Annotated in this window: 56 protein-coding genes (2 of these 56 running past the window's edge); 21 read left to right on the forward strand and 35 right to left on the reverse strand. The window is 66.4% G+C overall.

Annotated elements, in window-relative coordinates:
* From KYT87_RS20315 to KYT87_RS20325, 3 genes are all read left to right on the forward strand, one after another.
* Positions 1–67 carry the 3' end of an RNA polymerase sigma-70 factor gene (locus tag KYT87_RS20315; RefSeq protein ID WP_219990713.1) on the forward strand. It extends 806 nt beyond the left edge of the window, so the window shows 67 of its 873 coding nt (coding positions 807–873); its start codon lies off the left edge, out of view; its stop codon occupies positions 65–67.
* 135 nt (positions 68–202) lie between these two features.
* Positions 203–619 carry a cupin domain-containing protein gene (locus KYT87_RS20320; RefSeq protein WP_046804794.1) on the forward strand — a complete coding sequence of 139 codons (417 nt, stop codon included), beginning with the start codon at positions 203–205 and terminating at the stop codon, positions 617–619.
* 230 nt (positions 620–849) lie between these two features.
* Positions 850–1,950 carry a LysR family transcriptional regulator gene (locus KYT87_RS20325; protein ID WP_082134468.1) on the forward strand — a complete coding sequence of 367 codons (1,101 nt, stop codon included), beginning with the start codon at positions 850–852 and terminating at the stop codon, positions 1,948–1,950.
* Here KYT87_RS20325 and KYT87_RS20330 read toward each other — a convergent pair.
* Entirely contained in the window at positions 1,842–2,597 is a 756-nt protein-coding gene (locus KYT87_RS20330) for an SDR family oxidoreductase (RefSeq protein WP_219990714.1), read from the reverse strand. The genes KYT87_RS20325 and KYT87_RS20330 overlap by 109 nt on opposite strands.
* Before the next feature lie 10 nt (positions 2,598–2,607).
* A complete protein-coding gene (locus KYT87_RS20335; protein ID WP_120156526.1) occupies positions 2,608–3,087 on the reverse strand; it encodes a carboxymuconolactone decarboxylase family protein in 480 nt (159 codons plus the stop codon).
* Positions 3,088–3,356: 269 nt separating this feature from the next.
* On the opposite strand from KYT87_RS20335, the gene KYT87_RS29975 reads away from it, so the two are divergent.
* On the forward strand, positions 3,357–3,614 hold the full coding sequence (locus KYT87_RS29975; protein WP_104144140.1) for a CrpP-related protein: 258 nt from the start codon (positions 3,357–3,359) through the stop codon (positions 3,612–3,614).
* Here KYT87_RS29975 and KYT87_RS20340 read toward each other — a convergent pair.
* Positions 3,567–3,791 carry a hypothetical protein gene (locus KYT87_RS20340; protein WP_046804791.1) on the reverse strand — a complete coding sequence of 75 codons (225 nt, stop codon included), beginning with the start codon at positions 3,789–3,791 and terminating at the stop codon, positions 3,567–3,569. The genes KYT87_RS29975 and KYT87_RS20340 overlap by 48 nt on opposite strands.
* Positions 3,792–3,884: 93 nt before the next feature.
* Here KYT87_RS20340 and KYT87_RS20345 point away from each other — a divergent pair, with 93 nt between their 5' ends.
* The 4 genes from KYT87_RS20345 to KYT87_RS20365 all read left to right on the forward strand — a co-directional run bounded on the left by KYT87_RS20345 (position 3,885) and on the right by KYT87_RS20365 (position 7,587).
* Complete coding sequence (locus KYT87_RS20345) at positions 3,885–4,253, forward strand: VOC family protein (protein WP_046804895.1); 369 nt, start codon at positions 3,885–3,887, stop codon at positions 4,251–4,253.
* A 16-nt stretch (positions 4,254–4,269) separates the two neighbouring features.
* Positions 4,270–5,133 (forward strand): LysR family transcriptional regulator, encoded by an 864-nt coding sequence (locus KYT87_RS20350; RefSeq protein ID WP_104144141.1) that lies wholly within the window; start codon positions 4,270–4,272, stop codon positions 5,131–5,133.
* Positions 5,134–5,308: 175 nt separating this feature from the next.
* A complete protein-coding gene (locus KYT87_RS29885) occupies positions 5,309–6,928 on the forward strand; it encodes a YbfB/YjiJ family MFS transporter (RefSeq protein WP_370638722.1) in 1,620 nt (539 codons plus the stop codon).
* A gap of 431 nt (positions 6,929–7,359) precedes the next feature.
* Entirely contained in the window at positions 7,360–7,587 is a 228-nt protein-coding gene (locus KYT87_RS20365; RefSeq protein WP_104144142.1) for a hypothetical protein, read from the forward strand.
* Positions 7,588–7,700: 113 nt separating this feature from the next.
* Here KYT87_RS20365 and KYT87_RS20370 read toward each other — a convergent pair whose 3' ends face one another.
* From KYT87_RS20370 to KYT87_RS20440, 15 genes are all read right to left on the reverse strand, one after another.
* Positions 7,701–8,909, reverse strand: coding sequence for a zinc-dependent alcohol dehydrogenase (locus tag KYT87_RS20370; protein WP_219990716.1), 1,209 nt, complete (start codon positions 8,907–8,909; stop codon positions 7,701–7,703).
* Positions 8,909–9,136: a hypothetical protein gene (locus tag KYT87_RS20375; RefSeq protein ID WP_219990717.1), complete on the reverse strand. Its 228-nt coding sequence runs from the start codon at positions 9,134–9,136 to the stop codon at positions 8,909–8,911. The genes KYT87_RS20370 and KYT87_RS20375 overlap by 1 nt, the downstream gene beginning before the upstream one ends.
* A gap of 69 nt (positions 9,137–9,205) precedes the next feature.
* Positions 9,206–10,261, reverse strand: a complete 1,056-nt coding sequence (locus tag KYT87_RS20380) for a UDP-glucuronic acid decarboxylase family protein (RefSeq protein WP_219992741.1) — start codon at positions 10,259–10,261, stop codon at positions 9,206–9,208.
* Entirely contained in the window at positions 10,261–11,229 is a 969-nt protein-coding gene (locus KYT87_RS20385; RefSeq protein WP_046807147.1) for a glycosyltransferase, read from the reverse strand. The genes KYT87_RS20380 and KYT87_RS20385 overlap by 1 nt, the downstream gene beginning before the upstream one ends.
* A complete protein-coding gene (locus tag KYT87_RS20390) occupies positions 11,226–12,287 on the reverse strand; it encodes a glycosyltransferase family 9 protein (RefSeq protein WP_219990718.1) in 1,062 nt (353 codons plus the stop codon). The genes KYT87_RS20385 and KYT87_RS20390 overlap by 4 nt, the downstream gene beginning before the upstream one ends.
* Complete coding sequence (locus KYT87_RS20395; RefSeq protein WP_219990719.1) at positions 12,284–13,270, reverse strand: glycosyltransferase family 2 protein; 987 nt, start codon at positions 13,268–13,270, stop codon at positions 12,284–12,286. Before KYT87_RS20395 ends, KYT87_RS20390 begins: the two co-directional genes overlap by 4 nt.
* A complete protein-coding gene (locus KYT87_RS20400) occupies positions 13,267–15,006 on the reverse strand; it encodes a carbamoyltransferase C-terminal domain-containing protein (RefSeq protein ID WP_219990720.1) in 1,740 nt (579 codons plus the stop codon). Before KYT87_RS20400 ends, KYT87_RS20395 begins: the two co-directional genes overlap by 4 nt.
* Positions 14,987–16,111, reverse strand: a complete 1,125-nt coding sequence (locus KYT87_RS20405) for a glycosyltransferase family 9 protein (protein WP_219990721.1) — start codon at positions 16,109–16,111, stop codon at positions 14,987–14,989. Before KYT87_RS20405 ends, KYT87_RS20400 begins: the two co-directional genes overlap by 20 nt.
* A gap of 2 nt (positions 16,112–16,113) precedes the next feature.
* Positions 16,114–16,704, reverse strand: coding sequence for an HAD-IIIA family hydrolase (locus KYT87_RS20410; RefSeq protein ID WP_104144148.1), 591 nt, complete (start codon positions 16,702–16,704; stop codon positions 16,114–16,116).
* Positions 16,695–17,438, reverse strand: a complete 744-nt coding sequence (locus KYT87_RS20415) for an SDR family oxidoreductase (RefSeq protein ID WP_104144149.1) — start codon at positions 17,436–17,438, stop codon at positions 16,695–16,697. The genes KYT87_RS20410 and KYT87_RS20415 overlap by 10 nt, the downstream gene beginning before the upstream one ends.
* 57 nt (positions 17,439–17,495) lie before the next feature.
* Positions 17,496–18,767, reverse strand: coding sequence for a glycosyltransferase family 1 protein (locus KYT87_RS20420; protein WP_219990722.1), 1,272 nt, complete (start codon positions 18,765–18,767; stop codon positions 17,496–17,498).
* 159 nt (positions 18,768–18,926) lie between these two features.
* A complete protein-coding gene (locus KYT87_RS20425; protein WP_219990723.1) occupies positions 18,927–21,713 on the reverse strand; it encodes an ATP-binding cassette domain-containing protein in 2,787 nt (928 codons plus the stop codon).
* Positions 21,714–21,827: 114 nt separating this feature from the next.
* Complete coding sequence (locus KYT87_RS20430) at positions 21,828–22,301, reverse strand: hypothetical protein (RefSeq protein ID WP_219990724.1); 474 nt, start codon at positions 22,299–22,301, stop codon at positions 21,828–21,830.
* A 71-nt stretch (positions 22,302–22,372) separates the two neighbouring features.
* Complete coding sequence (locus KYT87_RS20435; RefSeq protein ID WP_219990725.1) at positions 22,373–23,245, reverse strand: glycosyltransferase family 2 protein; 873 nt, start codon at positions 23,243–23,245, stop codon at positions 22,373–22,375.
* A complete protein-coding gene (locus tag KYT87_RS20440; protein ID WP_219990726.1) occupies positions 23,242–23,964 on the reverse strand; it encodes a PIG-L deacetylase family protein in 723 nt (240 codons plus the stop codon). The genes KYT87_RS20435 and KYT87_RS20440 overlap by 4 nt, the downstream gene beginning before the upstream one ends.
* A 128-nt stretch (positions 23,965–24,092) precedes the next feature.
* On the opposite strand from KYT87_RS20440, the gene KYT87_RS20445 reads away from it, so the two are divergent.
* Entirely contained in the window at positions 24,093–28,217 is a 4,125-nt protein-coding gene (locus tag KYT87_RS20445) for a CheR family methyltransferase (protein ID WP_219990727.1), read from the forward strand.
* A gap of 18 nt (positions 28,218–28,235) precedes the next feature.
* Here KYT87_RS20445 and KYT87_RS20450 read toward each other — a convergent pair whose 3' ends face one another.
* Entirely contained in the window at positions 28,236–28,445 is a 210-nt protein-coding gene (locus KYT87_RS20450) for a hypothetical protein (protein WP_046807136.1), read from the reverse strand.
* A gap of 370 nt (positions 28,446–28,815) precedes the next feature.
* Here KYT87_RS20450 and KYT87_RS20455 point away from each other — a divergent pair, with 370 nt between their 5' ends.
* Both KYT87_RS20455 and nadE read left to right on the forward strand, forming a co-directional pair.
* Entirely contained in the window at positions 28,816–29,046 is a 231-nt protein-coding gene (locus tag KYT87_RS20455) for a CrpP-related protein (protein WP_219990728.1), read from the forward strand.
* A gap of 116 nt (positions 29,047–29,162) precedes the next feature.
* Positions 29,163–30,071, forward strand: coding sequence for an ammonia-dependent NAD(+) synthetase (nadE, locus tag KYT87_RS20460; protein WP_219990729.1), 909 nt, complete (start codon positions 29,163–29,165; stop codon positions 30,069–30,071).
* Positions 30,072–30,135: 64 nt separating this feature from the next.
* Here the strand turns inward: nadE and galU are convergent, their stop codons facing one another.
* The 5 genes from galU to glf all read right to left on the reverse strand — a co-directional run bounded on the left by galU (position 30,136) and on the right by glf (position 37,408).
* The gene (galU, locus tag KYT87_RS20465) at positions 30,136–30,972 is read right to left on the reverse strand and encodes a UTP--glucose-1-phosphate uridylyltransferase GalU (RefSeq protein ID WP_046807134.1); all 837 of its coding nucleotides are present in this window, start codon (positions 30,970–30,972) and stop codon (positions 30,136–30,138) included.
* A gap of 94 nt (positions 30,973–31,066) precedes the next feature.
* The gene (locus tag KYT87_RS20470) at positions 31,067–31,957 is read right to left on the reverse strand and encodes a manganese catalase family protein (RefSeq protein ID WP_219990730.1); all 891 of its coding nucleotides are present in this window, start codon (positions 31,955–31,957) and stop codon (positions 31,067–31,069) included.
* Between the two features lie 74 nt (positions 31,958–32,031).
* Positions 32,032–33,867, reverse strand: coding sequence for an ABC transporter ATP-binding protein (locus KYT87_RS20475; RefSeq protein ID WP_219990731.1), 1,836 nt, complete (start codon positions 33,865–33,867; stop codon positions 32,032–32,034).
* Positions 33,868–33,870: 3 nt separating this feature from the next.
* Positions 33,871–35,016, reverse strand: coding sequence for a beta-glucosidase (locus KYT87_RS20480; RefSeq protein WP_120156541.1), 1,146 nt, complete (start codon positions 35,014–35,016; stop codon positions 33,871–33,873).
* 13 nt (positions 35,017–35,029) lie between these two features.
* On the reverse strand, positions 35,030–37,408 hold the full coding sequence (gene glf / locus KYT87_RS30060; RefSeq protein ID WP_219990732.1) for a UDP-galactopyranose mutase: 2,379 nt from the start codon (positions 37,406–37,408) through the stop codon (positions 35,030–35,032).
* 229 nt (positions 37,409–37,637) lie between these two features.
* On the opposite strand from glf, the gene KYT87_RS20490 reads away from it, so the two are divergent.
* From KYT87_RS20490 to KYT87_RS20505, 4 genes are all read left to right on the forward strand, one after another.
* Positions 37,638–37,904: a hypothetical protein gene (locus tag KYT87_RS20490; RefSeq protein WP_104144162.1), complete on the forward strand. Its 267-nt coding sequence runs from the start codon at positions 37,638–37,640 to the stop codon at positions 37,902–37,904.
* Positions 37,894–38,361 carry a hypothetical protein gene (locus KYT87_RS20495; RefSeq protein ID WP_052946113.1) on the forward strand — a complete coding sequence of 156 codons (468 nt, stop codon included), beginning with the start codon at positions 37,894–37,896 and terminating at the stop codon, positions 38,359–38,361. The genes KYT87_RS20490 and KYT87_RS20495 overlap by 11 nt, the downstream gene beginning before the upstream one ends.
* On the forward strand, positions 38,358–39,182 hold the full coding sequence (locus KYT87_RS20500) for a DUF2243 domain-containing protein (protein WP_219990733.1): 825 nt from the start codon (positions 38,358–38,360) through the stop codon (positions 39,180–39,182). Before KYT87_RS20495 ends, KYT87_RS20500 begins: the two co-directional genes overlap by 4 nt.
* Positions 39,183–39,469: 287 nt before the next feature.
* On the forward strand, positions 39,470–39,688 hold the full coding sequence (locus KYT87_RS20505) for a hypothetical protein (protein ID WP_046807128.1): 219 nt from the start codon (positions 39,470–39,472) through the stop codon (positions 39,686–39,688).
* Between the two features lie 38 nt (positions 39,689–39,726).
* Here the strand turns inward: KYT87_RS20505 and KYT87_RS20510 are convergent, their stop codons facing one another.
* The 4 genes from KYT87_RS20510 to KYT87_RS20525 form a co-directional block, all read right to left on the reverse strand.
* Positions 39,727–40,059 carry a four-helix bundle copper-binding protein gene (locus KYT87_RS20510; protein WP_046807127.1) on the reverse strand — a complete coding sequence of 111 codons (333 nt, stop codon included), beginning with the start codon at positions 40,057–40,059 and terminating at the stop codon, positions 39,727–39,729.
* Between the two features lie 81 nt (positions 40,060–40,140).
* Positions 40,141–41,148 carry a chemotaxis protein CheB gene (locus tag KYT87_RS20515; RefSeq protein ID WP_219990734.1) on the reverse strand — a complete coding sequence of 336 codons (1,008 nt, stop codon included), beginning with the start codon at positions 41,146–41,148 and terminating at the stop codon, positions 40,141–40,143.
* Between the two features lie 38 nt (positions 41,149–41,186).
* A complete protein-coding gene (locus KYT87_RS20520) occupies positions 41,187–41,573 on the reverse strand; it encodes a hypothetical protein (RefSeq protein ID WP_146073912.1) in 387 nt (128 codons plus the stop codon).
* Positions 41,574–41,586: 13 nt separating this feature from the next.
* A complete protein-coding gene (locus KYT87_RS20525) occupies positions 41,587–41,766 on the reverse strand; it encodes a hypothetical protein (RefSeq protein WP_104144168.1) in 180 nt (59 codons plus the stop codon).
* Positions 41,767–41,965: 199 nt separating this feature from the next.
* Between KYT87_RS20525 and KYT87_RS20530 the strand changes: the two genes are divergently transcribed.
* The 3 genes from KYT87_RS20530 to KYT87_RS20540 all read left to right on the forward strand — a co-directional run bounded on the left by KYT87_RS20530 (position 41,966) and on the right by KYT87_RS20540 (position 46,754).
* Complete coding sequence (locus KYT87_RS20530) at positions 41,966–45,100, forward strand: CheR family methyltransferase (protein ID WP_219990735.1); 3,135 nt, start codon at positions 41,966–41,968, stop codon at positions 45,098–45,100.
* A 10-nt stretch (positions 45,101–45,110) separates the two neighbouring features.
* Entirely contained in the window at positions 45,111–45,488 is a 378-nt protein-coding gene (locus KYT87_RS20535; protein WP_046807122.1) for a response regulator, read from the forward strand.
* A gap of 66 nt (positions 45,489–45,554) precedes the next feature.
* Complete coding sequence (locus KYT87_RS20540; protein ID WP_255593359.1) at positions 45,555–46,754, forward strand: mechanosensitive ion channel family protein; 1,200 nt, start codon at positions 45,555–45,557, stop codon at positions 46,752–46,754.
* A 173-nt stretch (positions 46,755–46,927) separates the two neighbouring features.
* Here the strand turns inward: KYT87_RS20540 and KYT87_RS20545 are convergent, their stop codons facing one another.
* Positions 46,928–47,182, reverse strand: coding sequence for a hypothetical protein (locus KYT87_RS20545; RefSeq protein WP_046807121.1), 255 nt, complete (start codon positions 47,180–47,182; stop codon positions 46,928–46,930).
* Between the two features lie 179 nt (positions 47,183–47,361).
* Here KYT87_RS20545 and KYT87_RS20550 point away from each other — a divergent pair, with 179 nt between their 5' ends.
* From KYT87_RS20550 to KYT87_RS20560, 3 genes are all read left to right on the forward strand, one after another.
* The gene (locus KYT87_RS20550; protein WP_104144171.1) at positions 47,362–47,892 is read left to right on the forward strand and encodes a CinA family protein; all 531 of its coding nucleotides are present in this window, start codon (positions 47,362–47,364) and stop codon (positions 47,890–47,892) included.
* Between the two features lie 172 nt (positions 47,893–48,064).
* A complete protein-coding gene (locus KYT87_RS20555; RefSeq protein ID WP_120156548.1) occupies positions 48,065–48,901 on the forward strand; it encodes an alpha/beta fold hydrolase in 837 nt (278 codons plus the stop codon).
* Positions 48,902–49,280: 379 nt separating this feature from the next.
* Positions 49,281–49,703: a GreA/GreB family elongation factor gene (locus KYT87_RS20560; RefSeq protein ID WP_046807288.1), complete on the forward strand. Its 423-nt coding sequence runs from the start codon at positions 49,281–49,283 to the stop codon at positions 49,701–49,703.
* Between the two features lie 171 nt (positions 49,704–49,874).
* Here the strand turns inward: KYT87_RS20560 and pcaG are convergent, their stop codons facing one another.
* From pcaG to KYT87_RS20590, 6 genes are all read right to left on the reverse strand, one after another.
* Positions 49,875–50,483 (reverse strand): protocatechuate 3,4-dioxygenase subunit alpha, encoded by a 609-nt coding sequence (pcaG, locus tag KYT87_RS20565; protein ID WP_104144173.1) that lies wholly within the window; start codon positions 50,481–50,483, stop codon positions 49,875–49,877.
* 9 nt (positions 50,484–50,492) lie between these two features.
* Positions 50,493–51,278 (reverse strand): protocatechuate 3,4-dioxygenase subunit beta, encoded by a 786-nt coding sequence (gene pcaH, locus KYT87_RS20570; protein WP_219990736.1) that lies wholly within the window; start codon positions 51,276–51,278, stop codon positions 50,493–50,495.
* Complete coding sequence (locus KYT87_RS20575; RefSeq protein WP_219990737.1) at positions 51,275–52,246, reverse strand: ketopantoate reductase family protein; 972 nt, start codon at positions 52,244–52,246, stop codon at positions 51,275–51,277. Before KYT87_RS20575 ends, pcaH begins: the two co-directional genes overlap by 4 nt.
* Positions 52,243–53,685, reverse strand: a complete 1,443-nt coding sequence (locus tag KYT87_RS20580) for an MFS transporter (RefSeq protein WP_219990738.1) — start codon at positions 53,683–53,685, stop codon at positions 52,243–52,245. The genes KYT87_RS20575 and KYT87_RS20580 overlap by 4 nt, the downstream gene beginning before the upstream one ends.
* A 31-nt stretch (positions 53,686–53,716) precedes the next feature.
* Positions 53,717–54,946, reverse strand: a complete 1,230-nt coding sequence (locus KYT87_RS20585; protein ID WP_219990739.1) for a 4-hydroxybenzoate 3-monooxygenase — start codon at positions 54,944–54,946, stop codon at positions 53,717–53,719.
* Between the two features lie 83 nt (positions 54,947–55,029).
* On the reverse strand, positions 55,030–55,144 hold the end of the coding sequence (locus KYT87_RS20590) for an aldehyde dehydrogenase (protein ID WP_104144178.1). 1,406 nt of this gene lie beyond the right edge of the window; the window shows 115 of its 1,521 coding nt (coding positions 1,407–1,521); its start codon lies beyond the right edge, outside the window; its stop codon occupies positions 55,030–55,032.

Genomic DNA, 55,144 nt, shown 5'->3' on the forward strand with positions numbered 1-55,144 from the left:
GTTGACGCGCGTGCTGGTGCAGCGCAACCCCGACAAGCTCGCGCGGATCGCAGCAGCGTTGGCATAAGGCGGTACGCGGCGATGGGGCTTTGCCGCAGCGATGGTGCGCAGCGGGCAACATGGTGATCCCTTGCGCGGCTCTACCGCCACGCCGGTCGGCACTTCTACGATGGGGCCTTGTCACATCCGCCAAGGAACGCCCATGTCGAAACTGTTCAAGCTTGCCCTGCCCCTGGCCCTGGTCGCAACCGGCGCCCTGCTGGGCAACGCCCCGGCCCAGGCCGCGCCCGCCGAACCCATCGTTACCGAACTGATGACGAAGCCGCTACCGGACATTCCCGGCAAAGACGCCTTGATGATTACGGTCGATTACCCGCCCGGCGCGGCCGACCCGATCCACCGCCACGACGCGTACAGCTTCGTCTATGTCCTGCAAGGCAGCATCATCATGCAGGTCAAGGGCGGCAAGGAAGTCACCTTGACGCCGGGCCAGACCTTCTTCGAAGGGCCGGACGATGTGCACACGGTGGGGCGCAACGCCAGCCAGACCGAACCGGCGAAGTTCGTGGTGGTGCTGATCAAGAAAAAGGGCGCCCCCGCCTTGATCCCCGTTCACTAAGCCGCCCCCCTGAGCCGGACGCGCCGGGCAGCGGGCGCCGTCCGCCCCTGCCGGGCGCAATCCGCGCCCGCGCTTGAGGCGCTTTTTGATGCGCCTTTTGACGCGCTTTTTGATGCCTCTTTGGGTGGCGCCCCATCCTAGGGAAAAACCCGAGTTTTTCCCATCCAATGTCACAGAATGGCCGCGTGCGCCGTCTTAGCCATAAGACCCACCCTTGCCGCGCCGCCACCATGTCGACACCCTTGTTTGCCCCATCGATCACTCCCTCTCCCCTTGGGCCGGATTCCCTGGCCGACAGCTTTGCCACCAGCTATGCCGGCGTGGTGGCATTCATTGCGGTGGCCGTCGAAGGCAACTTCGCCAAGGCGGGCGACCGGCTGGGCATCGGGCGGTCGGCCGTCAGCCGCAGCGTGCAGAAACTGGAAGACCAGCTGGGCACCCGGCTGTTCGTGCGCACCACGCGCAGCACGTCACTGACCGCCGAGGGGCGGCAGTTTTACGACCAGTGCCATCCCGGCGTGGCGCGTATCGTGCAAGCGCTGGATGACATGCGCGAGCTGCGCGAAGGCCCGCCGTCGGGCCACCTGCGCGTGTGTTCCACCGTGGGCTTTGGCCGCAAGGTCGTCGCGCCCCTGCTGCACGGGTTCTGCCGGGCCAACCCCGGCATTGCGGTGGACCTGCTGCTGGACGATGGGCCGACCGACTTCGCGGCGGACGGCGTTGACGTGTCGTTTCGCAATGGCCGCATGGAAGACAGCCAGGTCATCGCAAAAAAAATCATCCCCATGCAGATGCTGCTGTGCGCCTCGCCCGGCTACGCCGCCGCGCACGGCCTGCCCGCCAGCGTGGACGACATCCTGGACCACCGTGGCGTGAACTTCCGACTGGCGTCGGGCCGGATCTTTGAATGGGAATTCAAGCTGGGCGACCGCTTGCAGAAGGTGACGCCGCCCGCGATGCTGACCTTCAACGACGCCGACCTGGTGTTGCAGGCGGTGCTGGACGGCCACGGCATTGCGCAGATGGCCGCCTACCAGGTTTGCGACCATCTGCGTGCCGGCACGCTGGTGGCCTGCCTGCCGCAGCACGCGCCCGATGACCGCGGGCATTACCTGTGCTTTTTAAGCCGCCAGCATCTGCCCGCCCGCATGCGCGTGTTCATCGACTACATGACCGAGCACATCCGGGGCTCCGGCTTGCTGCCGCCCCCGGCGCCGCCCCGCTATTTCCTGACGCCCGACTGGCTGAACCAGGTGTCGAAGTCTATCGAACCCAAGCGCGCCGAGGACGCCGGCACCAGGGTGTCGTCATTGAGCAGCGCGCCGAAATAGCGCGCACCGGGGTCGGCGCGCACCGTGCGGGTATCGCCGGTCTTGTCCAGGTATCGTTGCACCAGTGTGGACAGCCGCACCTGCTCAGGCCCGGCGATTTCCACGATGCCGTTCACCGGCGGGGCCAGCGTGGCGTCCGCCATGGCCAGGGCCACGTCGTCGGACGCAATCGGCTGCACAAAGGCGGGCGAGAGCCGCACGTCGTTGCCCTGCGCGCCCGCCTGCACGATGCCGCCCAGGAATTCAAAGAACTGTGTGCTGTGGACGATGGTGTAGGGAATACCGCCCGCCTCGATCAGCGCTTCCTGCGCGATCTTGCCGCGGAAATAGCCGCTTTCGGCCAGGCGATGCGTGCCCACCACCGACAGTGCCACGTGGTGCCGCACCCCGGCGCGCGCTTCGGCGGCCAGCAGGTTGCGCCCCGACGCCTGGAAGAATTCCAGCACGGCGTCGTCTTCAAACGAGGGCGAATTGGCCACGTCGACCACGGTGTCCACGCCCACCAGCGCGCTATCCAGGCCCACGCCCGTGACGGTGTTCACGCCGGTGGCGGGCGAGGCGGCGATGGCCTCGTGGCCGCGTTCGACAAGCCGCTTCACAAGCTTGGAGCCGATCAGGCCGGTTCCGCCGATGACCAGGATTTTCATGGCGCTTTCCTTAGCTGAAGTTGGCTTTGTCCAGGCCATAGGCCTTGTCGGCCGAGCCCGGCACGGTGCGAAAGCCCACGTTCAGCCGGTTCCACCCGTTGATGGCCATGATGGCGAAGCTGAGGTCGCTGATTTCTTTTTCGGACAATTCGCCGCGTACGCGCTCGTAGATGTCGTCCGGCACGCCGTGTGCGCCCAACGTCGTCAGTGCTTCGGTCCATGCCAGGCAGGCCCGTTCGCGCGGTGAAAATTCCGTGGACTCGCGCCAGATCGCAACATGGTGCAGGCGCAATTCGCCTTCGCCACGGATCTTGGCCTCTTTCACGTGCATGTCCAGGCAGAAGCCGCAGCCGTTGATCTGGGACGCGCGGATCTCGATCAGGCCCAGGATGGACGGCTCGATCGACCCCGACTTCAACAACATGCCGAATTCGACAAACTTCTTGAACAGCGCGGGCGATTGCGCAAAAGCGTTAAGGCGTTGACTCATGGTGGCTCCGGGGGGGTTGGATTTGGGTAAGCGCGCCGCGCGGTTTCGCGGGAGGCGCGGGATGCTTGAACGACGCCCAAATCGTAGGCCTGCCCACACCACGGCAGTAGGCCTGCACCAGGGACCACGGTGTTGCCCGCGGGGCAACAATGCGCCTTGCCCCAGGAACAATCCAACTCCCCCCATCTGGTACCGCAACACTATTGCAAAGCTGCCCCGAACCGCACGATACTGGCGGTCCGTTCTTCATACTTTTGGAGGGTTCAGCAATGCATCGCGATGACATCCAGAAGCTCGGCGCGAACGCCGCCCGGCAGGGCTTGACCTTATGGGACTGCCCGTACTATCGCGCTGTTGAAATGCCCGGCCACACGGGCGAGTCGATCTCCCTGTGGCGTGAAAAGGTGCGCGCCTGGGAAGCCGGGTGGCGCATGCAGATGCGCAGCCGCCCGACGCCGGCGCGCGACCGCGCGCATCAGCTAGTCGCCATGGATCGAAGTGCGCCGGTAGTCCTCCGCACGGGCTAGGGTGCGATAGAACGAGGCGCCAATATTGATCAGCCTGTCGCACTCCTCCGGGCTCAGGCGCGGGCTGATCTGCACCAGACAGCTGGCGAATTCCGTCAGCACCTCGGCCCAGTCGTCAAAACGACGACACGGTGCAGTTTTTACGATCATCTTTGCAAGTAGTTCGTCCTGTAGCATGGGTTTCGCCTCTGTGTGGCCGACAAGAGCCGTGCGAAGCAAACGCCATACCCGGCGGCCATCGGCCGCCGCATTCAATTGATTAAGGCCAGCATGTTCGATCACATCGGATTCGGCGTCAGCGACATGGAACGCAGTCGCGCATTCTTCCTGCAAGCGCTGGCCCCCCTGGGGGTTGGCCTTGCCATGCAAGGGCCCGACAGCGTGGGCCTGGGCCGCGCGGGCAAGCCCTCAATGTGGCTGTACGGCACCCAGGCGGTGTCGCCGCCGCTGCACATCGCCATCACCGCCGCCAACCGCGCCGAGGTGGACGCGTTCTACCAGGCCGCCATGGCGGCAGGCGCCACCGACAATGGCGCCCCGGGCCTGCGCCCCCACTACCACCCCAATTACTACGCCGCCTTCGTGCGGGCGCCCGACGGCCACAACCTGGAAGCCGTGTGCCACCTGCCCCCGGCCTGAGCGCCGGGACGACACCATGAATTGGGACGATGCAAGAATATTTCTTGCGCTGCAACGCGAAGGAACGCTGCGCCGCGCGGCGCGTGTGGCGGGCGTGGACCAAGCCACGATAGGACGGCGGATCGGCGTGCTGGAACACAACCTGGGCGCCACCCTGTTTCTGCGCAGCTCAACCGGCTACACGCTGACGACGGCCGGCAGCGCGGTGCTGCACGCTGCCGAACGCATGGAGCAGTTCGCCAATGACCTGGTGCGACAGGCGCAGGGCACGGACGGGCGGCTGGAAGGCGAAGTGAAGGTGGCCACCACCGATTCGCTGGCGATGGAATTCGTTATTCCGGCCATCGCCGACTTGCACGCGCGCCACCCCGACGTGCGGGTGCGGCTGAGCGTAGCCACGCAGATGGCCAACCTGGCGCGGCGCGAGGCCGACATCGCCATCCGCAACATGAAGCCCGACAACCCGGACCTGATCGCGCGCCAGCTGGCGCTGTGGCCGGTGGGCCTGTATGCCTCGACGGGCTATCTGGAACGACACGGGGCGCCCACCGAGCATGGCGGCTTCAAGGGACACGATCTGGTGTATTACCAGCCCTACCTGGAAGGCGGACGGCCGCCGACCATCGTGGGCGAACCGGCGCAAGCGGGCCGCATCGTCGCTACGGCCAATTCCAGCCTGATGCTGCGCACGCTGATCGCTAGCGGCGTGGGCATCGGTGAATTGCCGGTGCCGATGGGCGAACGCGGGGGCCTGACACGGCTATGGTCCGACCGCGAGCGGGAAGGTGGCTTTGCCGTCTGGCTGGTCACCCACCAGGACCTGCGCCACACGGCACGCGTGCGCGCCTTCATCGATACGGTCGTGGCGCAGTTCGAATAGCGCGGTGCGCAAGGCGGCTGGGGGATCGATGCCGCGCCCTGCGCAACGCCTACAAACCGCTGCGTTTTTGCATCATTGCCATTGCAAATTGCTGCGTGATTCCAGCACCTGGCGTTCCTATACTTTTTGGCATATCGACCCGATTGGGTCGTGCTGAAAACGTAGAGGTCCCACCATGTCACGCCCATCCACCCCTGCCCTGCCAGGCTCCGCCGGCGCCCCCTGGCGCTACGTGCTGGCCGGGTTTGCCGCCAGTCTGGCCAGCATCGGGCTGGCCCGTTTTGCCTATGCGCCCCTGGTGCCCGCGCTGATCCAGGCGCATTGGTTTTCGTCGTCCAGCGTGGTGTTTCTAAGCGCCGCGAACCTGACCGGTTACCTGGTCGGCGCACTGATCGGACAGCCTTTGGCGCGGCGTTTTTCCAACACCCAGGTACTGCGCGCCATGATGGCGCTGGTGACGCTGGCGTTTCTGGCTTGTGCCTACCGCCAAGCGCTGGGCTGGTTCTTCGGCTGGCGCCTGATGTCGGGCATCGCGGGCGGCGCCATCATGGTGCTGGCCGCCGCCACCGTGCTGCCGCACGTGCCGCGCGAACGCCGGGGGCTGGCGGGCGGCGCGATATTCCTGGGTATCGGCGTGGGCATCGCGGGCTCGGGCACGGTTGTGCCGTGGCTGCTGGGCTTCGGCCTGCAAGCCGCATGGCTGGGGCTGGCCGCGATCTCGGCGGTGCTGACCTTGTTGACATGGAGCGCGTGGCCGGCTCATGGCGTGACCGCGCCCGTATCGCCGGCGGCACCGTCGCCGTCGGCGTTGGCCTCGGTCAGCGCCGGCGCCGGGACGAGCAGCGTTGGGACGAGGGGCGCTGGGACGACCGGCGTTGGAACGACCGGCGCGGGCACGTCCGGCAGGGGCACGTCCCGCGACTCATCCGCGCCCGCGTCAGCCCACGCGAACGCTTCCGACCCGCGTGCCGGAGTTGTGTTGTTGTTCGGCCAATACGGTCTGATGGCCGTAGCGCTGGTGGCGCCGATGGTGTTTCTGGTGGACTTTGTCCAACGCGGCCTGACCGGCGATCCGCACGCCGGTGCGTATTACTGGATTCTGTACGGGGTGGGCGCGATGATGGGGCCGCCGCTGTACGGCTGGCTGGGCGACAGGCTGGGTCCGCGCAGCGCTTTGCGCCTGGTGTTGGCGATGCAGGCCGTTGCCATGGCCGCGCTGACACTGGCGCACGGCGGCGGGTTGCTGGCGGCCGCTGCGTTCATGGTGGGCACCTTCCCCCCCGGCATCGTGCCGCTGGCGCTGGCGCGCATCCATGACCTGATCCCGCACGATCCGCTGGCGCAGAACCGCGCATGGAGCCGCGCCACCGTCAGCTTCGCCACCTTTCAGGCGGTGGCGGGATACGCCTACTCGGCCGTATTCAGCGCCACCGGAGGCCAACACCGGATGCTTTTCGCGGTGGGCGCGGTGGCTTTGGTAGTGGCATTGCTGGCCGAACTGCGCCCGATTGAACGCGCCCTTGGCCGCCGCCTGGGCGCGGCTTCCAATCAGGGGATCGCGGACAAGTCCTCGCCGGGATCGGGCGCGGGGGTGGCCGGGGCCGCCGGCGCCGTGCCAGCGGGCGGGGCTGCGGGGCCGCTGCTTTGCGGGGCCGGGGGCGGGCTTGCCGGAGGGCTTGCCGGAGGGCTTGCTGAAGGGTTTGCCGAAGGACGTTCCGATGGGCCTGCGGTCGACTTTTCGTGCCGGCTGGCGCATACGAAGGCCAGCTTGTTGCCCTCGGGGTCGCGGCAGTAGGCGGCGTAGAAGTCGGGCGCGTACCGGCTGCGCAAGCCGGGCGCGCCTTCGTCCACCGCGCCGTGCGCCAGCGCCGCGGTCCAGCACTGGCGCACCACGTCTTCGGACGGCGCCTCGAAACTGACCTGGCAGCCATTGCCCCAGGTGGCGGGCAAGCCGTTGAACGGGGGCGCGACCACAAACGTCGGCCAGCGCGCCGAGCCCACGCCCCAGATCACGCCTTCCGGCCCCGCGTTGTCGATGGCGTTGCGCCGCGCCAAACCCAGCGGCGCCAACACGGCGTCATAGAAGTCCACCAGCCGCGGCCAATCGCGCGCGCCGATTTGGATGTGAGTGAACATACCGTCTCCTTCAGGAATGGCAGTTGCTGAACCGGTGCCGACGCCGCGCATCCCGCAAGGCACGCAACCCGCACCCTGCCAGGAGGAACCATGACCGATTCCAAACCCGCGCCCGCCCCCAACCCGCCGCCCTCGCCGCACGTGGACCCCGCCGAAAAGGGCGCCACCGGCCAACCCGTGGCCGACGGGCCTCCGCAAGGCGAGGTCAATCGCGACCCGAATACCAATTCGGGCTATCCGGCGGGCGGCTCGCAGGCCGAGGAAGGCAAGGACGTCTACGGACGTCCGGTCGACCCGGCCCGGCCGAATCGAAAGTAAGGCCAAGGCGCCGGCCTGCGCGTCAGCTCAAGCCGGCGCCCTGCCCGAGCAGCAAGCACGGGGCCGACCCCACCTGCCCGTCCGGCCGCCAAAGCCGCACCCAGCCGCACCCATTACGCCGCCGGCTCCAGCTGAACCTTCAGCCAGCCGGGCTGGCGGGTGTCGAATGCCTTGAACGCATCCACCGCCTGCGTCAACGGCTCTTGTCGCGTCAGGATGGCCGCCGGGTCCACCGCGCCCGTGCGCACCAGCTCCATCAGCATCGGCACGTATTTGCGGTGATTGCAGTTGCCCATGCGCAAGGTCAGGTTCTTGTTCATGGCCTCGCCGATCGGAAACGTGCGGTCATTGGGCGGATATACGCCGATGATCGACAGCGTGCCGGCCTTGGCCAGTGCCTGCACCGCCCATTGCAACGCTTGCGACGGCGCGTTGCCCGGCCGCCAGTTCTCGCCGTCCGGCTTGGCATGGGGCGCACCCTTGCGCGCCTCTTCTTCCATTGACGCGTTGGTATCGGCGTTGCCCGCCGGGCCATCGTGCGCATGCACCGCATCCACGCCCACGGCATCGATGGCGCAGTCCACGCCAATGCCGCCCGTCAAGCCCTTAATGCACGCTACGGGGTCTTCCGCATTGAAATCGATGACCTCGGCGCCCTGGGCGCGCGCCATGGCCAACCGGTCGGGCACGGTGTCCACGGCAAAGATCCGGCCGGCGTGCATGAGCTTGGCCGACGCGATGGCAAACTGCCCCACCGGCCCGCAGCCGAACACCGCCACGGTGTGGCCGGGCTTGATGTCGGCCAGGTCGGCGCCGAAATATCCGGTGGGGAAAATGTCGGACAGCATCAGCGCCTGCTCGTCGCTGACGCCGTCCGGCACCTTGACCAGGTTGACGTTGGCAAACGGCACGCGCGCCAGTTCGGCCTGCAAGCCGTTGAACGGGCCGGTGGACTGCGGGCCGCCATAAAACGAGGTGCCGGCATCGCGCCCGTTGGGGTTGGCCACGTCGCACTGCGCGTAATAGCCGGCGCGGCAGTACGAGCAATAGCCGCAGGCGATGGTGGACGGAATCACCACTCGGTCGCCCACGTTCAGGTTGCGCACGCCGGGCCCCAGTTGCTCGACCACGCCCACGCCTTCATGGCCGAGGATGGTGCCGGGCTTCATGGATTCCATGGTGCCGCGAATAAAGTGCAGGTCGGTGCCGCAGATGGCGCTGGCGGTCAGGCGCACGATGGCGTCGTTGTCTTCCTGCAAGACGGGGTCGGGGACGGTGTCCAGACGGATGTCGCCGATGCCGTGAAATACAACAGCTTTCATTATTTGCTCCTTGAGGTGCCCGACCGGTTGTCTACCGGCGGCGCGTTCGGCGTGGAGTTGCCCGGGTCCCAGACGTCGTCGGGGTGCATCCCGGGCGGCACTTGTTGGCCGGCGCCGGTACGGTTGGGGTCCGCGGGGCGCCCCGCCAGCGTGCGTTCCGATTCCGGCACGGGCTTGCGGTCCGCCGCCTGCGGGTCGTCCTGATGGGAGTGTGGCTTGGTAGTCATCACGTGCTCCTTGGTGGGCGATGTGCGCGGCGACAGGATGGCGCCGCATGCGGGAGCACGCAGCAATCGCTATGCCCGGTCTGCGGGCGCGTAGCGGCGCACGCTGGCGCCAGGCACGGCATGTTCGGCGTGTTCGGCGTGCTGGACCGGCCCGTCCGCCGGACGCGTGCGCTTGGCCTCGGCCGCGAAGTACGCCACCGTGCGCGCGATGCCCTCGGCCGGGTCCACCCTGGGGCTCCACCCCAGCCGGGTACGCGCCAGCGTGATGTCGGGGCATCGATGCGTGGGATCGTCCACCGGCAATTCGCGGTGCACCAGCGGCACGCGCGAGCCGGTCAGCTTGCGCACCATGTCGGCCATTTCCAGCATCGTCAGTTCGGCCGGGTTGCCCAGGTTGACCGGCTGCGCGAGGTCTTCGGGGCTTTCCATCAGGCGGACCAGGCCGTCGATCAGGTCGTCCACATAACAGAACGAACGCGTCTGGGTGCCATCGCCGTAGACGGTCAGCGGCTGCCCCGCCAGCGCCTGCACGATGAAGTTCGACACAACGCGCCCATCATCCGGCGCCATGCGCGGCCCATAGGTATTGAAGATGCGCGCAATCTTCACCACCACGCCTTCGCGCCGGGCATATTCCATGAAAATCGTTTCCGCGCAGCGCTTGCCCTCGTCATAACAAGAGCGCGGCCCCACCGGGTTCACGTGCCCCCAGTAGCCTTCACCCTGCGGATGCTCCAGCGGGTCGCCATAGACCTCGCTGGTGGAGGCCTGCAACACCCGCGCGCCGACATCGCGCGCCAGTTCCAGCAGTTGCATCGCGCCCAGCACGCACGTGCGCAGCGTCTTGAGCGGGTCGGCCTGATAGTGCACGGGCGAGGCCGGGCACGCCAGGTTGTAGATGCGGTCCACGCGCACGCGCGGCAGCTTGTCGACCACGTCGTGGCGCATGACGGTAAAGCGCGGGTGCGCGGCCAGCGGCGACACGTTGCACGCCCGCCCCGTCTGGAAATTGTCGACGCATATCACTTCCCACCCGTCGTTCAACAGCCGCGAGCAAAGGTGCGAGCCCAGAAAGCCCGCCCCGCCCGCCACCAGCGCGCGGCCGCTACGTGGAATATCGTTCATCATGCTGCCTCCAGGATCGTGTCGAACACGTCTATCCAATCAGAAATAAAGCGGCCCATGCCAAAGCGTTCCAGCGCGGTCCGGCGCCCCGCCGCGCCCCAGGCCCGCGCCAGTTCGGGCTCGGCCACCAGTTGCCGCGCCACCGCCAGCAGCCGGTCAGGCCGCGTATCCACATAGCCGTTTTCACCGTTCTTGATCACGGTCGGCAGTTCGGTGGTGGCAAAGCCCACCACCGGCACGCCGCACAGCATGGCCTCTACCAAGGACAGGCCCAGGCTGGCATAGCGGATGGGGCTGAAAAAATAGCGATACCGCGCCATCACGGCGCCCACTTCCATATTGGGCACTTCGCCCAGCCCGCCCAATTCCTCCGAGCCCATGCCGATCAGGTCCATGGGCGTTTGCGCGCGCAGCTGGTCAAACAGGTCGCGGCCCAAGCGGCGGCCGCGGCGGCCCAGGTGGTTGATGACCACAATGCCTCGCGCGTTGCCGCCGTCATAGCTGACATCGGGCGGCGGCACGCCGTGCTCGACGATGCGCACCGGCATGCCGTCCGAGTCCCACATCGCGGCGTTGAACGGGGTCACGTGCACGACCAGGCCGCGCTCGTGCCGAAAGGGATGCATCGTATCGGTGGGATGCGGCTCGGGCGGGTTGTGTTCCAGGTAGACGCTGGGCAGCGCGCGTTGCGCCTCGTTCAGCCAGCGCGGCGCATCCGCCAGGTTCTGCCGCGACTGGTACAGCACGCAGTCGAACGCCATGCCGCGCAGGTTCTCGGCGGGCACCTGCACCACGTTCGCGGGCCACGGTATCTTGCGGCCCAGCGCGCCATAGCCCGACGGATTGCCCGGCAGGGAAGGCACCACAAAGTCATGCGGCACATGGCTTAGGGCATACAGATAATTGCCATGAACATGCCAGGTCAGAATGCGCAGGCGCCGACGCGGCGCCGCCACGGACTGCGTCATTGCACGGCCCCTTTGAGTTGATGTTGAACTTGCCCCAGTACGTCGGGCACCGTCACCGCCAAGGCGCACGGGTGCCCGATGGGGCATTCCTCGAACGCGCAGGGGCGGCACGCCATGTCGGCGGCCAGCACCACGTGGCGTGCGCTGTCGATGGGCGCCCAGCGCCGCTGGTCGCTGCCGCAGGCAATGACGACGCTCATCGCGCCCACGCCCGCCGCCACGTGCGACACGCCCGTGTCGTTGCACACCAGCAGACGGCACATCGTCAGCAGCGCCGCCAGGCTGCCCAGGTTGGTCTGCCCGCACAGGCTGGTCAGCGGCACGCCCGCCTGGTCTTGCAGCGACTGCACCAGCGGCATCTCGCTGTGCATGCCGGTCAAGGCCACCTGCCAACCCTGGCGCGACAGTTCGCCGGCCAGCGCCGCGTATCGCTCCAAGGGCCAACGCCGCGACGGCAGCCGCGCGCCGACGTGCATCAGGATCAGCTTGGCGGGGTCCAGCGCATGCTTGCGCATCAATGCCTCGGCATCGCGCTGATCGGTCTGCGACACCGGAAATTCCAGCGCATCGTCATCCGCTTGCAGCCCCAGGTATCGCAACAAGGCCAGATAGCGGCGCGGCTCGGGCAGGTCGTCCGGCCACAACATGCGGCAGCCGGGAATCTGCGCGGTCGGGTCCGCCACAAAGCCGCCCCAGCGCCCCGCGCCCAACTGCGCGACGATGGGATTGGACTGCGTGCCGCTGCCGTGCAACTGCAAGGCCACGTCGGCGTGCAACGCGCGCACGCGCCGGTAGAACGCTGGCAAATCGTCCGGACGTGGCTGCTGTTCGGGAAAGGCCGGTATGCCGGGAAATTCGATAAGCTCGTCCACATACGCGTGAAAGCGGTCAACGAACTCATGCGCGTTGGGCAGGCCCACCAGAACGATGCGCGTGTGCGGAAACGCACGCCGCAAGGCGCGCAAAGCGGGCACGGCGCACAGCATGTCGCCCAATTGCAAGGCGCGAAACACCACCAGCGTGGCGGGCGGGCGCAAGGGATCGAACAGCGGCGTCATGGTTCGCTCCTGGCAAACCGCAGCAGGCCCACCAGCCGCCACCAGATGGACAGCAGCGGGATGCAGGCCGACGTGATCGCCAAGTCGACCACGTTGCGCAAGCTGCGGCGCGTGCCGCGCAAGCGCCGCATGAAGAAATGCACGCTTAACGCCAGCCACGCGCCCGCCGCCGCGACGGCGGCAGTGAAATAGCCCAGCGCCGCCAACGCCACCGCGCCCACCGCCGCCGCCGTCACCCCCAGGTAAAAGCGTGGCGGGCGCGACCGGATGCGGCTGCGATACAGCAGGGGGTATTTCTTGCGCAACAGCATGTCGAACATCACTTTTTTCTGCATGCCCAGGCCCGCCGCGAACCGCACCGGGCGCATCGGATGCAGCACGCGTGCCAAGGGCGCGCGCTGCACCGAAAAGCCATGGTCCAGCAAGGCAAAATGCAAGTCTGAATCTTCGCGCCACGCCATGGTGTAGCGGGTGTCAAAGCCCCCTACCACTTGCAGCGCCGTGCGCCGCACGAAGCAATTGGCGGTGATGAATTCGGACCGCGTCAGGCCGGCCGCATCACGTTCGTAGTCGCTGGGCGGATCGGGCAGCGGCATTTCGGTCACGCCAGTCACCGCCGCCAGGTTGGGCCGCAGCGCCAGCACGCCATGCCCCAGCCAATCGGGTTGGGGGATGGTGTCGTCGTCGGTGAACGCAATGATTTCGCCGCGTGCGCTTTGCCAGCCCTGGTTGCGCGCGCCGGCCGGGCCGCGTGTGCCCACCACCGGCAGATAACGCAGTGCCGGCCGCCCGCCCCAGGCCGCCTGCAAGGCTTCGACCTGGCGACGCGTGCTGGCCAGCGCGGCGTCGTCGCACACCAGCACTTCGTACTGGTCGCGCGGAAAACGCTGGTTGCCCAGCGCCTCCAGGCAGCGCGCCAGCAGGTCGGGGCGCCGATACGTAGGCACCACCACCGACACCAGAATGGACGCGTCGTCGCTCATCGCGGTTTCTCGACCAGATACGAACCGATCACCAGCGCATCCAGTGGCGACGTCCAGAAGCATTCCACGGCGTCGCGGGGCGAGCACACCACCGGTTCCCCGCGCGTGTTGAACGATGTGTTCACCAACACGGGTACGCCCGTCAGCCGCTCAAAGGCCACCAGCAAATCGTAATAGCGCGGGTTCTGATCGTGCCTGACGGTTTGCACGCGCGCCGTGCCGTCAATGTGCCGCACGGCCGGAATCTGCTGCGCGCGATGCGGCAGCACGTCATAGACGAACAGCATGAATGGCGCGCAGATCGAGGGTGCGCCCCGGCCATCGAACCATTCCGCCGCCCGTTCTTCCAGCACCACGGGCGCCACGGGCCGGAAGTCCTCGCGGTCCTTCAAGCCATTCAAGCGCGCCTGCATGCCGCTATCCAGCGGCGAGGCCAGGATGGACCGCGCACCCAGGGCGCGCGGGCCGAATTCCATGCGCCCCTGGAACCAGCCCAGGATCTTTTCCTGGGCCAGCAAGGCGGCCGCCTCGCCCGCCACGTCGTCCAGCCGCCGGAACTCCAAGCGCGAGTTGTAGAGAAAACGTTCAATTTCCTCGTCGCCGTACGAAGGGCCCAGGTAGGCGTGTTCCATCGACCATTCGCGCTTGCAGCCGCGCCGGTGATAGTCCACGTACAGCGCCGCGCCCAGCGACGTGCCCGAGTCGCCCGCCGCCGGTTGCACCCAGACGGAATCGAACGGCCCGTCCTTGGCGATGCGCGCGTTCATCACGCAGTTAAGCGCCACGCCGCCCGCCATGCTCAGGTCCTTGGCGCCCGTCTTTTCATGCAGCCACTGCACCATGTGCAGCGCGGTCTCTTCCAACACGTATTGCAACGAGCTGGCGATGTCCTTGTGCTTCTCTTCAAAGGGCGCGCCGCGCCGGCGCGGCGGGCCGAAGCGTTCGGCCAGGCGAGCGGGCTGCAAGGAATAGCCGCCCTCTTCCTCCAGCCGCAGGATGTCGCGGAATTCGGCGCGGTACTTCGGCTTGCCGAACGAGGCCAGCGCCATCACCTTGTATTCATCGGAAGAATGCAGAAAGCCCAGATAGCGTGTGACGTCTTCGTACAGCAGGCCCAGCGAATGCGGCAGGTCGATCTGCTTGAGCCGCGCGTACTCGCCGCCTGAAAAATGGCCGTAGCTGGTGGTGGTCTTTTCGCCGCGCCCGTCCATCGTCAACACCGCCGATTCCTTGCACGGCGCGGCCAGGAACGCGCTGGCCTCGTGCGACAGGTGGTGGTCCAGGTACACCCAGCGGTCCAGGATATGTTCCAGCGTCAGGTCGTCAAAGCGCGGCGACTTCAAATGGTGTGGCGCCCCATCCAGCAACTGGCGCGGCGCGTTCACCAGATAGGACAAGAACAGCGGGTCCCACGGGGACTCGCCATTGGGCCCGAAGCCGGCGCGCGATGGCTCCAGCGGCAGCGCGATATCCAGCGGGCGGGGTTGGCCATCGGCCAGCAGCGCGGGGTCGTACGAATAGACGATGTGATCCACGTCGCGCAGCCGGATATCCGCCACCGACAGGCAGTAGTCGATGGCGTAGTACGGCAGTTGCCAGGTGGTGAAGGGCACCGGGCGCTTGCCGTGCTTGACCCGCGTGAAGCGCTCTTCCTCGGCCGCCGCAAGGACGATGCCGTCCCGCACGAGCGTGGCGGAGCAGTCGTGGTAGGCCGCGTTAATGCCTAGTGTGTACATGGGTGGTCTCCTTGGCCGCGCGAGGACCGAACAGGTCCACGCGAGTCTCGTTCAACAGTTCCCGCGCCGCCGTCGCCACCTGAGTGGGCGCAACGCCGGCAAGGCAAGCTTGGTGTCCTTCCGGGCACACGCTGCGATAGCAGTATTTGCACGGCACGTCGTGGTTCAGCACACGCGCGGGCGTCTGCCACGGCGTGTGTTGCGGATTGGTCAAGGCGTACAGGTCCACCACCGGCACGCCCAACGCGGCGGCAATGTGCGCCGGCCCGCTGTTGTTGCAGATCATCAGCGCCGACGCCTCAAGCGCCGCGCCCAGTTCGCCCAGCGTCAGGCCGTTGGACAAGTCGATCAGGCCGGGCAGCAGTTGCCGCGCCTCGGCCAGCGCCACGGCCAGCTCGGCATCCTCGTGCCCACCCAGCAGCAGGATGCGGCGGCCATCGCCGCGCAGCTCGACCAGCGCCTGCACCATCTGCCGGGCCGGATAGCGCCGTGACGACGCGGTGGCGCCCGCATGCGCGCAGATCCAGCCGCCCGTCTCGGTCACGCCCGCGCGGTGCAGTTTGGCCTGTAGCGAAAAACGGTCCGAATCGCTGACCCGGAACGACATGCGAGCGTTGTCGCAATGCGCCCCGACGCTGGCCACCAGGTCCAGCTGGCGCTGCACTTCGTGGCGGATGCCCGAGGCCGGTTCGGTTTCCCGCACCCAGTCGGAGATCAGCCGATACGGGTTTTCGCGGCAGTGCGCCAGCACACGCGGTACGCCGGCCAGGTGGCACAGCAGCGCGGCGGGCAGCGGGCTTTGGCTGTACGCGGTGAAGATCACGGCGGCATCGGGCCGCAGCGCCCGCACACGCGCGATGGCGTCCAGGTCCTGGTCGCGGCCGTGCGAATCGTTCTTGACCCACGCCGGGTCGTACGCCAGCGCGGTGTCCACCTCCGGGATATAGGCCGCGACGCGTGCACCGGAATGGGACGTCAGCAAGGACAGGCGCCGTGCACCCGCCTGGCGCAGCGCGCGAAACGCGGGCGTGCACATCACCACGTCGCCCATGTTGTCCAGGCGTATGCACAGCACGTGCGCGCATTCGTGCCAGTTCCAGGCCATGGTCACCCCCTGCCCGGCGCCAGCGGCACCGGCGGGTTCGACAGCACGATCTGCGCGGCGGCGTCCAGGTCGGGCGCGCGGCAGTGCGGCAGCCGGTGGGGGCCCTCGCGCCATTCGGTTTCGTTGCCGACGTCCAGCAAGATGGTGCGGCAGCCGGCCAGGTTGCCCGCTTCGATGTCGTCCAGGATGTCGCCGATGAACCAGGACGCGCGCAGGTCCAGGCCCAGCTCGTCGGCCGCGCGCAGCAGCAGGCCCGGCTTGGGCTTGCGGCAATCGCACTCGATGTCGTAGCCCTGAACCACGCCGTCGGGATGGTGCGGGCACCAATAGAAGCCTTCCAGGTGGGCGCCGGCCGCCATGAACATCGACGCCAGCTTCACGTGCACGGCATCCAGGGCGCTGGCCGCGAACATGCCGCGCGCCACGCCCGACTGGTTGCTGATGACCACCAGCGGCAGGTCCGAGGCGGCCAAGCGCGACAGGCCCGCCAGCGCCATGGGCGCGTAGGCCATGCGCGCGGGGTCCACGTTGTAGGGTTCGTCCGCCAACACCGTGCCGTCCTTGTCCAGAAAGACCGCCGGCCTCAAGGCCATGACGTTTCCTTCATCGGCAGCACCATGATTTCAGGCACCACCGTTTCTTCCGGCTGCGTCAACACGAAGCGCACGGCGCGCGCCACATTGGCGGGGTCTTGCAGCGTGTTGGTATCGATGTCCGGAAAGCGGTCAAGCAGGAACGGGGTGCGCATGCCGCCCGCAATCACCGCGCTGACCTTGATGCCCGCGCCGCGCAGTTCGGCGTGCAAGGCATGCGACAAGCCCATCAAGCCCCACTTGCTGGCGTGATAGGCGCTGGCGTTGGGCCAGGCGCGGCGCGCGGCGGTGGAGGCCACGTTGACGATGTGGCCGCCCGGGCTGAGCCGGTCCTTGCCCAGCTTGGCCATCAGGAAGGGCCCCGTCAGGTTGGTGCGCAGGACGCGTTCCCACACGTCGGGGTCCAGGTCATCGATGGGCGCGGTCACGTCCACGCCCGCGCTATTGACAATGGCATCCAGCTTGCCGAACTGGCGCACCACCGCGTCCAGCCCTTCGCGCACGTCGGCCACCACACCCACGTCCATGATGCAGGCCATGACGTTGGCGCCCTGTTCCGACAGCCGGCGAGCCAGCGCGGTGGCGCGCTGTTCATCGACGTCGGTCACCGCAACGCTGGCGCCTTCCGCCGCCAACATTTCGCACAGCGCCGCGCCCAGGCCGCTGCCTCCGCCGGTCACCAGCACGCAGCGCCCTTTCAGGCTTTCAAAGTGGTTGTTCGCAAGGTCGGTCATCGTGTACTCCGTGATTGGTCCGGACCCGGTCCGGGGTTATTCAAGGGCTATGTCGGATCAAGCCGCAATGCGCGTGGCGTGGCGATCCGCGTGGACGGCGCCGGCCACCATGTGCCCGTAGACGGACATCAGGTCCTGGCCTACCCGCTTCCAGGTATAGAGACGGCGCGCGCGCATCCGGCCGGCCTCGCCCATGCGGGCGCGCAATTGCGGATCGGCGGCCAGCTCGGCCAGGCGCTGCGCCAGCGCGTCCGGATCGCGGGGCGGCACCAGGAAACCCGTCTTGCCATGCACCACCGTGCTGCGAATGCCGCCGGTGTCAGAGCCGACCACGGGTTTGCCGCAGGCCATGGCTTCGACCGGCGTAATGCCAAAGGGCTCGTACCACGGCGTGGTCACGAACACGTCGCTGGCGCTGTAATAGGTGGCCAATTGATCGCGGTGACGGCGGCCAGTGAACTTCACCCATTGCGCTACGCCTTCTTCGTCGGCAATGCGGCGCAGGCGGCCGATCTCGGGCGTCGAGGCCTCGTCGGCGCTATCGCTGTTGCCGCCCACGATGCACAGCCGCGCGTTCACGCCATGCTGGTGGCGCAGGCGCCCCAGGGCACGGATGACGTTGTCAACGCCCTTGCGCGGCACCATCCGGCCCAGCTGCAACAGCGTGAATGCGGAATCGTCCCAGCCCAGCGCCGCGCGGGATGCGGCGGCGGGACGCGGCGCCATCTCGGCGGCGTCGTAACCACAAGGCACGATCTCGATGCGACGGGGGTCGGCGCCATACAGTTCGATCAGGTCGGCCCGGTCTTGCGGGCACTCGGCCACGATACGGTCGGCGCGGCGCGTGATTTCGTCTTCGATATCAAAGCGCACGTCGGGAAACAGGTCGGCCTCTTGCTGGTGGCGGCGGCGCACCTTGCCCAGCGCGTGGAAGGTCACCGCCAGCGGAATGCCGAAGTGCTGGGCCACGGGCAGCGCGGCCATCGCGGACATGAAAAAGTTGGCGTGGATGACGTCATAGCCGCGCCCCTGCCGGCCGAAATAGCGCAGCAGGAAGGCCGAGAACTCATCCATGTACGGCAGCATTTTTTCTTTGGGCAGGTAGCTGTCGGGGCCTGCCGGCACATGCACGACACGCACGCCGCGCATCATGGTCTGCTCGGCCTCCAACGCGGGGTTGTCCTTGCGGGTGAACACATCCACCTGCATGCCGGCGCGCGCAAGTTCGCGCGCCACATTCGCCACATAAACGTTCTGGCCGCCGCTGTCCACGCTGCCTGCAATTGCAAGCGGCGAGGCATGCTCACTGATGATGGCAATTCTTTTCATGGTCCGACTCCGTTGATCGTGCCTGTTTCCAAACCAACGATGAGCAAGTGGTGTGCCAAAGTGCACGCCACCACGGCGATGCAACGTGTCGATATTCAGGGGTCGGGTTTTGGACACGGCACTTCTTACACGCACGGTAAGAAGTGCCGTATCGCACGCTCAGGCCTCGGTGCCCTCTGCGCCTTTGTCGGCGCTTTTTTCTGCGCTTTTTTCTGCGGTTTTGTCAGTGCCTTTCTCAGCCCGTTTGCCACCGGCGGGCGGCAGCATTGCGCCCACGGTCGCCAGCAATTCGTTAGGGTCCACCGGCTTGGCCAGATGCACCTGAAAGCCCGCCAGCAAGCTGCGCAAGCGGTACTCGGGGCTGACGTGGCCCGACAGCGCGATGGCCGGCAGCCGATGCGCCAGCGACGCGCCGCGCCGCGCTTCCATGTCGCGAATGCGGCCCACGACCTCGTAGCCGTCCATGTCTCCCAGCGACAGGTCGCAGATCAGCACGCGCGGCCAGTGGTCGGGCGGCAGGTCGGCGAACGCCTTCAACACTTCCTGGCCCGTCGTGCATTGCGAAACGTCGGCGCCGTTGGACCGCAGGATCTCTGCCACCATGTCGCCCGCTTCCGGCTGGTCATCCACCACCATCACCGTGGCGCCTTGCAGGTCGGGCAGGCCGACGTCGGCGCGCAACGCGGTCGCCTCTACCGCGCGCACCGGAAAATCAGCGCAATAAGTCAGCCCGCCGGCCGGCCCCGTGGTGCTGTGGAACGCACCGCCCTGGCGCTGCACTTGCGCCGCCAATTGCGCCGGATCCAACGCAGCGGCGGCGCGCAGCGGCTCGGGCATGTTCAGCGAAATGTCAGCGGGCACGGCCTGCGGCTCATCCGGCTGCGCCGCCGCCGTCCGGCCGTCCGTGACGGCAAGCCGCGTCATCTGCCCTTCGCGTTGCAGGCGTATCTCGATGCGGCCGCCCATCGGCGTAACGGCAATGGCGTGCAGGCACATGTCCCACACCAGCTGCTGCAACGAACTGGGATCGCCGGTGATGCGCGCGGCCTCGTTGCCAATGGTCGTGTACACGTTCACGCCCTTGTCCTGCGCCAGTTCGCGCGCGGCGTCCAGCACGCCCGCCACCACGGCCACCAGGTTCACGGGCTGGCGCGTTTCGCGGCCCATGGCTTCTTCCAGAGCGGACTGCTGGCGTTGCAGCGCCCACATCTGCGCGTACATGCCCTGCCGCTTGAGCAGGTCTTCATGACGGCCCTGCTCGATCACACGGCCCCGGTCCAGCACCAGAATGTTATGGGCGTGAACAATCGTGGAAAGGCGGTGCGCGATGATCAGCGTGGTGCGCCCGCGCGAGATGCGCTCCAGCTCGCCCTGAATGGCGCGTTCGGTGCGTGTATCCAACGCGGATGTGGCTTCGTCGAACACCACGATGGACGGGTTTTTCAAGATGGCGCGCGCAATGGCGATGCGCTGCCGTTCGCCACCGGACAGCATCACGCCACGCTCGCCCACCGGCGTCTCGTAGCCGTCGGGCAGGCTTTCGATAAAGTCATGCACCCGCGCGCCCCGCGCCGCTTGCACGACCTGGTCGCGCGTGGCCTCGGGCCGGCTGTAGGCGATGTTGTACGCAATGGTCTCGTTGAACAGCAGCGTGTCTTGCGGCACGATGCCCAGCGCACGGCGCAGGGTTCGCACGTTGACCGTGCGCAGGTCCTGCCCGTTGATCAGGACGCGCCCGGCATCCGGGTCGTAAAAGCGGAACAGCAGGCGGGCCAGCGTGGATTTGCCCGATCCGCTGCCGCCCACCACCGCCAGCGTGGTGCCGGCGGGCACGGTGAAATCGATGTCCCACAAGATCTGCCGGCCGGGGTCGTAGCCAAAGCTCACGCCCTCGAAACGTATTTCGCCCGCGCCCGGGTCCAGCGCGGGCAGGTTGGGGTCATCGCCCGTTTCAGGCGGATGCCGCAGCAGATCGCACACGCGTTCGGCGTTCACAAACGCTTCCTTGGCCTGCCGGAATATCAGGCCCAGCGTATTGAGCGGCAGGCATATCTGGATGATGTAGGCGTTGACCAGCACCAGGTCGCCCACCGTCATCTGCGCGGTGACCACCTGCTGCCCGGCCAGCAGCATCACCGCCGCCACGCCGCAGGCGATGATGCCCGACTGCCCCACATGCAGCCGCGACAACGACCGCTGGTTGCGGATGCCCACCTCGGTCCATTCGTTCAGGATGCGGCTCAGGCGCGATGATTCCAGCGCCTCGTTCGCGTTGAGTTTCACTGCCTCGTAATTCAGCAAACTGTCAACCATCTGGCCGCTCGCCCGGGAATCCAGCTCGTTCAATCGGCGTTGATATCTAACGCGCTTTCTGACCAGTACCGTGGTGTAGGAAAAATAGGCAACGAAGGTCACCGTGACAATCAGCGCGAACCAGGCGCTATAGCCCATTACCAGGATCAGCACCACGGAAACGATTTCGACCAAGGTGGGCAGCAGGGTGAACAAGCCCGTGCCCAGCAGGAAACCCAGGCCGGCCGTGCCGCGTTCGACATCGCGCGCCAGGCCGCCGGTATTGCGGGCGCCGTGAAAGCGCGCGCCCAGCTGTTGCAGCTGCCCGAACACTCGCACCGTGAAGTCGGCGACGGTGCGCTGGGCCACCTTGACGAAGACCACATCCCGCAGCTCGGTGAACACGCTGCCGCCAAAGCGGATCAAGGCATAGGCCAACAACAGGAACACGGGCAGCATCAGCGGGCCTGGCGCGCTGAAGGTGTCAACGATCGTTTTCAGAACGACCGGCACCAGCACCATCAACAGCTTGGCAGCCACCAGCAATGCCACCGCCGCGCCGGTGCGACGTCGATACTTCCACAGCGCCGCCCAGATGGTGCGGTTGACTTCCTTGCGAGCGAAATCATTCGCGCTGGCGTCTGCTTCTTTCATGGGACCGGCCCTCAAAACGATGAGCGCCGGGGCCAGCAAATGCCGTTCCGCGCGTACCGGTTCCGGGTGAAAGGGGGTGCGGAAAAATCAGGCCGCGCGGACTTGGGCGCTGGCTCAGGCGCTGGCTTGGGCGTCCACCTGGGCGTGCACGCAGGCTTTGAACAGATGCGCGATGGCGCCGGACAGTGCTTCGTCAAACCAGGGGTTGGCGCCGCTGACCGCCACCACCACGCCATCGACCACCGCGCTGCCCCAGACCAGCACGTCGCCCTGGGCAACCAGATGCGGTTGCAGCGCCAGCACCTCGTGGCTGGGCCGGCCGGTGCGCCAGCTCAAGCGCGCCTTCGCGCGCGCATAGGCGCCATAGTCGGCGTCCCACCTGGACGTGTCGCCGATGCTTTTTTCGTACAGGATGGCCGATTCAAAATCGCCGTCGGCGGGCCGCGCCTGGGGGTCCATGATCACCACGTGCAAGAAGCCGCTCTCGCCTACGCGCCGATCGGCGCGGGCCGCCTCCAGCATCGGCATGGCCAGCTGTACGGCTTGTTCTGCCGCCTCGCGGTGGCGGGTCTGGGGCAAGGTGTTCATGTGGATCCTCCTGTTGACGGCGTCCACGGCGGACGCGGTGGGTTGCAATGGGAATGATGAACCGCCCCGCGTCACCCTGCGGCTTCCGTCTGCCAGACGGTGTTGAGCTTTTCGCAGGTGGCTGGGTCGAGGCGGCGACGGTGCTCGCGGATCAACTCCCACCCGGCCAGCGCGTCGCGGCAGGCGCGCAGGCGCTCGGGCCAGCCGGGCAGATCACGCAGCACGGCCAGGCTGCGCCGGGCCGCCATGCCCGCCGGCAGCCGCAGCCACGCGGTCCACAAGGCGTTGCGCGCCAGCATCCGGCGACGCAACGGCGCATCGCGCGACTTGGACGGCCAGTGGTAGGTTTCCAGGTCGGGCGCGTAAACGATGCGGCCCCCGTCAGCCATGATGTCCAGGCTTAACAAGGTTTCTTCGCCGCCGATGAAAAACGGTTCCCAGTAGCCGCCTGCGTCCATGAACGAGCGGGTGCGCATCACGTTCGCCCCCGCCATGAAGCCGACCAGCTCGGGGCCGATGCCGGCCAACGCCGGCAAGGGACTTTGCGCCATGGCCGCGCAAGCGGGGTCCAGCCGCGCGTCCGCGCCGACCAGGATGCGGGCGTTCAGCACGGCAATCTCGGCATGCGCGTCCAGCAGGTCGGCCGCGCGTTCCAGCGCCCCGGGCGCCCAGCAGGTGTCGTCATCGCAGAAAGCGACGTAGGGCGCGGTGACTTGGGCCACGCCGTGATTGCGCCCCGCCGCGCCCAGGTTCTTGCCCACGCGCACCAGCAGCACCGCCGGAAATTCCTGCTGTAAATGATCGGCCGTCCCGTCGGTGGACCCGTTGTCCACCACGATGACGGGGTAGCCCCGGCAAAACGCATCCAGCCGTTCAAGCGTGCGCCGCAGTTCGCGCCAGCGGTTGTGGGTCAGCACCACAATGGATACGCGCTCTTCGCTCACGGGCAGTCCCCTTTGCTGGACAGGCGCCAATAGCGTTCGGGCCGGGACAGGTCTTCGGGCAGGCCGTTGAACCCCTGGATCTGACTGGCGTAGGCGGCAATGGCGTCTGCCTTGTCGGCGGGATCGCCCGCGAAACTGGCTGGCGTCAGCATCAGCCCGCGTGCGTGCAACTGGACCAGCCGCTGCTGCACGGCGCCGGGCTGGGCGCGATACGGCGCGTCTTCATACAGGAACCATGACATGCCGGGCCAGGTTTCCCAGGTCAGCAGCGCCGCGTCGCTGACCCGGATGTGATCGCCATGGAACAGGCCCAGCGGTATCGCCACCGCGTCCGGCGCCAGCTCGTGCACCGTGCTGAGCAGCGCCTCGGTCAGCCGGGGCATGCCCGCATCCGGGCAGTCGATATATTGGCAATCCAGCAGGTCCAGCGAACGGCCCTCGCAACCCAGCATGCCCAGGGCGCGGCGGTTTTCTTCATGGCGTGCGCGCAGCGATTCGCCGGCGCTGGCGAATCCGCAGGCGCGGTCCCAGTCCGTCAGCACGCCCGGGTCTGGCGGCACGCCGGTGAATACGGTGACGACCGTGCTGCCCGGACACCGGGCAAGCAGGCTCCCGCAGCTGAATACCGCGTCGTCCAGGTGCGGAGAAATGACGACCAGCGACCCGGCGCATCGGCCGAGGTCGCGCGCCGCTGGGGTGCAAGAGAAAGCGTCTGGCATGAGGGGTGTCTGACCGGAATGGAATCTGCCCGCCATGCAGCAAGTCACGTACCCGACACAGGCCCCCCGACTGCCTTGTCCGGCTGTATCATCCCAGGCAACGCAGCCCATCGCGAGCCCTCCCCCCCATGTCCAACGTTCCTTCAGCGCCGGTCAACAAGCCGGGTCTTGCCATCAGCGATTTGCACTTTCCTGTTGTGGGCCTCGGCGCCTCGGCGGGGGGCATCGAAGCGCTACAGGATTTCTTTTCGAACACCCGCGACGAATCCAACATGGCTTACGTGGTGATCGTGCATTTGTCGCCCGACCACGAAAGCGTGCTGGACAAGATCTTGCAAGCCACGACCCGCATGCCGGTCGTGCAGGTGACCCACCCGCAGCGCATCCAGAGCAACCACGTCTACGTCATCCCGCCGGCCTCGATGCTGGCGATGAACGACGGCTATTTAAGCGTGTCGCCCGCCAGCCAACCGCAAGGCACGCGCGTCGCCATCGACGAATTCTTCCGCACGCTGGCCGACGTGCACACCACGCGCGCGGTCGGCATCGTGTTGACGGGCGGCGGGTCGGACGGGTCGGTGGGCCTGGCGCGCATCAAGGAACAGGGCGGCGTCACGTTCGCGCAGCAGCCCGAAGACGCCGAACACGACGCCATGCCGCGCAGCGCCATCGCGACCGGCATGGTGGACATCATTTTGCCGGTGGCGGCCATGCCCGAGCGGCTCAAGCAGATTGCCGACAACATGGCGGCCATCCATATCCCGCGGCTGTCCCAGGCCACCGGATCGGCGGCCGACGCGGTGCACGAAGCCGATCCCGACAAAGAAGACCGCAACGCGTTGCGTGACATCCTGACGCTGCTGCGCGCCCGCACCGGCCACGATTTTCGCCATTACAAGACCGCGACGGTCCTGCGGCGCATCGAACGCCGCATGCAGGTGACCGGCGTGTCCACCTTGACCGCATACGGCAAGCTGCTGCAAGACCGCGTGGAAGAAACGCCGCTGTTGCTGTCGGACATGCTGATTGGCGTGACGCAATTTTTTCGCGACAAAGAAGCTTTTACGTCGCTGGATAATTTCGCGCTGGCCAAGCTGTTCGAGCGGCACCAGAAAAATCCCGGCAGTCCCATGCGGGTCTGGGTCGCGGGCTGCTCGACCGGCGAAGAGGCGTATTCGCTGGCGATCCTGCTCAGCGCGCGCGCCGACGCGCTCAACTACAGCCAGAAGATCCAGCTGTTCGCCACCGACATCGACGAGGCCTCTTTGGCCACCGGCCGCGCGGGCGCTTATCCCATGGCAATCGAGGCGGACGTGCCGTCCAGCCTGCTGCAAGGCTATTTCACCCGGCTCGAACACGAATACCGCATCAAGAAAGAAGTGCGCGAACGCGTGCTGTTCGCCGTGCACAACGTGCTGCGCGACCCGCCGTTTTCCAAGCTGGACCTGGTCAGCTGCCGCAACCTGCTGATCTACCTGGACCGCGAGGTGCAGCAAGACGTGCTGCGCATGTTCCACTTTGCGCTCAAGCCCGGGGGATACCTGTTCCTGGGCAGCTCGGAATCGGCCGATGCCTGCCCCCGACTGTTCCAGGTGGTGGACAAGCGCAACCGTATCTACGTGGCCAAGGAAACGCCCGCGCAGCTGCGCAACGTGCCGGCGTTGCCGGCCGCCCACGCGTTCGAACGCCCCGGCACCGCCGCCGCGCCCTTGACGCGCAACCGCCACAACAAGGTGTCGTACGCCGATGTCCACCAGCGCGCGCTGGAGATGTACGCGCCGCCCAGTGTCATCGTGGACGCCGAAAGCGACATCGTGCACATGTCGGAACGGGCCGGCAGGTTCTTGCGCCATGGCGGCGGCGAACCGTCGCGCAACCTGCCGTCCCTGGTCTATCCGGAACTGCGCACCGAACTGCGCACGGCAATGTTCCAGGCGCTGCACACGCGCAAAAGCGTCGAGGCACGCCGCGTCAAGATGAAGATCGGAGACCGCCAGGCCTACGTCAACATGGTGGTGCGGCCGTTTCGCCACGAAGAAACGTCCAACGACTACATGCTGGTGCTGTTTGACGAAGTGGAAGACGTGATGAGCCCCGAAGCCATCGCGCCCATCGTCGGCGCCTCGGCCGTGCTGACGCAACTGGAGGCCGAGCTGCAAGGCACGAAGGACCAGCTGCAATCCACTATCGAACAATCCGAGACCTCCACCGAAGAATTGAAGGCTTCCAACGAAGAGTTGCAGGCCATCAACGAAGAGCTGCGCTCGGCCACCGAAGAGCTTGAAACGGGCAAGGAAGAGTTGCAGTCGGTCAACGAAGAGCTCATCACGGTCAACGCCGAACTGAAGTCCAAGGTGGACGAGACGGCCAAGATCAACGACGACTTGCAAAACCTGATTGCGTCCACCGACATCGCCACGTTGTTCGTCGACCGCAAAATGCACATCCAGTGGTTCACGCCACGCGCTACCGACGTGTTCAACGTCATCAACAGCGACGCGGGCCGCTCGCTGCTGGACATCACGCATCGGCTGGACTACCCCGACATGGCGCGCGACGCGGCAGGCGTGTTTGAATCCCTGCGCGCCGTGGAACGCGAAGTGTGCAGCGATGCCGGCCGTTGGTATCTGGCCAGGCTGCTGCCCTACCGCAGCGCCGAACACCGCATCGAAGGCGCGGTGCTGACCTTCATCGACATCACCGACCGCCGCCAGGCCGAAGACCGCGTGCGGCTGGGTGAAGCGCATCTGAAGCTGATGACGGAAAGCGCGCGCGACTTCGGCATCCTGACGCTGGACAACGACGGCATCATTACCAACTGGAACGTGGGCGCCGAGACCATGTTCGGCTACAGCCGCTCAGAGGCCATCGGCAAGTCGTTCTCCATCATCTTCACCGACGCCGACAACGAAGCCGGCCGACCACAGAAAGAGCTGGAGCGCGCCCGGCATATCGGCTATGCGCCCGACGAACGCTGGCACCGGCGCAAGGACGGCGGCCTGATCTTCTGCACGGGCGGCGTCAACCGCATGGACGACCCGCACTATCAGGGCTTTGCGAAGATCGTGCGCGACGTGACGGAACTGAAGCTGCGCGATGCCGAACAAGAGTCGCGCCTGGACCGCGCGCGCGCCGACAACGTGCTGAAGGACGAATTCTTCGCCATGGTGTCGCACGAGCTGAAGCATCCGCTGAACCTGATCCAGCTGAACGCGGAATTGCTGGCGCGCACGCCGGCGGTGCGCAATTCCCCGGCAGCGGCCCGCTCGGCAGACCTGATCCAGCGGTCGGTCAAAGGGCAAGCGCGCATCATCGACGACCTGCTCGACCTTTCCCGCGTGCGCACGGGCAAGCTGGGCCTGAACCAATCGATATTCGATATCACCGCGATAGCCACCAACATTCTTGAAGTGCTGGGCCCCGTGGCCAGCACGGCAGGCCTGACGCTGCGCGGCGAGTTCGACCCCAACCGCGCCATCCATCTGAATGCCGATCCGCTGCGCGTGGAGCAGATCATCTGGAACCTGCTGAACAACGGCATCAAGTTCACCCCGCCGGGCGGCACCGTCACGCTGAAGCTGGACGTGGAAGACGAACGCTTGCGGCTGGATGTCATCGATAACGGCCAGGGCATCGACGCCCAGTTCCTGGGCAAGGTGTTCGACATGTTCAGCCAGGCGGATCTGCGCCAGCGCAATATGGCCAGCCCCGGCCTGGGTATCGGCCTGGCGGTGGCCAGCGAACTGGTCAAGGCCCACGGCGGCACCATCCAGGCGCATTCGGATGGCAATGGGCGTGGCGCGCGCTTCACCGTGCGCATGGCGCTGGCCAACACACAGCAACAGGAAGTGCAGCTGCCGCTACCCGGCGAGAGTCCCCTCAAAGGGTTGAAGGTGCTGATCGTGGATGACTCCGAGGATATTCTTCACATCATGCGCGAGCTGCTCGAAATGGAAGAGGCCTGCGTCACGGCGGTGGGCAGCGGCCGCGAGGCGCTGGAAGCATTCGCGAATGCGCCGTTCGACCTGCTGCTGTCCGATATCGGCATGGCCGACATGGACGGGTATGAGCTGATCCGCGCCATTCGCGAAAAGCATCCGGACAGCGCGGTGCCGGCCATCGCACTGACCGGCTTTGGTTCGAAGGAAGACATGAACGAGGCGCTGCAAGCCGGCTATTCCGCGCACATCAGCAAGCCGGTGTCGCTGGACAACCTGCTGGACATCGTGCGCCATCTGCGCGACGGCGGCTAAGGGGGAACGCGGCGCGCTTCAGGCGCCGGCCTGCCCTTGCCCGGAACTCCGGTGGCCCGCCAGCACCTGAAACGCCCGCGCCACGTCGTCGGGAATTTCGGTATCCAGCACGTCGTGCTTCCACCCCCGCTTGGGCGGCCACGGCACGCCCAGCAGCGCCAGCTGCTTCTGGTTATAGCCGCCGCCCGCGGTTTGCCATCGCAGCAGCCATTCATTGGTGACTTCCATAAGGCTCACCTCAAAGAAGGAACGGCCGCTATCGCAGCCAGATCGCTACCGCCCATACCACGAGCAAGATCGCCACAAGCGCTCCGATAAAGGTTGCGAACTGCCGCCACGGCCCACGGCCGGAAGTGGACTTGCGCGCAGCGTGTGCTTGAGCTTCGTCCGAAGACGGCTGAGTAGGGTTTGGCGTTTTCATTTCAGCTCCGATCCGCCCGAACGGCGGCGATGCCTGGCATGCGTTGTCCAGCACGTAGCGTGCCCAAGCCGGACCCCGGGGGTCCCGCCACGCTATGCCGTCTAGTGCTGCCACACTATTGCAGCTGTCAGGGTCTGCGCTCATACTCGGCGCTCACACAAACATCAAGGTTCCGAGATGGAAAAAGACATCCAAAATCAGGGTGCACAGGCCGCCCGGAACGGGTGGAGCCTGTTCGATTGCCCCTACCTGCGGGCGCAACAAATGCCCGGCCACACCGGCGAGCCCATCTCCGAATGGCGCGCCAAGGTCGCCGCCTGGGAAGCCGGCTGGAAGACGGAAGTGGAAAGTTGGCTGGGCCGTTCCCAACCGCCCGCCGTCGTGCGCGACACGCCGGTACTGCACTGACGCCAGCCGCTTTCCCCTGACTATCCGGGGCCGGGTTCGGTACTTGCTACCGCCCCTCAGGTGCACATGGCGGACGCCGGTCCGCCGCATTCGCAACTGTGGAGGGAGACCTGATCATGGCTCGGAATACCAACACGCAAGATCGCCAAGCTGCCATTGCGTGTGAACTCGGCGTCCAGCAAGGCTTCGACTCGGCCCGCGAGCTCGAAAGCCGGATCGCATTCCTGGAGGATTATTTATCAGACACCGGAAAATCCGGCTATGTGCTGGGCATCAGCGGCGGCGTGGATTCGACGGTGGCGGGAAGAATGGCGCAGTTGGCCACCGAGCGGCTGCGGCTGAAGGGACGCCGGGCGTTCTTCGTGGCGGTGCGCTTGCCGTACGGCGAACAGCACGACGAAGAGGATGCCGCGCGCGCGCTGGACTTCATTCGCGCGGACCACGTCATGCAAGTCGATATCAAGCCGGCGGTAAATGCCCAGCGTGACGCGCTGGAAGCAGCGGGATTGGTATTCACCGACAAGGCAGCGGAAGACTTCGTCGCTGGCAACATCAAGGCGCGTCAACGCATGGTGGCGCAATACGCGATTGCCGGCGCGCTGGACTGCCTGGTCATCGGCACCGACCAGGCGGCGGAAGCGCTGATGGGCTTTTTTACCAAGCACGGCGATGGCGCGGCCGACCTGCTGCCGCTACGCGGTCTGACCAAGCGGCGCGTGCGCGCGCTGGGCGTGGTGCTGGGTGCACCCGCCAAGCTCATCACCAAGGCCCCCACGGCCGACCTGGAATCGCTGCGGCCGGGCCTGCCGGACGAGGTGGCGCTGGGCGTCTCGTACGACGAGATCGACGATTTCCTGGAAGGCCGGCCGGTACGCGACGATGCGCGCGAGACGATCCTGAAGCAATACGACGCGACCGCGCACAAGCGCTTGCCGGCCGCCGCGCCGCCAGCGCCCGGCACGGACGATCGGGGCAGCGGCAACGACGCCCCCAACGGCAACGGGCACCCCTCGGCGGCGGCTTAGGACTTCCAGGCCCCGCGCGGGGCCAAGGGGCCGCGGGGCAGCCTCTTAGCCCCGCCCCAGCCCATCACCCCACCATGCCGTGGTACTTGCGCCCGATTTCCATCGTGGCGCGGTAGAACCCTTCCTTGCTGCCGCAGTCGTAGCGCACGCCGTCGTACTCGTAGCCGTACACCTTGCGATCCTGCAACAGCGACGCGATGGCGTCGGTCAATTGAATTTCGCCGCCCACGCCCGGTTGAGTGGCCTTGAGCGCGTCAAAGATCTGGGGCTCAAGAATGTAGCGGCCCACCACCGCGAGCTCGCTGGGCGCGTCCTCGGGCTTGGGCTTTTCCACGATGCCGGACACCTGCACGACGCTTTGCGAGGCCGGCTTGCCCGACACGATGCCGTACTGATTGGTCTGGCTGCGCGGCACGTGTTGCACCGCCAGCACGCTGCCTTCGAACTCGCGCGCCACTTTCATCATCTCGCCGATCACCGGCGTGTCGGCGTCGATCATGTCGTCGGCCAGCAGCACCGCGAACGGCTCGTCGCCCACGATGGCCGCCGCGCACATCACGGCGTGGCCCAGCCCCAGCGCGGCGGGCTGACGCGTGTAGACGCATTTGACGGAATCGGGAATCACGTTGCGCACGCTGTCCAGCAACGCCACCTTGTTTTTCAATTCCAGGTCGCGTTCCAATTCAGGCATGCGGTCAAAGTGGTCTTCAATGGCGCGCTTGTTGCGGCCGGTGACGAAGATCAATTCGGTAATGCCCGCCGCCACGGCCTCCTCGACGGCATATTGGATCAGGGGCCGGTCAACGATGGGGAGCATTTCCTTGGGCATGGCCTTGGTGGCCGGAAGGAAACGCGTGCCCAGGCCGGCAACGGGAAACACCGCTTTTCGAATGGGAAGCATGGCTTGGCTCTCACTGTGATGACAACCCGGAACGGGGTGCCGGAATTGAGCAAAAATCGTGCCCGCGATCCGGGTTGCCTGGGAGCCGGTGGCATCACGTCAATTTATCGGCGGCGCCCGGCCCCTGACCCAGCTCCGCGCCCGTCTCCGGGTCCGCCGAGGGGTCCGACGCGGTGCGTGCCACCATGGCTTGCAGCGCCAGCGTTTCTTCTTCCGTCAGCCCAACGCTGGCCATGCCGTCGCCATCGATGGCGCGCTGATCTTCGCGGGCCGTCACGTAGGTGAAGTTTTCGTCGCTGTTCCACGAACCGCGCATATCCCCTTCGCCCTGCGACATGTTGAAGTACACGTTGGCAAAGCGCGGGTCGCCCGGCAGCTTTCCGGGCGGGAAATTGGGCTCCATGGAATACAGCGCCTTTTCAAAGGACCGCTGGTGCGCGACTTCGCGCGTCATCAAAAAGCCCAGGGCTTCCTTGACGCCGGGGTCGTCCGTGGCGTTGATCAAGCGTTCGTAGATGATCTTGGCGCGGGCTTCGGCGGCGATGTTCGAGCGCAAGTCGGCGGACGGATCACCGATGGTGTCGATATAGCCCGCATTCCACAGCTGGCCGCCCGAGTTGGTTAGCGCCGGCCCGCCGCCGTACAGCACTTGCGTCACGTGCGAATCGTTGCCCGGCCCGTTCAAGCGCCGGTAGATCTCGGCCTCGGATTCGGTGGCTTCGGCCAGCGCGCCCTTGGCGCCCTTGTTCAGCATGGCCACCATGGTCCCGATCACTTCCAGATGGCTCAGTTCTTCGGTGGCGATGTCCAGCAGCATGTCTTTGCGGCCGGGATCGTCTTCGGCAATGGCCTGTGTGAAATATCTACACGCCGCCGCCAGTTCTCCTTGCGGCCCGCCAAATTGTTCCAGCAGCAGGTTCGCCAGACCGGGATTGGTCTGCGAGACGCGGACGGTGTACTGCAATCGTTTGTTGTGAGCAAACATGGTTTATCTCCTTTGACGCCGTTCCCCTAATGGCCCGGCTGCCGCGACCCTCGCAACCGCCATGCCGAAACTGCCTACGCCTGCTTGAGCTGGCCTTCGCGCGCGGCGCGCGCATCGTCCAGCGATTCCACCGACCCGTCGTCATGCGGCATCGCGCCCTTGCGGCTGGCTTGCAGGTCCCACAGCGCGCGGAACGGCCCACGCGCGCGCAGCAGTTCATCCAGCGTGCCGTCTTCAACGACCGCGCCGTTTTCCAGCACCACGATGCGGTCGTAGCGCGCCAACGAAGACAGGCGGTGCGCGGCGGCCACCACCGTGCGGCTGCGCATCAGTTCCGCCAGCGCGCGCTGGATCAGCATTTCGGAATGGCTGTCCAGCGCCGAGGTGGCTTCGTCGAGCAAGAGAATGGGTGCATCTTTCAAAAATGCGCGCGCAATACCGATGCGCTGGCGTTCGCCGCCGGACAACATCGCGCCGCGTTCGCCCACCACGGTGTCATAGCCCTGCGGCATCTTGCTGATGAATTCGGCGCAATGCGCCTGCGCGGCCGCTTGCAGCACCTCTTCCTCGGACGCATCCGGACGGCCATACCGGATGTTCTCCATCACGCTGCGGCGGAACAGGCTGATGTCTTGCGGCACCACCGAGATCGCGTCCTTCAGGCTTTCCAGCGTGGCGTGGCGGATGGGTTGCCCGCCGATCAAGATGCTGCCGCCGTCCGGTTCGTCGGCCCGTTGCAGCAAGGACAGCAGCGTGGACTTGCCCGCGCCGGAGGCGCCCACCAAGCCGACCTTCTGCCCTGCCGGTATCGTCAAGGACACGCCCCGCACCGCGCGATTGCCGCCTGGGTAGGTGTAGTGCACGTTGTCGAACACGATGGATGCGGATTCCGGGCGCAGCGGTCGCGCCCCGGGCAGGTCGGGCACGGCGGGCGGACGCGCCACCACGCGCAGCATTTCGCCGATGACGCCAAACTGCTGCGCGGTGCCGACCAACGCCAGGGCCAGGTCGCGCGACCCATGCAGGATGCGAAAGGTCAGCGCGCTGACCACCACCACATCGCCCGGCGTGGCGTTGCCGCGTTGCCAGGAATGCAGCACCCAGAACAGCATGGCGCTGGCCGCCAGCCACAGGCAGGCATCATGGATCACGCGGGCTTTTTCCACGTACATCCAGCTGCGGCGTTGCGCGCGGGCTTCTTCGCCCAGCGCCCGCTCCAGCCGCGCGCGCTCACGCGCCTGGGCCGAAAACGCCTGCACCGCCCAGATGTTCGAAATGGCGTCGACGATTTCGCCGCCGACGTGGGCCGCCTGTTCGCCATAGTGCTGGTGCAGGCCGCGCCCCCGGGCGCCAAAGGCGATGATGACCGCGCCCAACACGATCACGAAGCACAGCAAGGCGGTAGCCATGCGCCAGTCCACCGTCGACAACACCACAATGGCGCCGATGAAGTCCACGCAGGGCGGAATGATGCTCCACACCGCCGCGCCATAGATCGCGCCCGCCGCCGTGGCGGTGGCGGTGATGCGGTTGGCCAGCGCGCCGGAATGGTGCTGGCGGAAGTAGCGCGTGGAGTGGTGGCTCAGGTGTTCGAACAGTTCCACCCGCAAGGCCGCGCAGGCCGCCACGATGTTGCGGCAGCCCAGCCAGCCGCCACTGCGCCACAACGCCGCTTCGACGGCGATCAGCGCCAGGAACACGCCCAGCGGCCACCACACATCACCGGCCGACGCCTGCCCGCCGGCCATGGCGTCCACGATCAGCTTCATGGCGTACTGCACGGCGACCGAGCACGTGCCGGCCAACACCACCACGAAGGCCAGCAACCCGAACGCCAGCCGCCGCTGGGCAACGTAGCGCCAGATAAACGCCAACGGTCGGGTGGGCAATGCTTGTTGATCCGACGACATGGTTCAACCCCCTAGTGCAACGGCGCGCGGCGCGTCCAGCAAGCCGGCCGGGCCATCACCAAAGCGCGCTGCCTGTTTACGCAGCTCGACTTCCAACGGCGCGTAGACCGCGCGTTGGCCTGTGTCCGACGGCGCGCTGAGCAAGCCGGTCGAACAGTAGCGGTTGTCTTCCCACCCGGGGTAGTCCGTGACCGGGTACAGGCAGATGCCCGCCACATCCACTCCCGCGCCGCGCGCGAGCAGCGCCTGGTCCGCCACGTAGCGCAGCCACGGCGCGCGCGCCGCGCCTTCCGCGCCCGTCTCTGCGATCAGGATCGGACGGCCATGGCGCTGCGCCTGCTCTGCCAGCAACTCCCCCAGCGGCCGGTAGCGCGGGTCGTCATGGCGCAACTGCGGGCCGCAATGCAGCCACTGGTTGTGCGGGTAGTAATTGACGCCCACGATATCCAGGTAGCGCTCGTCACCGCCCAATTCCGGCTGCGTGCGGCCGGTGATCATGTCCACCGCTTCGAACTGCGAGGCGTTGGCGGCGGCGGCCGGGCCGTCGTCACCGGGTTGCCACGGATGCACCGCAATCATCGGCTCGGCGGCCAAAAAACGCGCGCCGGGATCGATCTCGCGAATGGCGTCGGCCGCCTGCACAAAGGCCCGCACCAACTGCCGCTTAAGCTCGCCTCCCCGCCCGGTGCCGCATGGGCTGAAGTGCGCCATGTCGCCGCCTGCCCAGCTCCAGTACGAAATCTCGTTGATCGGGCAAAACCAGGTCGGCAGCTCCGACTCTTGTGCGATCAGGCGCGCGACGGCGGCGGCATAGCGCGCAAACGCCTCGGGAAAGCGGCTGGACCAGATGTCGATCCACTGGGGCCAGCCAAAGTGGCATAAATCCCAGATGACCTGCATGCCGGTCGCGCGCGCCGCCCGCAACATGGGCAGCACGCTGGACCAGTCGTAGGCATAGGGCGCCGGGTTGACCAGGTGCCAGCGCACGCCGTCGCGCGCGGTGCGCAGCCCCAGCGACACGGCGTGGGCATAGTCCGACTCGGCCCATTGGGCGTGGCCGGTGGAGGCCAGCAGATCCAGCTGGCGTCCGTCGGGAAAGCGGTGGCATGAACATTCGAAACCCGCCAGGAAAGCACTTTGAAAATGCATCGGGCGCCCCCGCTCAGGCGACAAGCGCGGTGTGCACCTCGGCGTTCTTCGCGGCGATGGCCTCGTACGTGGCCAAGGCCTGCGCGACCACCTGGTCCATGTTGTAGTAGCGATACGTGGCCAAGCGCCCCACGAAATGCACACCGGGGGTGGCATCCGCAAGCGCCTGGTAACGCTGGAACAGCGCGGCGTTTTCGGGTCGCGGGATCGGGTAGTAAGGGTCGCCCTGCGCCGACGGATATTCGTAAGTGATGGCCGTGCGCGCATGCTGCTGGCCGGTCAGGTGCTTGTATTCCGTGACGCGGGTGTACGGCACATCTTCGGATGGGTAATTCACCACGCCCACCGGTTGATGCCATTCTTCGTCCAGCGTTTCGTGGCGGAACTTCAAGGATCGATACGGTAGCGCACCGAAGCGGTAGCCGAAGTATTCATCGATGGGGCCGGTGTAGATCAGGCCATCGAAGGTGAACGCGGCGCGGGCTTCTTGATAATCCAGCCCCAGGGCCAGCGATATGTTCGGATGGTCCAGCATGCGTTCGAACATGCGCGTGTAGCCGTGCAGCGGCATGCATTGGTGGCGGTCGGTGAAGTAGCGGTCGTCGGTGGACAGGCGCGTGGGTACGCGGGCGGCCACGGAACGGTCCAGCTGTGACGGGTCCAGCCCCCACTGCTTGCGCGTGTAGCCGCGAAAGAAGGTCTCGTACAGTTCCCGGCCAACTTGCGACACCACGAAATCTTCCGACGTGGCCACGTTGGCGATGGGTTCGGCCACCGACTTCAGGAAGCGCTCGGCCTCTTCGGCCGAAAAGCGCTTGCCGTACAGCTTTTCCAAGGTGGTCAGGTTGATCGGCATGGGGACCAGCCCCTTGGGCGTTTCCGCCAGCACGCGGTGTTCATAGCTGCGCCACGCCGTGAAGCGCGACAGGTATTCCAGCACCTTGGCGGAATTGGTGTGGAAGATGTGCGGGCCATAGCGGTGCAGCAGCAGGCCGGCATCGTTGAAGTAGTCATACGCGTTGCCGCCCACGTGCGGGCGCTTGTCCACCACCATCACGCGCTTGCCGCTGCCGCGCGCCAGCCGTTCGGCAAGCACGCTGCCGGCAAAGCCCGCGCCCACGATCATGTAGTCGTAGTGCCGCACGGTGCCGGCCGACTTGACGGCGCGCGCGGGCTCGTGCGCCGCCGCGCGACGCGTTGCGCTGCTGGTGTAGGCGCGGTTCATCACGCGGCACATGCCGTCCCAGCTGGCGTCCCACGACATCCCACGCAGCGCATGGTCGGCCTTGGCAAGCAGGAGCTCGGGGGTCTTGGTGGCCTGCAACGCGGCCGCGGCGGCGTCCACGAAGGCGGGCGCGTCCCGCGCGATGAACACTACGTCAGAACCGCCATAAGTTCGCACCACGTCGTTGATGGGCGTGGACACCACGGGCCGCCCCGCCGCCAGATATTCAGGCGTCTTGGTCGGGCTGATGAAGCGCGTGGATTCGTTCAGCGCGAACGGCATCAACGCAACGTCCCAACCCGCCAGATAAGCAGGCAACTGGTCATACGAACGCGGTCCCAGGTAATGGATGTTGGCGGCCTGCGGCAATTCAGCGGGGTCTATCTTGACCACCGGGCCAATGAACACAAAATGCCAGTCGGGCGCCAAGGCCGCCACCTCGGCGACCAGACGCGTGTCGAAGCGTTCGTCCAGCACACCGTAGAAGCCCAGGCGCGGACCGGGTATTTCTTGCAAGTCGGCCGGAATTTGCGTGACGGCGCGCGCCTGCCCAAAGTGCGCGCCGTCCACGCTGCTGGGAAACGCGTGCACATTGGGATGCAGGCGGCTCTTGGATTCATACAGGCTGTGGCCGCCGCAAAACACCACGTCGGCGCGCGCCAGCAGGCGCTTTTCCATGTCGACCAATTCCGGCGGCGCGCCACGAAATGCGGACAGCTCGTCCATGCAGTCGTACACGACGAGGCTGGCTTCGACCTGATCCGAGAACGGCAGGCTCATGGGCGTGTAGTACCAGAGCACCGGCCGCGTCACGCCGTCGGCCCAGAGCTTTTCCTGCAACAGTCGGCGGTGGCTTTCCACCCAGTTATCGCGCGCCAGGTGCGGGGTCAGCACGGTGACGCCGTCGCACTGGTTCTCCTCCAGCCAGCCATGCCGCGCGCTGTCCACCCAAACTGGCTCTTCAACGTAATAGACGGTGTGCGAGCGCGCAAACCGGGTCATCAGATGTTGGGGGCGCTGGAACACGAAGTTCCAACGCAAGTGCGAAAAGCAAACGATGGCGGGAGTATCGCGTGCCAGCCATGAGCTGCCCGACAAGGCATCTTCAAGGTAGGTGCGTTCGGCTGCCGGCTGGTGGCCGGATCGAGAGTCGACAGTGCTGCTCATGGGGATACTCCAAAGGAGAAATAAGGGGCAAGGGAAGGGCGCGACGGATGCCGCAATTGGCGTGCCGAAAACTTGCCGATTGCGGGGCCGGATCACGCGGTCTTGCGCAGGCGGGCCGGCTGTCTTGCCGCCTGTTCGCCGTCAGGCTTTTGAAGGCCCTTGCGGCGGCGTCGCGGGCACGCCAATTGCTCGCCTGCCGGACTCGTTGAACCCCGCCAGGAGAGCTCCCATGCCCCAACCCCCATCAGACGGTTCCCGCAAGACCATCCCCGGCCAGCCCGACGTCAACGCTGGCGCGTTGCGGCCGTCGTCCAAACCTCAGGCATCGCGTGACATTCCAGACATTGACCATCCGCCCGCCGCGCGCAGCCACGAGGGCACGGGCTTTGACCGCGCCGAGGCCCAGGAAGAAACCGAGGCGCGCACCGGCACCTTGCCCGGCTCGAACGACACGCGCCCCGCGCCGCCGCGCGAGGAGTCGGAAGATGATCGTTGAAGCCTTTCAACGCCCGGACGGCAAATGGAGCTTTCGCGGCATAGCCATGCTGGGCGTGCAGCAGGACGCCCGCGCCTATCCCAGCTGCGAAGCCGCCGTAGAAGCCGCCCGCACCGAATATCCGGACTACGCGGTGTCCATTGTTGAACCTGAATTCCAGGAGCCCCCCATGAAGCCCACGCAAGCAGAGAAAGCCACCAACCCGCCCACCGCTGGCAGCGGCGCGGTGGAGCCGTCCACCGAGGACCAGGTGGATATCGCCAACCGTGTTCAGGACGGCATCAAGCACGCCGATGACCATAGCGAGAAAGGCCGGCAGCCGGCCACCCGCGCGGGCGGCGTCAAACCCATGGATGGCAACCCCAACCCCGAGCGCGACACCGAAGGCGATACCTTCAAGCCGGCGGACGACACACCGGCGGTGTTGCCCAAACGTTCTGGCCCGGTCTCGCAATGAACGCGCCGCTGCGGGCCGGCCCGGCCGCCACCCTGCCCCGCCGCCATCCGTGGGCGGGTTTTTTATTGGGCTTCGGCATGGGGGGCTTTTTTGACGGCATCCTGCTGCATCAGATATTGCAATGGCACCACCTTCTTTCCGGTCTGAACGCGGCATCCCTGGCTGATTTGCGCGTGCAAGTCGTGGCCGATGGCGTTTTCCACGCCCTGATGTATGCGGTGGCAGGGGCAGGCTTGTGGAGTCTGTACCGCTCGCGCGGTGCCGGCATGCCGCCGCGCAAGCGTCTGCTGGCCGAATTCCTGATCGGCTTTGGCCTGTGGCATGTGATCGATGCCGTGTTGTCGCATTGGGTGGTGGGCCTGCATCGGCTACGCATGGATGTGGCCGAGCCCTTGCCCTGGGAGCTGGCGTGGCTGGTCCTGTTTGGGATCGTGCCGCTTCTGGCGGGGTGGGTGCTGCGGCGGCAAGGAGCGGGCGCGGGGGGCGCGGGCGGCGCGGGCGGCGCCGCCGTGTCCGCGTTGCTGGCCGTGGTCATCACCACGGCGGCGGCCCTGAACCTGTATCCGGTGTCGGCGCCGGCCCAGGACACGTCGGTGGTGGTGTTGCGGCCGGGCGCCAGCGCGGCGGGCTTGCTGGCCGCGCTGGACGGCACGGACGCCCGCGTAGTGTGGGCGGACGCGTCGGGGGGCGTGTGGGTATTGGCGGATGCGCCCAGCGCGACGTTGTTTTCCCTGTTTGGCGCGGGCGCGCTTTACGTCAGCGGCGCCAGCGCACCGGGCGGCTGCTCGGCGTGGATTGCGCCGCGCGACGGGCGGGCCTGATAGGCGCTACCCGTGACGGTGCTGCCGGGACGGCGCTGCCCCGACGGGCGCTGCCCGGGACGGCACTGCCCGGGGCGGGCTCCTGGGGAAGGCGCTCCTGGGGAAGGCGCTCCTGGGGAAGGTGCTCCCGGGGAAGGTGCTCCCGGGGAAGGCGCTCCCGGGGAAGGCGCTCTTCTTTGGGCACGGCACTTGCTGTATAGGACCGCGGCCTGCGCCGCAACCCTTTGCAGACCCGCACGGCGTGGGCGGGACCCTACCACACACGTCCTTGGACTACAGGATCGACCATGGCCTCCCCCACCTTGCCCTCCGTGCCGCAAGCCGCCCCGCTGCCGCTGGCCGGCGCCGCGACCTCGCTTCCGATCACGCCCGCGACTCGTTTGCCGCTTGCCGGTCCCGCAACCGGCTTCCGGCTGTCGCTAGGTATTTTGTTGGCCATCGTGTTCTGGATGGTGGCCGGCTCGCTCCTGGTGACGCTTTGGCTGGCGTCGCAGCGGCTGGCGTAGCCGGCCAGTCGCGCCCGCGCGTGCAGGGCGCCATCCGTTCAGGCCGCCATCTTTTTGCAGCTGTCGGCGCAGCGCCGGCAGGCTGCAACGCAGTCGTCCATGCCACCGACGCCTTCGCAGCTGTCCGCGCAAGCGGCGCATATTTCGGCGCACGCGCCGCAAACGCGATCGTGTTGTTCGATGCCAATCAGCATCGTGTGCGCGGCCGTACGGCAGATTTCTGCGCAGGCCATCATCAGGCGGAAGTGTTCGGGTTCGACATGTTCGCCGCCCGCCTCCAGGCAGTGGTTGGACGCGGTTTGCAGGCAGTGCCGATAGCAGGCCAGGCAGTTGTCGATGCAGGCTTCCATTTCTTTGTTCACGGCGGTCATCGCTGATCTCCTTGCATAGTTATCCCCGGGGTGGGACCGCAAGGGCCGCAAATCGCATTCCTGCCGCGCTCGGCGCGCCGGTCAAGCGATGTCGGTCTTCGCCAAGGGGCCGTCGGTGGTCGCGGCCAGGCTGCGCAGCTGCTGGTAGGCCGCCTCCCATTGCGCCACCGACGCCCGCAACCGGCCCGTGGCGTCGGCCGTTGCGCCGCCCGTAGCGATTTCTTCACTGGCCAGCAAAATACGCTCGCGCAGCAGGCGGGCGGCGGACCAGATGGCATCGTCAACCTGCTCCGCCTGCGCGGCGTTCAGCGAGGCGGACGAAAATGCGTGGCCGGTGTGGCACCGATACCGGACGGGCACGCCCGTGTCCACGCGCCAGATTGCGCCACCACATTCCGGGCAGGTCAGCCCCGCCTGCCGCCCGATGCGTTCGAGCACGGCCGCCGAGGACTGGCCCGTTTCCGTCATGCGCGACTCGGTGCGCAGCGTTTCGGACGGCCCGCTGCCCGCTGCGCGAGGCGCCACTGTTGTGTTGATCGCTTTAGCCATCGCATTTCCAATTTGTTGAAGCGGCAGCACCTGCGCCGTGGGCACGGCCGCGATCGCGTTGGCAGGCATATCCTGCGCCACGCTGTCCTGCGGGTCCTGCACGATGGCAAAACCGCCACACGCGTGCACCGATTTCAGCCCGGCCGAGCCATCGTCCAGGCGCCCGGTCAGGACGATGCCCACGACGCGCGGCCCGTAATGCACGGCGGCTGAACGAAACAACGGGTCCGCCGCCGGCCGCGTGAAGTTTTCCTTCGGGCCACGCGTCAATACTGTGGCGTCATGCTGCAAAATCATGTGCCGGTCGGGCGGCGCGATATAGACGACGCCGGGCGCGAAGGGCTGGCCATCCTCGGCATGTTGCACCTGCCAGCGCGTACGGTTTTGCAGCAGGCTGGGCAGGACGCTGCGGTAGCCGTCCACATGCATCGCCACGAACACCGATGCGCGCAGGCCTGGGTCCAGATCGCCCAACAAGACCTCCAGCGCGGCCAGGCCGCCCGTGGAGACCGCCACCACCACGATGTCTCGGTTTTGCATGATGCGCCGCCTTTGCTTTACATGGCGTCCGGCCTTTTTCAGCGGCCGAACATGTTGGTCTTGTGTCCGCCCGAGCCCGCCTTGCCGCCGGGAATCTGCCCGTCGGGCGCCGGGTTGGCCGATGAGCCCTTGACCGTGCCCTGCCCCTGCACCGGCTGCGACGGCGTGGTGCCCGGCGCGGCCTGCGGCACGGTGGGCGGCGGGCGCGACGGATCGCCTTTGGATGGTGCCGGTGCGCCGCTGTCCGGCGCGGGCCCCTGGGGCGCCGGCGTGCCGGCAGGCGGCGGGCCACCCTGCCCCGCCGGCCCCGCCGGGCCACCGGCCGATTGCGCGAAGGTCAACGGCGCCCAGGCCAGGCCCGCCGCCAAAGCGAGGGCAAGCGCTGAGCGGCGAGCGCCATGCAAACTATGCCCAGGATGTGTCATGGCGTGTTCTCCTTTAAGGCTTGCTACGCGAACCGGCGCCGCGATTGCGCTGGCTCTGCTGATCCTGGCCGGTGCCGATCTGCGTGACATGGCCTTCTTTCTTGCTGCGGTTCTGCGTGTCGCGGTGGCTGGCCTGCGCTTCGCGCGGGGTGTCGTCGGCGGTGGGGTTGGGCTTGTTGTCTTTGGATTTCATCGCGAATTCCTTTTGAAAAGTGGCGCTTGTCTTCCAGCAAGCTGCATTCCTGAAACCGCCGTCGTATAGCACCGTTACCGCACGGTTTTTTCAGGGTGCGTCCCGCATAGGTATGTAGATTTTTCCGACCGGGACACCCATTGATTCCCCGTGCTAACGTCGTCGAATATCATCCTGCTTTTCCCATTTTTGGAACGACATGACCCTTTCCAGTGCCGCTTTTGTTGTGGGTATCGGTGCTTCCGCCGGCGGCGTGGAGGCCCTGGAAGGTTTCTTTGCGGGCATTCCCAAAGAGCCCGACATGTCGTTCATCGTGGTGACGCATCTGGGCCCGGGCCGCGAAAGCCATCTGCCGGAGGTCATCGGCCGCCACACGTCGTTGCCGGTCAACACCGCGGAAAACGACATGGCGATCGAGATGAACCAGGTCTATGTACTGGGGGCGGACGCCGACATCTCGATCAGCCAGGGCCGCATCAAGCTTGCCGCCACGTCCGGCCAGCGCGCCGGGCGGCGCCCCATCGATCAGTTCTTCATGTCGCTGGCACGCGATTATGGCCAGCGCGCGGTGGGCATTGTGCTGTCCGGCAGCGGTTCCGACGGCACCCTGGGCTTGAAGACCATCAAGGAATATGGCGGCATCACCATGGCCCAGGCCCCGAATGGCAACGGGCCGGCCTATGCCGAAATGCCCGACAGCGCCATCGGCGCCGGCATCATCGACTTTGCGCTGCCCGCAGTCGAAATGGGCACGCGCCTGCACATGCTTGACGCCGCGCCAACCTCCCCGATCGGCCTCTTAAGCGCCGACGAAGACGAAGCCATGCCCCCCGAAATGGAAAGGATCAAGTCGGACATCTATGCGATCTTGCTGACCCGCACGGGCCATGATTTCAGCGGTTACAAAAGCAAGACCTTCATGCGTCGCGTGCATCGCCGCATGAAGGTGAACCAGTCGGACTCGCTGGAGGCCTACCTGGCGTACCTGCGGCAAACGCCCCAGGAAGCCGGCGCGCTGTTTCGTGACCTGTTGATCAGCGTGACCGACTTCTTCCGCGACCCCGAAGCGTTCGAGGCGCTGGCCAAGCTGGTGGTGCCGCAGCTGCTGGAAGGGCGCAGCGTTGGCGATACCGTCAGGGTGTGGGTGCCTGGCTGTGCCACCGGCGAAGAAGTCTATTCGCTTGCCATCCTGCTGCGCGAGCACATGGACAAGATGGATACGCCTCCGCGCGTGCAGCTGTTCGCCACCGACATCGACGAGCGGGCGCTGAATATTGCGCGCACGGCCCGCTATCCGGGCACGCTGCTGGACAGCGTCAGCCCGGAACGCCGCGAGCGGTTCTTCATTGCCGATGGCGAAAGTTATCTGGTCAGCAAGCAGATCCGCGAACTGTGCATTTTTTCGCCGCACAGCGTTTTGCGCGACCCGCCCTTTTCGCGCATCGACCTGGTGTCGTGCCGCAATCTGTTGATCTATTTCGGCGGCACCATTCAGAAGCAGGTGTTCCCGACGTTCCATTACGCGCTGCGCAGCGGCGGCTATCTGTTCCTGGGCATGTCGGAAAACACGACGCAGTTCTCCGATATGTTCGGCCCCGTGGACAAAAAGCATCGGATTTTCCAGCGGCGCAGCGACATCGCCGTACGCCCGCGACCGCATTTCAACCTGCCATCGGCGGGGATGCCGTCGTCGCAGGACCTTCTGCATCGGCGCCTGCCGGCCAGTGCCACGGGGCTGCGCCAATCCATCGATTCGCAGGTGCTGAACCAGCATGCGCCACCGCACGTACTGGTCAACAAAGATGGCGACGTGGTGTATTACTCGGGCCGCACGGGCAAGTACCTGGAGGCGGCGGCGGGCGTGCCGACGCGCCAGATCCTGGCGCTGGCGCGCAAGGACCTGCGCCTGGACCTGCGCGCGCTGCTCAACGACGCCATGTCCACCGGCGTGACGGCCACGCGGCATAACGTGGCCATCGAAGGCGACGACGGCCGCGTGCAGCTGCTGCGCCTGACGGTGGACCCTTTGCTGGAGAACCGCGAAGGCGAACCGCTGTACCTGGTGCTGTTCGCCGACGACGGCCCGCCCGTCAGCCGCGAAGAGGCCGACGCCTATCTGCACGCCGCGCACATCGGCGCGGCCGAACAGATTGAAAGCGAGCTGCGCGAAACGCGCGACCGCCTGCAATCGACCATCGAGGAATACGAAACCGCGCTGGAAGAATTGAAGTCATCCAACGAAGAGCTGGTCTCGGTCAACGAAGAGTTGCAATCGTCCAACGAAGAGCTGGAAGCGTCCAAGGAAGAACTGGTGTCGCTCAACGAAGAGCTGCACACCGTGAATGCCGAATTGCAAGGCAAGGTCGACGAGCTGGACCGCAGCAACAGCGACCTGCACAACCTGTTTGCCAGCACCGCGTTCGCCACGCTGTTACTGGACGGCAACCTGGTGATCCGCAGCTTCACGCCGCCCGTGTCAGACGTGTTCCGCATCCTGCCCAGCGACCGGGGTCGGCCCATTACCGACCTGGCCAGCCGCGTCCCGTTGCCCTCGTTCGCGCAAGACATCCAGCAGGTATTTCGATCCCAGGAAGTGATCGAGCGCCGCATTGAAGGCGATGGCGACGCCAAGCACTACCTGCTGCGGCTGGCGCCTTACCGCGATGCCAACAACCGCGTGGACGGCGTGGTCGTCACCTTCATCGACATCACGCAGATCACGCAGGCCGAAAAGCGGCATCGCATCCTGATTGCCGAGCTGCAACACCGCACCCGCAACCTGCTGGCGCTGGTGCAGAGCATTGCGTATCGCACCCTGGGGCGTGGCGAGCCCTATGACCGGCTGGACAGCCGGCTGTCGGCGCTGAGCCGGGTGCAGGGCCTGCTAAGCGATGCGTCGCACGAGGCCGTGGATTTTGGCGAGATCGTGCGCCGCGAGCTGGACGCCGTGGGGCACGGGCAGCACGTGTCGGTGCAAGGCGAGCCCACGTTCGTCAGCGCGGAATGCAGCCAGTCACTGGCATTGGCGCTGCACGAACTGGGCACCAACGCGCTCAAGCATGGCGCCTTGAAATACGCCAGTGGGCAGTTGCAGGTGCAATGGCACACGCGGCCACAGGGCGACGGGCAGACGCTGGTTGTGGAATGGCACGAGTCCGGCCTGCCCACGCCGCCTGATACGCGCCGCAAGGGCTATGGGCGCGAGCTTATCGAACAGGCACTGACGTTCACCCTGCAAGCGCGCACGTCGCTGGATTTCAGGGAAGATGGCCTGCGCTGCCGTATCGAAGTTCCATTACGACCGTCGACCGACTTTAAGATCGCGGCCAAGTAAAAGGATCACCATGACTGAAACTCTCCCACTGTCGGCTTGCAAGTTGCTGATCGTTGAAGACGAATACGTCATTGCGGAAACGCTGGCGGAAGCGCTGCGCGAAGTGGGCGCCGAGATCGTCGGCATGATCGGATGGCTGGACGAGGCGACGCGCTTTGCCGACACACACGCCGGGCAATTCAATTGCGCGGTGGTTGACATCAATTTGCACGGCACGCTGTCTTATCCGCTGATCGATGCGTTGACGGCGCAGGGCGTGCATGTGGTGCTGCTGACGGGGTTTGGCGTCGAGGCCCTTGAAGCGTGCTATCGCGAATTCCCCCGTTGCGAAAAGCCCTTCAACCAGGCCAGATTGATATCGATGCTGCTGTCCCGGTTCGGCCAGTAGCCTGACGCCGCCGCACGGCGGCACAACATTTGCTGCCCACCGCGAGTCCAACCTTGCGGAGGCGGTATGTTGAGTCAATGGATTTCCGGAACGCGCGCGCTCGCGGACCATCCCATCGCCCTGTGGCTGATCGCGGCGGCGGTCGCGGCCACCCTGTATTTGATATTGATCTTTGCGTTCCGCCTCGTGCGCACGCGGCTGGAGCGGCGCGCGGCGCAGCCCGGGCACGGCATGGCGGCGGGCGCGATCCGCGTCATGCAGCGCACCAGCTGGATCCTGCTGGCCATCTTCGCCTTGCTGATCGGCATCGACGTGGCGGGCGCGCCGTTCCCCTGGAGCGAAGGCGGTGCACAACATTTGTGGTTTGTGCTGATCGCGCTGCAACTGGCGCTATGGCTGGACCGCGCGGTGGACGTGGGCTTGAGCCACGCCCTGCACAACCGGGGCACCGTGACCGCAACCTTGCTCAGTTTTCTGCTGCGGGCGCTGGTGTGGGTGATCGCGCTGCTGGCCATGCTGGACAACCTGGGCGTGAACATCACCGCGCTGGTCGCCAGCCTGGGGATCGGTGGCGTGGCCGTGGCCTTGGCGGTGCAGACCATCTTGAGCGACCTGTTCGCGTCGATCTCCATCGGGTTGGACAAGCCCTTTGAAGCCGGCGACTTCATTGTGTTCGGGCAGGTGGCCGGCAGCATCGAGCACGTGGGGCTGAAAACCACGCGCATTCGCAGCCTGGGCGGCGAGCAGATTGTCTGCTCGAATACCGAGCTGCTCAAACAGACCATCCAAAACTACAAACGGATGCAACAACGGCGCATCGTGTTTTCAGTGCGCATTACGTACAAAACCGACGTGGAAAAAGTGGCCGCCGTGCCGGGCATTATTCGTTCGCAGATCGAGGGCCAGAGCGACACGCGCTTTGACCGCGCGCATCTGGCCCGATTTGGCGAGGGCGCGCTGGAGTTCGAGGCGGTCTATTACGTGCTGACGGCGGATTACAACCACTACATGGACATCCAGCAGGCGATCAACCTGGGGATCATGCGGCAGTTGCAGGCGGCGGGCATCGCGCTGGCGTTGCCGGAACAGATCTTGCATATGCAGCGGGATGCGGCGGATGCGGCGCCGGCGGCGGAAGACGCGGCAGGGAATACGGCCGGGAATGTGGCGGGAAATGCGGCGGGATCCTCGCCCGGCAAGGGCGGTGGGTCGGCGGGGGGACGCAACCCGGGGGCGAGTGCGCCGCCCGCGCCGCTACCGGCCTAGCAGCTTAGCGGCTTAGCGGCTTAGCGGCTTAGCGGCGTAGCGGCTTAGCGGCGTAGCGGCTTAGCGGCGTAGCGGCTTAGCGGCGTAGCGGCTTAGCGGCGTAGCGGCTTAGCGGCTTAGCGGCGTAGCGGCTTAGCGGCCGGGCCGGGCGGAAACGCCCGGCATCCCGGCCATTACAGGCCGCGCGTGCTGCGCAGCCATTGCTGGTCGGCGATATTGGCGTCACCCAAGCGGTCGATACCGGGGGTCTGCTGCGGGTCCAGGCCCGGCATCGGATTGGGCAGGGCATCGGGCGGCCAGCGCCCGTCCTTGTCCCGTTCCTGGCCCGGCGCGCGGCGGTCCGGATTCTCGGCCGGGGATTGGTCGGGCTGGCCCTGGTTGGGCTGCGGCGAGGTCGGCTTTTGCTGCAACGTCGACGGGATGTTCATGGCAGGCTCCTGGCGTTGGTGGGGCAACGGCCCCCATTGATGGGATGACGGAATGTCGGGATAACGCCATGCCGGAGCAACTGCCATGCCCGCAACGCCGCCGGGAACGCCGTTTGCTTGGGGGGCACTCGCCTGGGGCAATGGCCATGACAAGGCGGCCCCCTTACCGGAGCGCAACGATGAACGCTATCGAACGAGTCGCGACATTCATGCAGGAAAACGACCTGACGCTGGTGACCGCCGAGTCCTGCACGGCGGGGCTGATTGCGGCCACCCTGGCCGACATTCCCGGCGCCGGCCAATTGCTGGACTGTGCCTTCGTCGTGTATTCCGTTGAGGCCAAGCAGCGTTGCCTGGGGGTGCCGCAGGCCACGCTGCGCTCGCACAATCTGACCAGCGAAGCCGTCGCGCGCGACATGGCGCTGGGCGCGGCGCGCAAAAGCCCCGCGAACGTGGCGGTGTCCAATACCGGCGTCACCGACGCCACCGACGACGAAATTCCCAGCGGCACGCAGTGCTACGCCTGGGTCTTCAAGATGGGCAATGCCGACGCCCACCCCGTGGTGTTCACCGCCACCAAGCGTTTCTCGGGCGACCGCAACAGCATACGCAAGGCCAGCGCCGAATATGCCCTGCAAGGGGTGGTGGAACACTATCGGGCGCTGCAAGAAGGCGGGGGCCGGGCCGGGGGCGGGGGCCAGAATGCCTAGTACTGCCGGCCCCCCCAGTGCAAGATGATTTCGTTCAAAGCCGGTTCATAATCTTCAAGCGCTGCAAGGTGGGCAGCGCTACGCTCAGGGTTTCGCGGCGCCGGGGCCGGCTTGTTCCCAAGCCTGCACCGCCGCCCGCCCTCCCCGTGGCACCTACCCGGAGTACAAGCCCATGAGCACCATCACCACCCCCGACGGCGTGCAGATTTTCTTCAAGGACTGGGGTCCCAAGACCGCCCAGCCCATCATGTTCCACCATGGCTGGCCCTTGTCCAGCGACGACTGGGACGCGCAGATGCTGTACTTCGTGAACAAGGGGTTTCGCGTCATTGCGCACGACCGCCGTGGCCACGGACGCTCAAGCCAGGTCAGCGACGGCCATGATATGGACCACTACGCCGCCGACGCGTCCGCCGTGGTCGAACACCTGGACCTGCGCAATACGGTGCACATCGGCCATTCGACGGGCGGTGGCGAAGTGGCGCGCTATGTCGCCAAATTCGGCCAGCCGCAAGGCCGCGTCGCCAAGGCCGTGCTGGTCAGCGCCGTGCCTCCGCTGATGCTCAAGACCGAATCCAACCCAGGCGGCCTGCCGATGGAAGTGTTCGACGGCTTCCGCGAAGCGCTTGCCGCCAACCGCGCCCAATTCTACGTAGACGTGGCCTCGGGCCCGTTCTACGGCTTTAACCGTTCGGGCGCCAAGGTGTCGCAGGGCGTCATCAACAACTGGTGGCGCCAAGGCATGATCGGCGGCGCGCGTGCCCATTACGAAGGCATCAAGGCGTTTTCCGAAACCGACCAGACCGAAGACCTGAAGGCCATCACCGTGCCCACGCTGGTCATGCACGGCGACGACGACCAGATCGTGCCCATCGACGACGCCTCGCGCCTGTCGGTCAAGCTGCTGAAAAACGGCACGTTGAAGGTGTATCAAGGCTTGCCGCACGGCATGTTGACGACCCACGCCGACATCATCAATCCGGACCTGCTGGCCTTTATCAAGGGCTGATTTACCGCGTGTACCCGGGAAGGGGCGGCGCAAATCGCCCCTTTTCAGAATATTCCGACACACGCATGTGGCAATGGCCTATATACTCGCCTATTGCCGACAGCAGATTGGGCGCCAAACGCGCAAAAACTGCACCGCTTCGACGCTCGAATCAGCCCGGTAATCATCTCTGTCCGGGGTCCGAAGCCTGCTTTAGGGTGGGCTAGCCGCAGTAAGCCGCAACGTCGGCGCGCTGCCCGGGCACGATCCACACCGTACGCTTCGTCGCGGCACCGCTTGAACATTCTCTTCCCAAAGCGCTGTCATCTCCTCCATTGCCTCGCCCGCGCACGCCGAAAGGCCTACGCCTAGCGGGGCCTTTCGTCCAAGAAGAACCGACATGAACGCCGTGCCGCAAGACAAACTCATTACCGCCCTGGACCACGCCCGACTGCTGGGCATGATCACCCGCCCCGCCACCGCCGCGACCCTGTCGCGCGATGCCGTCGATGCCGCGCAGGAATTGCTGGACTCCGCGCCCATCATCGCCATCGAGGAAGTCACGCCCGACATCATCACGATGCGTTCGCGCGTGCGCCTGCTGAACGACAAGGGCGATGAAATGGTTGTCACGCTGTGCTATCCGGCCGATGCCAACCTGGCGCAGGGCCAGGTGTCGGTGATGTCGCCACTGGGGCTGAGCCTGATCGGCTCGCGCACCGGCCAGCTGGTCACGTGGACGGCGCCGAACCAGACCGAGCATTCGGCCAGCATCGAAGAAATCCTGTACCAGCCCGAAGCGGCTGGCGACACCACGGCCTGATGCAACGCGGGCGGTGTCATACCCCCCCCCGCATTGGCAAGGCGCTGAAGTTTTCAGCGCCTTTTTTTTCGCGGTGATTTTCAGGCCGAATGTTCACGCAGAATATTCAGGCCGAATCTTCGGGCCGAATCTTCGGGCCGGGTTTTTGCCCGGATCGCGTGATGGCGCAGGCTACACGTCGAAGAACACCGTTTCGTACGGCCCCTGCATATGGACGTCGAATCGGTAGATAAGCTCGCCACCCCGCTCGTCCTTGCGCGCCAGCAGGCTGTGGCGCCGCGCGGCATACACGGAATTTAAGACCGCATCCGCTGCATTCGCCTCGGCCTCGTCCTGGAAGTACACGCGCGTGAACACGTGCAGCAACAGCCCTCGCATGGTCACGATCATGTCGATATGCGGCGCCTCGCCGTCTGCCTGCGACGCCGGCTTGACCGTGTGAAACGCGTAGCGGTTGCCCAGGTCGGTGCCCGTGCCGCAACGCCCGAAGCCCCGAAACCCCATGGCCGATGCCTCGTACACATTGCGCGGATACCGGCCCTGCCCGTCCACGTGCGAGATTTCCACCAGCGCGTCCGACACCGGCATGCCATCGCCGTCCAGCACACGGCCTTCCAGGCGCATGCGCGTACCGCGCGCCTCGTCATCCGCCAGCACGGTGTCAAAGGGCTGATCGAAGTCGTAGCCGTACTGCGCCGCCGTCAAGCCGTACGCGAAATACGGGCCGACCGTCTGCGATGGCGTCTGCCCAAAATTGTCTTGCAAGCCTTGCATCAACATGACCCCTCCTTAGCCGTTTTCAAACGGCGTGCAACGCGCCCCGCGCAGCACGATGTCGAACTGATATCCCAACGCAAAACCTTCTTCGGTCAGGCCCACGCTGAAGTCCGCGATCAGCCGGCGGCGCGCCGCTTCCGGCGTACCGTTCAGCATCGGGTCGAAGGCATGCAACGGGTCGCCCGGAAAGTACATTTGCGTGACCAGCCGTGTACCGAAGTGCTGGCCGAAAAGGGATAGATGAATATGCTGCGGGCGCCAGGCGTTGGGATGGTTGCCCCAGGGATAGGCGCCCGGCTTGATCGTCAAGAAGCGGTATCGCCCGTCCGCATCGGTCAGGCAGCGGCCCGCGCCCAGGAAGTTCGGGTCCAGCGGCGCGTCGTGGCGGTCGGCCTTGTGCACATAGCGACCGGCCGCATTGGCCTGCCAGATTTCGATCAGCGTGTGCGGCACCGGCCGCCCAAGATCGTCCACTACCCGGCCGGCCAACACCATGCGTTCGCCGATGGGTTCGCCATTGCGGCGCGCATTGCGCGTCAGGTCGTGGTCCAGCTTGCCCACACTGTCGTCGCCAAAGACCGGCCGGCGCATTTCGCCCAACGCGGCGGCCAGGGGCACGAGCGGCAGTGTCGGGCCGCGCAATTGCGTCGAACGATAGTCCTCGTAGAGATAGGCCGGATGGCTGGCCCAGTCGCGCGGCGACAGGCCCGCGGGTGGGCGCGAGCTTGACGCCAATGAGGGTCGCGATGACGGGCGCCGCGGCTGCGGCGGGACAGGAGCGGTTTCGGATGAGGTCATGGGTGTCTCTCGGTCGGAATATCAGATTGGCGTGCCTGGATCAGGCGCACCAGGCCCAGCAACAGGGCGGTGTGTGGCACCGGCACGCCCGCCGCGCGCGCCCGCGCCACCACTTCGCCGTTGATCGTTTCAATTTCGGTAGGCCTGCCCGCCAGCACGTCCTGCAACATCGACGGCTTGTGGCCGCGATGATGCGCAATGGCGTGCGCGACGCTGGCATGGCAGGCGGCCGCGTCGGCGTCGACGCCACTTGCGCGGGCCACGGCGATCACCTCGGACACCACGGTGCGCGCCAGCATCGGGCCGTCAGCCACGTTGGCCAACTGACCGACCGCGCAGCCCGAGACGGCGCACAGGCTGTTAAGCGCGGCGTTGAAGGCCACCTTTTCCCAGATCGCCTTCCAGACGTTGGGGTCGACTTCGCATTGCAAACCGGCGTCATTGAGCACTGTCGCGATGTGCATGACGTCGGTGTCTACGTTGCCGTCGCCTGCGCCATCCCCGCCGCTACCGCGCGCCGGCCACATGCGGATCACGCCGCCGCCATGCGATCTGACGTGGCCGGGCCCCGCCAGATCGGCCGGCCACGTTGTCATGCCGACCAGGATGCGCGCCGGGTCCACATGGCGCGAAACCGCCTCCAGGTTGCCCAACCCGTTCTGCAAGGTCAGCACCCGCGCAGGTGCGCGCAGCAGCGGCGCCACGCTGCGTAGCGCGGCGTCGGTATGCAGGCTTTTGGTGAAGAGGATCAACAGTTCCGGCGGCTGCCGGTGGTGCTCGGGCCGCGCCACCGTCATGCCGTGGATGCGCCTGTCGCCCTGGTCGGTCTCCAGCCGCAAACCGCTGCGGCGTATCGCCTCCAGATGGGCATCGTCGATATCCAGCAACGTCACCTGCCGGCCGCTCTCGGCCAGCAACCCGCCAAACAGGCAACCCATGGCGCCCGCGCCCAGCATCGCGATATTCATCGTGTGCCCCCCACGACGGCAACGGTGCGCAGCGGCGGCGCCGCGCGCCTGCCGGGGATATGCCGGCGCACCATCAGCAACGCAATCAGCGCAAACACCATGACCGTGCCCAGCAACAGCAGGTAGCCCTGCGCGCCGCCCAGCGTGATGACGGTTGCGCCGACGAAGGCGCTAAGGATGGCGCCAAGACGCCCGAAAGCCAGCGCTCCCGCCGTGCCGGTGGCGCGCACGCCGGTGGCATAGACGTACGCGCACAGTGCATACATGGTGGATTGCACGGCATTGACGAACAGCCCGTGCACGCCGAACCCAAACACCAGCAAGGAAGAGCTTTGCCGCACGTCGACCATCAGCATCAGGAAGGCGCTGCCCAGCGCGCCCACGCAGCAGATGGCAAGCGGCCAACGCGAGCCCCAGCGCGTCATGGCGACGGCGCACACCAGCGCCCCGATCACGCCTCCGAGGTTGTAGGCGGTCAGCCCGGACGCGGCCACCGCCAGCGGCAAGCCTTCCGAGGTCAGCATCGTGGGCAACCAGCTGAACGCGCTGTACACCGCCGTCAGGCACATGAAGAAGGCCACCCAGATGGCGATGGTGTCGGCGCCGTAGCCCTTCGAGAACAAGGCCCGCACGCCACGCTGCGGCTGGGCGCCCGGCTGTTCAAGCGCCTGCTCGACGGCGTCGGTGTAGTGCACGCCTTGCGGCATGGGCCGGCCCATGCGGCCCAGCAACGCGCCCAACTCGTTCCAGCGCTCGGGTCGGCGCGCCAGGAATCGGGGCGATTCGGGCAACGTGGCCATCAAGGCAAAGCCCAGGGCGATGGGCAGCGATCCGCCGATGAAGAACGAAGCGCGCCACCCATACAAAGGTAGGACATACGCCGAGAACAGGCCCGCCAGCATCCCGCCCAAAGGCACGCAGACGATGGTGGCCGTGACTGCCAGCGTGCGGCGGCGCGCGGGCGTGAATTCGGCGGTAACCGTCGTGGAACTGGGCAGCGCGCCACCGATGCCCAGGCCGGCAATGAAGCGCAGCACGGCCACGGTCAGGGCATCGGGCGCCAGCCCGATGGCGCACGTGGCCGTGCCAAACACAAACACGCTGACGATGACGGCCATGCGGCGGCCGTAGCGGTCGGCGAACAGGCCGGCGCACGCGCTGCCGATCCCCATGCCGATCAGGCCGGACGCCACGGCGGGCGCGAAAGCCTCGCGCGTGATGCCCCATTCCTGGATCATCATCGGAATCGCAAAGCCGATCAGTTGGCCATCAAACCCGTCCATGACGATGGACAAGGCGGCAAGCATCACCACAAACTTCTGCATGGACGTGAAAGGGCCGTTGTCCAGCAGGTCGCCGACGTCGGCGCTACCGGGGTCGGCGTTACGGCGGTCGGGCGGCGCGGCGCGAACCGCCGCGTTCTGGGCACTACGAGTCATGCTGGTTCTCCTTTGCGGAAATAGCCCGCGTTCAGTCCCAGGGCGGCGCCATGGGCAGCCCCACATAGTTTTCCGCCAGCGTGGTGCACGCGGCGCGTGATTGCGTCAGGTAGTCGAGTTCGGCGTCTTGTAGCTTGCGGTCAAAGGCGTCCGCGTGGGGATAACGGTGCAGCAACGCCGTCATCCATTTTGAAAACCGCTGCGCGCGCCAAACGCGGCGCAAGGCGTCAGCGCTGTAGGTGTCCAGCAGGTCGTCTTTGCCATGCCGATAGAAACGAGTTAGCGCGCGCGACAGCAGGCACACGTCGGACACGGCCAGGTTCAAGCCCTTGGCGCCGGTTGGCGGCACCACATGGGCGGCGTCGCCCGCCAGGAGCAGGCGACCGTGCCGCATGGGCTCGGTCACCCTGCTGCGCATGCCGATGACGGTCTTGTCGAAGATGGGGCCTTCCTTGGGCGCCCAGCCGTCTGGCGTGGCCAGGCGGGCGCGCAGCGTGGCCCAGATGCGGTCATCGGACCAGTCGCAGGGGGCGTCGCGCGGGTCGCATTGCAGGTACATGCGTTGCACCTCGCGCGACCGGGTGCTGACCAGCGCAAAGCCGTCGGCGCCCAAGGCGTAGATCAGCTCGTCGGAAGATGGCGGCGCCTGGCACAAGATGCCCAGCCAGCCGAACGGGTAGCGGTGCTCAAGGGTGTGCAAGGCTTGGGGGGCGATGGCGGCGCGGCTGACGCCGTGCGTGCCGTCGCAGCCCACGACAAAATCCGCGCGCAGCGAGACGGGGACGCCGCCGTCATCGCGGAACCGAACCACGGGTCCGGATGACGCCGTGGTGTGCGGGGCGCGGGGCACATCGTTGGCATGGGTGACGTCGTGCAGCGTGACGTCGGTGACGTTGAAGCGCACGTCGCCCCCCGCCGCCAACCGCGCATCGAGCAAGTCGTTGATGACTTCGTGCTGCGCGTAGACCATTACCGCGCGCCCGCCCGTCAGGTCGACAAAGTCGATACGGCGGTCAACGCCGCCCACCCGCAACACCGTGCCTTCGTGCCGAAAGCCTTCGCCGCGCAGCCGCCCGCCCAGGCCGACTTCGGTCAACACGTCGACCGTGCCCTGCTCCAGCACCCCCGCGCGCACGGTGGCGCGGATGGTTTCCTGGCCACGGCATTCCAGCACCACGGAATCGACGCCCTGCAAGTGCAACAACTGCGACAGCATCAGCCCGGCCGGGCCGGCCCCGATGATCGCTACCTGAGTACGCATACATGGTCCTTTGGCAAAGGGAAGGCGGAAAGGAAGGTGGAGTGGAAGGCGAAGCCAACGCCGAGAGCAACGCCCGCCCCGCGTCAAAACGCGTAGTCACGTGGCGTGGTTTGCACCGTGAGCCAGCGCAGGTCGGTAAAGGCGTCGATGCCGGCCTTGCCGCCAAAGCGCCCCATGCCGCTTTCCTTCATGCCGCCG

The sequence above is a fragment of the Achromobacter sp. ES-001 genome (genome assembly GCF_019448355.1).
Taxonomy (GTDB): Bacteria; Pseudomonadota; Gammaproteobacteria; order Burkholderiales; family Burkholderiaceae_B; genus Achromobacter; species Achromobacter spanius_B.

Excerpts from the sequence above, each read along its gene's own strand:
- KYT87_RS20575 (WP_219990737.1), bottom strand. The coding sequence starts at position 52,246 with ATGAATATCGCGATGCTGGGCGCGGGCGCCATGGGTTGCCTGTTTGGC.
- KYT87_RS20440 (WP_219990726.1), bottom strand. The coding sequence starts at position 23,964 with ATGCCAGACGCTTTCTCTTGCACCCCAGCGGCGCGCGACCTCGGCCGA.
- nadE (WP_219990729.1), top strand. The coding sequence starts at position 29,163 with ATGGCTCGGAATACCAACACGCAAGATCGCCAAGCTGCCATTGCGTGT.
- KYT87_RS20385 (WP_046807147.1), bottom strand. The coding sequence starts at position 11,229 with ATGACGCAGTCCGTGGCGGCGCCGCGTCGGCGCCTGCGCATTCTGACC.
- KYT87_RS20335 (WP_120156526.1), bottom strand. The coding sequence starts at position 3,087 with ATGAGTCAACGCCTTAACGCTTTTGCGCAATCGCCCGCGCTGTTCAAG.
- KYT87_RS20535 (WP_046807122.1), top strand. The coding sequence starts at position 45,111 with ATGACTGAAACTCTCCCACTGTCGGCTTGCAAGTTGCTGATCGTTGAA.
- KYT87_RS20400 (WP_219990720.1), bottom strand. The coding sequence starts at position 15,006 with ATGTACACACTAGGCATTAACGCGGCCTACCACGACTGCTCCGCCACG.
- KYT87_RS20480 (WP_120156541.1), bottom strand. The coding sequence starts at position 35,016 with ATGCATTTTCAAAGTGCTTTCCTGGCGGGTTTCGAATGTTCATGCCAC.
- KYT87_RS20455 (WP_219990728.1), top strand. The coding sequence starts at position 28,816 with ATGGAAAAAGACATCCAAAATCAGGGTGCACAGGCCGCCCGGAACGGG.
- KYT87_RS20540 (WP_255593359.1), top strand. The coding sequence starts at position 45,555 with ATGTTGAGTCAATGGATTTCCGGAACGCGCGCGCTCGCGGACCATCCC.
- KYT87_RS20555 (WP_120156548.1), top strand. The coding sequence starts at position 48,065 with ATGAGCACCATCACCACCCCCGACGGCGTGCAGATTTTCTTCAAGGAC.
- KYT87_RS29975 (WP_104144140.1), top strand. The coding sequence starts at position 3,357 with ATGCATCGCGATGACATCCAGAAGCTCGGCGCGAACGCCGCCCGGCAG.
- KYT87_RS20545 (WP_046807121.1), bottom strand. The coding sequence starts at position 47,182 with ATGAACATCCCGTCGACGTTGCAGCAAAAGCCGACCTCGCCGCAGCCC.
- pcaG (WP_104144173.1), bottom strand. The coding sequence starts at position 50,483 with ATGTTGATGCAAGGCTTGCAAGACAATTTTGGGCAGACGCCATCGCAG.
- KYT87_RS20330 (WP_219990714.1), bottom strand. The coding sequence starts at position 2,597 with ATGAAAATCCTGGTCATCGGCGGAACCGGCCTGATCGGCTCCAAGCTT.
- KYT87_RS20515 (WP_219990734.1), bottom strand. The coding sequence starts at position 41,148 with ATGCAAAACCGAGACATCGTGGTGGTGGCGGTCTCCACGGGCGGCCTG.
- KYT87_RS20390 (WP_219990718.1), bottom strand. The coding sequence starts at position 12,287 with ATGACGCCGCTGTTCGATCCCTTGCGCCCGCCCGCCACGCTGGTGGTG.
- KYT87_RS20560 (WP_046807288.1), top strand. The coding sequence starts at position 49,281 with ATGAACGCCGTGCCGCAAGACAAACTCATTACCGCCCTGGACCACGCC.
- KYT87_RS20325 (WP_082134468.1), top strand. The coding sequence starts at position 850 with ATGTCGACACCCTTGTTTGCCCCATCGATCACTCCCTCTCCCCTTGGG.
- KYT87_RS20395 (WP_219990719.1), bottom strand. The coding sequence starts at position 13,270 with ATGAGCGACGACGCGTCCATTCTGGTGTCGGTGGTGGTGCCTACGTAT.
- KYT87_RS20550 (WP_104144171.1), top strand. The coding sequence starts at position 47,362 with ATGAACGCTATCGAACGAGTCGCGACATTCATGCAGGAAAACGACCTG.
- KYT87_RS20430 (WP_219990724.1), bottom strand. The coding sequence starts at position 22,301 with ATGAACACCTTGCCCCAGACCCGCCACCGCGAGGCGGCAGAACAAGCC.
- KYT87_RS20470 (WP_219990730.1), bottom strand. The coding sequence starts at position 31,957 with ATGTTTGCTCACAACAAACGATTGCAGTACACCGTCCGCGTCTCGCAG.
- KYT87_RS20585 (WP_219990739.1), bottom strand. The coding sequence starts at position 54,946 with ATGCGTACTCAGGTAGCGATCATCGGGGCCGGCCCGGCCGGGCTGATG.
- KYT87_RS20420 (WP_219990722.1), bottom strand. The coding sequence starts at position 18,767 with ATGAAAAGAATTGCCATCATCAGTGAGCATGCCTCGCCGCTTGCAATT.
- KYT87_RS20520 (WP_146073912.1), bottom strand. The coding sequence starts at position 41,573 with ATGACACATCCTGGGCATAGTTTGCATGGCGCTCGCCGCTCAGCGCTT.
- KYT87_RS20510 (WP_046807127.1), bottom strand. The coding sequence starts at position 40,059 with ATGACCGCCGTGAACAAAGAAATGGAAGCCTGCATCGACAACTGCCTG.
- galU (WP_046807134.1), bottom strand. The coding sequence starts at position 30,972 with ATGCTTCCCATTCGAAAAGCGGTGTTTCCCGTTGCCGGCCTGGGCACG.
- KYT87_RS29885 (WP_370638722.1), top strand. The coding sequence starts at position 5,309 with ATGTCACGCCCATCCACCCCTGCCCTGCCAGGCTCCGCCGGCGCCCCC.
- KYT87_RS20340 (WP_046804791.1), bottom strand. The coding sequence starts at position 3,791 with ATGCTACAGGACGAACTACTTGCAAAGATGATCGTAAAAACTGCACCG.
- KYT87_RS20530 (WP_219990735.1), top strand. The coding sequence starts at position 41,966 with ATGACCCTTTCCAGTGCCGCTTTTGTTGTGGGTATCGGTGCTTCCGCC.
- KYT87_RS20415 (WP_104144149.1), bottom strand. The coding sequence starts at position 17,438 with ATGACCGACCTTGCGAACAACCACTTTGAAAGCCTGAAAGGGCGCTGC.
- KYT87_RS20525 (WP_104144168.1), bottom strand. The coding sequence starts at position 41,766 with ATGAAATCCAAAGACAACAAGCCCAACCCCACCGCCGACGACACCCCG.
- glf (WP_219990732.1), bottom strand. The coding sequence starts at position 37,408 with ATGAGCAGCACTGTCGACTCTCGATCCGGCCACCAGCCGGCAGCCGAA.
- KYT87_RS20405 (WP_219990721.1), bottom strand. The coding sequence starts at position 16,111 with ATGGCCTGGAACTGGCACGAATGCGCGCACGTGCTGTGCATACGCCTG.
- KYT87_RS20375 (WP_219990717.1), bottom strand. The coding sequence starts at position 9,136 with ATGACTACCAAGCCACACTCCCATCAGGACGACCCGCAGGCGGCGGAC.
- KYT87_RS20450 (WP_046807136.1), bottom strand. The coding sequence starts at position 28,445 with ATGGAAGTCACCAATGAATGGCTGCTGCGATGGCAAACCGCGGGCGGC.
- KYT87_RS20445 (WP_219990727.1), top strand. The coding sequence starts at position 24,093 with ATGTCCAACGTTCCTTCAGCGCCGGTCAACAAGCCGGGTCTTGCCATC.
- KYT87_RS20410 (WP_104144148.1), bottom strand. The coding sequence starts at position 16,704 with ATGGCCTTGAGGCCGGCGGTCTTTCTGGACAAGGACGGCACGGTGTTG.
- KYT87_RS20370 (WP_219990716.1), bottom strand. The coding sequence starts at position 8,909 with ATGAAAGCTGTTGTATTTCACGGCATCGGCGACATCCGTCTGGACACC.
- KYT87_RS20345 (WP_046804895.1), top strand. The coding sequence starts at position 3,885 with ATGTTCGATCACATCGGATTCGGCGTCAGCGACATGGAACGCAGTCGC.
- KYT87_RS20380 (WP_219992741.1), bottom strand. The coding sequence starts at position 10,261 with ATGAACGATATTCCACGTAGCGGCCGCGCGCTGGTGGCGGGCGGGGCG.
- KYT87_RS20475 (WP_219990731.1), bottom strand. The coding sequence starts at position 33,867 with ATGTCGTCGGATCAACAAGCATTGCCCACCCGACCGTTGGCGTTTATC.
- KYT87_RS20580 (WP_219990738.1), bottom strand. The coding sequence starts at position 53,685 with ATGACTCGTAGTGCCCAGAACGCGGCGGTTCGCGCCGCGCCGCCCGAC.
- KYT87_RS20425 (WP_219990723.1), bottom strand. The coding sequence starts at position 21,713 with ATGAAAGAAGCAGACGCCAGCGCGAATGATTTCGCTCGCAAGGAAGTC.
- pcaH (WP_219990736.1), bottom strand. The coding sequence starts at position 51,278 with ATGACCTCATCCGAAACCGCTCCTGTCCCGCCGCAGCCGCGGCGCCCG.
- KYT87_RS20500 (WP_219990733.1), top strand. The coding sequence starts at position 38,358 with ATGAACGCGCCGCTGCGGGCCGGCCCGGCCGCCACCCTGCCCCGCCGC.
- KYT87_RS20365 (WP_104144142.1), top strand. The coding sequence starts at position 7,360 with ATGACCGATTCCAAACCCGCGCCCGCCCCCAACCCGCCGCCCTCGCCG.
- KYT87_RS20320 (WP_046804794.1), top strand. The coding sequence starts at position 203 with ATGTCGAAACTGTTCAAGCTTGCCCTGCCCCTGGCCCTGGTCGCAACC.
- KYT87_RS20350 (WP_104144141.1), top strand. The coding sequence starts at position 4,270 with ATGAATTGGGACGATGCAAGAATATTTCTTGCGCTGCAACGCGAAGGA.
- KYT87_RS20505 (WP_046807128.1), top strand. The coding sequence starts at position 39,470 with ATGGCCTCCCCCACCTTGCCCTCCGTGCCGCAAGCCGCCCCGCTGCCG.
- KYT87_RS20490 (WP_104144162.1), top strand. The coding sequence starts at position 37,638 with ATGCCCCAACCCCCATCAGACGGTTCCCGCAAGACCATCCCCGGCCAG.
- KYT87_RS20495 (WP_052946113.1), top strand. The coding sequence starts at position 37,894 with ATGATCGTTGAAGCCTTTCAACGCCCGGACGGCAAATGGAGCTTTCGC.